The organism is Anaerostipes sp. MSJ-23 (assembly GCF_018918155.1).
Lineage (GTDB): Bacteria > Bacillota > Clostridia > Lachnospirales > Lachnospiraceae > Anaerostipes.
This window is the reverse complement of record NZ_JAHLPY010000004.1, coordinates 1-57,671: the sequence shown is the minus strand read 5'-3', so window position 1 is coordinate 57,671 and position 57,671 is coordinate 1. Positions and strand designations below refer to the sequence as shown.

52 protein-coding genes and 2 pseudogenes (1 of these 54 running past the window's edge) are annotated in these 57,671 nt (G+C 35.3%); 53 read left to right on the top strand and 1 reads right to left on the bottom strand.

Annotation, left to right across the window (positions count from 1 at the left end; all coding sequences use genetic code 11):
* From KQI71_RS04860 to KQI71_RS04815, 10 genes are all read left to right on the top strand, one after another.
* Positions 1–1,011, top strand: the 3' portion of a protein-coding gene (locus KQI71_RS04860) for a bifunctional folylpolyglutamate synthase/dihydrofolate synthase (protein ID WP_216434621.1). 261 nt of this gene lie to the left of the window's left edge; the window shows 1,011 of its 1,272 coding nt (coding positions 262–1,272); the start codon falls outside the window, past its left edge; its stop codon occupies positions 1,009–1,011.
* A gap of 15 nt (positions 1,012–1,026) precedes the next feature.
* Positions 1,027–1,509 carry an HD domain-containing protein gene (locus tag KQI71_RS04855; protein ID WP_216434619.1) on the top strand — a complete coding sequence of 161 codons (483 nt, stop codon included), beginning with the start codon at positions 1,027–1,029 and terminating at the stop codon, positions 1,507–1,509.
* Positions 1,510–1,518: 9 nt separating this feature from the next.
* Complete coding sequence (folP, locus tag KQI71_RS04850; RefSeq protein ID WP_216434617.1) at positions 1,519–2,325, top strand: dihydropteroate synthase; 807 nt, start codon at positions 1,519–1,521, stop codon at positions 2,323–2,325.
* A gap of 18 nt (positions 2,326–2,343) precedes the next feature.
* Positions 2,344–3,174 (top strand): 2-amino-4-hydroxy-6-hydroxymethyldihydropteridine diphosphokinase, encoded by an 831-nt coding sequence (folK, locus tag KQI71_RS04845; protein WP_216434615.1) that lies wholly within the window; start codon positions 2,344–2,346, stop codon positions 3,172–3,174.
* Positions 3,171–4,301 carry a bifunctional chorismate mutase/prephenate dehydratase gene (locus tag KQI71_RS04840; RefSeq protein ID WP_216434613.1) on the top strand — a complete coding sequence of 377 codons (1,131 nt, stop codon included), beginning with the start codon at positions 3,171–3,173 and terminating at the stop codon, positions 4,299–4,301. The genes folK and KQI71_RS04840 overlap by 4 nt, the downstream gene beginning before the upstream one ends.
* A 60-nt stretch (positions 4,302–4,361) precedes the next feature.
* Positions 4,362–6,836, top strand: coding sequence for an LTA synthase family protein (locus KQI71_RS04835; RefSeq protein WP_216434611.1), 2,475 nt, complete (start codon positions 4,362–4,364; stop codon positions 6,834–6,836).
* A gap of 140 nt (positions 6,837–6,976) precedes the next feature.
* Positions 6,977–8,263, top strand: coding sequence for an adenylosuccinate synthase (locus KQI71_RS04830; RefSeq protein ID WP_216434609.1), 1,287 nt, complete (start codon positions 6,977–6,979; stop codon positions 8,261–8,263).
* 5 nt (positions 8,264–8,268) lie between these two features.
* Positions 8,269–8,820, top strand: a complete 552-nt coding sequence (lepB, locus tag KQI71_RS04825; protein ID WP_216434607.1) for a signal peptidase I — start codon at positions 8,269–8,271, stop codon at positions 8,818–8,820.
* A gap of 15 nt (positions 8,821–8,835) precedes the next feature.
* Positions 8,836–9,996 (top strand): zinc metalloproteinase nas-26, encoded by a 1,161-nt coding sequence (locus tag KQI71_RS04820; RefSeq protein ID WP_216434606.1) that lies wholly within the window; start codon positions 8,836–8,838, stop codon positions 9,994–9,996.
* A gap of 21 nt (positions 9,997–10,017) precedes the next feature.
* Positions 10,018–10,395 (top strand): RidA family protein, encoded by a 378-nt coding sequence (locus tag KQI71_RS04815; RefSeq protein WP_216434604.1) that lies wholly within the window; start codon positions 10,018–10,020, stop codon positions 10,393–10,395.
* Positions 10,396–10,497: 102 nt separating this feature from the next.
* On the opposite strand, the gene KQI71_RS04810 is transcribed toward KQI71_RS04815, so the two are convergent.
* Positions 10,498–11,583, bottom strand: coding sequence for a pyridoxal phosphate-dependent aminotransferase (locus KQI71_RS04810; protein ID WP_216434602.1), 1,086 nt, complete (start codon positions 11,581–11,583; stop codon positions 10,498–10,500).
* A 144-nt stretch (positions 11,584–11,727) separates the two neighbouring features.
* Here KQI71_RS04810 and KQI71_RS04805 point away from each other — a divergent pair, with 144 nt between their 5' ends.
* The 43 genes and pseudogenes from KQI71_RS04805 to KQI71_RS04600 all read left to right on the top strand — a co-directional run bounded on the left by KQI71_RS04805 (position 11,728) and on the right by KQI71_RS04600 (position 57,580).
* Complete coding sequence (locus KQI71_RS04805; RefSeq protein ID WP_216434600.1) at positions 11,728–14,856, top strand: DUF5717 family protein; 3,129 nt, start codon at positions 11,728–11,730, stop codon at positions 14,854–14,856.
* Positions 14,857–14,861: 5 nt separating this feature from the next.
* Entirely contained in the window at positions 14,862–15,902 is a 1,041-nt protein-coding gene (locus tag KQI71_RS04800; RefSeq protein ID WP_216434598.1) for a DUF5716 family protein, read from the top strand.
* Complete coding sequence (locus KQI71_RS04795; protein WP_216434596.1) at positions 15,895–16,695, top strand: hypothetical protein; 801 nt, start codon at positions 15,895–15,897, stop codon at positions 16,693–16,695. The genes KQI71_RS04800 and KQI71_RS04795 overlap by 8 nt, the downstream gene beginning before the upstream one ends.
* Complete coding sequence (locus KQI71_RS04790; protein ID WP_216434593.1) at positions 16,670–17,674, top strand: hypothetical protein; 1,005 nt, start codon at positions 16,670–16,672, stop codon at positions 17,672–17,674. Before KQI71_RS04795 ends, KQI71_RS04790 begins: the two co-directional genes overlap by 26 nt.
* A 9-nt stretch (positions 17,675–17,683) precedes the next feature.
* Entirely contained in the window at positions 17,684–20,317 is a 2,634-nt protein-coding gene (locus tag KQI71_RS04785; protein ID WP_216434591.1) for a valine--tRNA ligase, read from the top strand.
* 159 nt (positions 20,318–20,476) lie between these two features.
* Entirely contained in the window at positions 20,477–20,674 is a 198-nt protein-coding gene (thiS, locus tag KQI71_RS04780; RefSeq protein WP_216434589.1) for a sulfur carrier protein ThiS, read from the top strand.
* Between the two features lie 55 nt (positions 20,675–20,729).
* Positions 20,730–21,500, top strand: a complete 771-nt coding sequence (locus KQI71_RS04775; RefSeq protein WP_216434588.1) for a thiazole synthase — start codon at positions 20,730–20,732, stop codon at positions 21,498–21,500.
* Between the two features lie 14 nt (positions 21,501–21,514).
* Positions 21,515–22,678, top strand: a complete 1,164-nt coding sequence (thiH, locus tag KQI71_RS04770) for a 2-iminoacetate synthase ThiH (RefSeq protein WP_216434586.1) — start codon at positions 21,515–21,517, stop codon at positions 22,676–22,678.
* Between the two features lie 177 nt (positions 22,679–22,855).
* A complete protein-coding gene (locus tag KQI71_RS04765) occupies positions 22,856–23,506 on the top strand; it encodes an HAD family hydrolase (protein ID WP_216434584.1) in 651 nt (216 codons plus the stop codon).
* A gap of 203 nt (positions 23,507–23,709) precedes the next feature.
* Positions 23,710–24,633, top strand: coding sequence for an orotidine-5'-phosphate decarboxylase (gene pyrF, locus KQI71_RS04760; protein ID WP_216434582.1), 924 nt, complete (start codon positions 23,710–23,712; stop codon positions 24,631–24,633).
* A 16-nt stretch (positions 24,634–24,649) separates the two neighbouring features.
* On the top strand, positions 24,650–25,417 hold the full coding sequence (locus KQI71_RS04755; protein ID WP_216434580.1) for a dihydroorotate dehydrogenase electron transfer subunit: 768 nt from the start codon (positions 24,650–24,652) through the stop codon (positions 25,415–25,417).
* On the top strand, positions 25,417–26,319 hold the full coding sequence (locus tag KQI71_RS04750) for a dihydroorotate dehydrogenase (protein WP_216434578.1): 903 nt from the start codon (positions 25,417–25,419) through the stop codon (positions 26,317–26,319). The genes KQI71_RS04755 and KQI71_RS04750 overlap by 1 nt, the downstream gene beginning before the upstream one ends.
* Before the next feature lie 17 nt (positions 26,320–26,336).
* Complete coding sequence (locus tag KQI71_RS04745) at positions 26,337–26,759, top strand: CBS domain-containing protein (protein ID WP_216434576.1); 423 nt, start codon at positions 26,337–26,339, stop codon at positions 26,757–26,759.
* Positions 26,760–26,779: 20 nt separating this feature from the next.
* Positions 26,780–27,460, top strand: a complete 681-nt coding sequence (gene pyrE / locus KQI71_RS04740; protein ID WP_216434574.1) for an orotate phosphoribosyltransferase — start codon at positions 26,780–26,782, stop codon at positions 27,458–27,460.
* Positions 27,461–27,472: 12 nt separating this feature from the next.
* Entirely contained in the window at positions 27,473–27,943 is a 471-nt protein-coding gene (locus KQI71_RS04735; RefSeq protein WP_330655288.1) for a VanZ family protein, read from the top strand.
* Positions 27,940–28,266 (top strand): hypothetical protein, encoded by a 327-nt coding sequence (locus KQI71_RS04730; protein ID WP_253287937.1) that lies wholly within the window; start codon positions 27,940–27,942, stop codon positions 28,264–28,266. The genes KQI71_RS04735 and KQI71_RS04730 overlap by 4 nt, the downstream gene beginning before the upstream one ends.
* 18 nt (positions 28,267–28,284) lie before the next feature.
* Positions 28,285–28,881, top strand: a complete 597-nt coding sequence (locus KQI71_RS04725; RefSeq protein WP_216434572.1) for an HD domain-containing protein — start codon at positions 28,285–28,287, stop codon at positions 28,879–28,881.
* Positions 28,878–30,890 (top strand): aminopeptidase, encoded by a 2,013-nt coding sequence (locus KQI71_RS04720; RefSeq protein WP_330655285.1) that lies wholly within the window; start codon positions 28,878–28,880, stop codon positions 30,888–30,890. Before KQI71_RS04725 ends, KQI71_RS04720 begins: the two co-directional genes overlap by 4 nt.
* A gap of 54 nt (positions 30,891–30,944) precedes the next feature.
* The gene (purE, locus tag KQI71_RS04715; RefSeq protein ID WP_216434570.1) at positions 30,945–31,448 is read left to right on the top strand and encodes a 5-(carboxyamino)imidazole ribonucleotide mutase; all 504 of its coding nucleotides are present in this window, start codon (positions 30,945–30,947) and stop codon (positions 31,446–31,448) included.
* Positions 31,449–31,481: 33 nt separating this feature from the next.
* Complete coding sequence (gene purM, locus KQI71_RS04710) at positions 31,482–32,507, top strand: phosphoribosylformylglycinamidine cyclo-ligase (protein WP_216434568.1); 1,026 nt, start codon at positions 31,482–31,484, stop codon at positions 32,505–32,507.
* Entirely contained in the window at positions 32,501–33,139 is a 639-nt protein-coding gene (gene purN, locus KQI71_RS04705) for a phosphoribosylglycinamide formyltransferase (RefSeq protein ID WP_216434567.1), read from the top strand. The genes purM and purN overlap by 7 nt, the downstream gene beginning before the upstream one ends.
* Entirely contained in the window at positions 33,136–33,717 is a 582-nt protein-coding gene (locus KQI71_RS12810) for a C40 family peptidase (RefSeq protein WP_216434565.1), read from the top strand. Before purN ends, KQI71_RS12810 begins: the two co-directional genes overlap by 4 nt.
* Before the next feature lie 21 nt (positions 33,718–33,738).
* A complete protein-coding gene (purD, locus tag KQI71_RS04695) occupies positions 33,739–35,010 on the top strand; it encodes a phosphoribosylamine--glycine ligase (protein ID WP_216434563.1) in 1,272 nt (423 codons plus the stop codon).
* Positions 35,011–35,426: 416 nt separating this feature from the next.
* Entirely contained in the window at positions 35,427–36,881 is a 1,455-nt protein-coding gene (locus tag KQI71_RS04690; RefSeq protein ID WP_216434561.1) for a sugar transferase, read from the top strand.
* 29 nt (positions 36,882–36,910) lie between these two features.
* Positions 36,911–37,366, top strand: coding sequence for a PssD/Cps14F family polysaccharide biosynthesis glycosyltransferase (pssD, locus tag KQI71_RS04685; RefSeq protein ID WP_216434559.1), 456 nt, complete (start codon positions 36,911–36,913; stop codon positions 37,364–37,366).
* Between the two features lie 11 nt (positions 37,367–37,377).
* The gene (gene pssE, locus KQI71_RS04680; protein WP_216434557.1) at positions 37,378–37,872 is read left to right on the top strand and encodes a PssE/Cps14G family polysaccharide biosynthesis glycosyltransferase; all 495 of its coding nucleotides are present in this window, start codon (positions 37,378–37,380) and stop codon (positions 37,870–37,872) included.
* Positions 37,873–37,876: 4 nt separating this feature from the next.
* Positions 37,877–38,980 (top strand): glycosyltransferase, encoded by a 1,104-nt coding sequence (locus tag KQI71_RS04675; RefSeq protein WP_216434555.1) that lies wholly within the window; start codon positions 37,877–37,879, stop codon positions 38,978–38,980.
* 75 nt (positions 38,981–39,055) lie between these two features.
* Entirely contained in the window at positions 39,056–39,781 is a 726-nt protein-coding gene (locus KQI71_RS04670; protein WP_216434554.1) for a glycosyltransferase family 32 protein, read from the top strand.
* 19 nt (positions 39,782–39,800) lie between these two features.
* Positions 39,801–41,138, top strand: coding sequence for an O-antigen ligase family protein (locus KQI71_RS04665; RefSeq protein WP_216434552.1), 1,338 nt, complete (start codon positions 39,801–39,803; stop codon positions 41,136–41,138).
* 5 nt (positions 41,139–41,143) lie between these two features.
* Positions 41,144–42,157: a hypothetical protein gene (locus KQI71_RS04660; RefSeq protein WP_216434550.1), complete on the top strand. Its 1,014-nt coding sequence runs from the start codon at positions 41,144–41,146 to the stop codon at positions 42,155–42,157.
* 24 nt (positions 42,158–42,181) lie between these two features.
* Positions 42,182–43,651 carry an oligosaccharide flippase family protein gene (locus KQI71_RS04655; protein ID WP_216434548.1) on the top strand — a complete coding sequence of 490 codons (1,470 nt, stop codon included), beginning with the start codon at positions 42,182–42,184 and terminating at the stop codon, positions 43,649–43,651.
* A 367-nt stretch (positions 43,652–44,018) separates the two neighbouring features.
* A complete protein-coding gene (locus KQI71_RS04650; RefSeq protein WP_216434546.1) occupies positions 44,019–45,470 on the top strand; it encodes a sugar transferase in 1,452 nt (483 codons plus the stop codon).
* 7 nt (positions 45,471–45,477) lie between these two features.
* Positions 45,478–46,684: pseudogene (locus KQI71_RS12965) on the top strand (glycosyltransferase family 4 protein).
* Positions 46,647–47,774 (top strand): annotated as a pseudogene (locus tag KQI71_RS12960) (glycosyltransferase); the annotation flags it as partial. The pseudogenes KQI71_RS12965 and KQI71_RS12960, both read left to right, overlap by 38 nt.
* 129 nt (positions 47,775–47,903) lie before the next feature.
* The gene (locus tag KQI71_RS12955; RefSeq protein WP_253287942.1) at positions 47,904–49,091 is read left to right on the top strand and encodes a radical SAM protein; all 1,188 of its coding nucleotides are present in this window, start codon (positions 47,904–47,906) and stop codon (positions 49,089–49,091) included.
* Between the two features lie 3 nt (positions 49,092–49,094).
* Positions 49,095–50,345 (top strand): nucleotide sugar dehydrogenase, encoded by a 1,251-nt coding sequence (locus KQI71_RS04635; RefSeq protein ID WP_216434542.1) that lies wholly within the window; start codon positions 49,095–49,097, stop codon positions 50,343–50,345.
* Positions 50,346–50,355: 10 nt separating this feature from the next.
* Positions 50,356–51,510, top strand: a complete 1,155-nt coding sequence (locus KQI71_RS04630; protein WP_216434539.1) for a glycosyltransferase family 4 protein — start codon at positions 50,356–50,358, stop codon at positions 51,508–51,510.
* Between the two features lie 6 nt (positions 51,511–51,516).
* Positions 51,517–52,755: an O-antigen ligase family protein gene (locus tag KQI71_RS04625; protein WP_216434537.1), complete on the top strand. Its 1,239-nt coding sequence runs from the start codon at positions 51,517–51,519 to the stop codon at positions 52,753–52,755.
* A gap of 9 nt (positions 52,756–52,764) precedes the next feature.
* Positions 52,765–53,778 carry a DUF6625 family protein gene (locus KQI71_RS04620; protein WP_216434535.1) on the top strand — a complete coding sequence of 338 codons (1,014 nt, stop codon included), beginning with the start codon at positions 52,765–52,767 and terminating at the stop codon, positions 53,776–53,778.
* Between the two features lie 18 nt (positions 53,779–53,796).
* Entirely contained in the window at positions 53,797–54,696 is a 900-nt protein-coding gene (locus KQI71_RS04615; RefSeq protein WP_216434533.1) for a hypothetical protein, read from the top strand.
* Positions 54,697–54,734: 38 nt separating this feature from the next.
* Positions 54,735–55,823 (top strand): polysaccharide pyruvyl transferase family protein, encoded by a 1,089-nt coding sequence (locus KQI71_RS04610; RefSeq protein WP_216434532.1) that lies wholly within the window; start codon positions 54,735–54,737, stop codon positions 55,821–55,823.
* A 26-nt stretch (positions 55,824–55,849) separates the two neighbouring features.
* Positions 55,850–57,310, top strand: a complete 1,461-nt coding sequence (locus KQI71_RS04605) for a lipopolysaccharide biosynthesis protein (RefSeq protein ID WP_216434530.1) — start codon at positions 55,850–55,852, stop codon at positions 57,308–57,310.
* Between the two features lie 15 nt (positions 57,311–57,325).
* Positions 57,326–57,580, top strand: coding sequence for a hypothetical protein (locus KQI71_RS04600; protein ID WP_216434528.1), 255 nt, complete (start codon positions 57,326–57,328; stop codon positions 57,578–57,580).
* Positions 57,581–57,671 lie beyond the last annotated feature (91 nt).

The window sequence follows — 57,671 nt, the reverse complement described above, 5'->3', positions numbered from 1 at the left end:
GAAAATATTTCAAAAGAAGATTTATGTTTTTATATGGAGAAAATAAAGAAGATATCAGAGGAGATGGTAAAGGATGGAAAACATCATCCGACGATGTTTGAGATTGAAACTGCATTAAGCTTTCTTTATTTCCTCGATAAAAAAGTAGATGTTGTGCTTTTGGAAACTGGGATGGGTGGACGATTGGATGCAACAAATGTTGTAACGAAACCAATTTGTACAATCATTGCATCGATTGGTTTTGATCATATGCAATATCTTGGAAATACCATCGAAGCAATTGCCACAGAGAAAGCAGGAATTATCAAAGAGGGATGTCCAGTCATATCATATGATAATTCAGAGGAAGCAAACAATGTCATAAAACAGACGGCAAAAGAGAGACATTGTCCATTATCTTTTGTTCATACAGATGGAATTCGTATTTTAAAACAGTCCATAGACGGACAAAGTTTTGCATATAGAAGCAGTCATGGCAGATGGTATGAAAAAATAGAGATTCCTCTTCTTGGTGAGCATCAAATTTATAATGCCGCCGTCGCATTGGAAGCACTGGAAGTGATTAAAAATTGTTACTGTATCAGCGAATTTCAGACGGAAGAAGGATTTAGAAAAACTGTCTGGAGAGGAAGGCTGGAACTTCTAGAAAGAAAGCCACTCATTTTATGTGATGGAGCGCATAATCCAGATGGAGCAAAATATTTAACAAAATTTTTACAAAATAATTTTACAAATAGACGAATCATTTATATAATGGGAGTATTGGCTGATAAGGACTATGAAAAAATGATCGCTCTAACAGCAAAGCAGGCGGACTGTATTTATACAGTGGCTCCAGATAATGCAAGAGCATTGCCAAGTAAAGAACTTGCAAAGGTAATAAGAAAATATCATTCGAATGTTTATGAGAGGGACAGGCTAGCATCTTGCTTGAAAGAAGTAAAGGAAAAAGCATTGGATGATGATGTTATTGTTATTTTTGGTACCTTATCATTTCAAAATGAATTATAATAGAGGAAAAGAACATTGGAACGATTCCAGAGAATTGTAAAAAGCAAACGATACCAGGAAGAATATGAAAAACTGCAAAATTTGGAAAAGGAAAGACGGTTTTGTAGACATGATATGGAACATTTTCTTTCAGTAGCAAGGATTTGTTATATTTTTGCTATGGAAAAGAAAATCGATGTTTCTGTCGACATCATTTATGGAACGGCATTTCTTCATGATCTTGGAAGGGCAATGCAGTATGAAAAGGGAATTTCCCACGAGGAAGCAGGGGCTATAATTGCAGAAGAGATCCTTTTAGAATGCGATTATAAGCCATGGGAAAGAACGATCATCATAGAAACAATTCGGAATCATCGTGATATAGGCAGAGTAAATGAAGAAGATTTTTCGGAGATTTTTTATCGTGCAGATAAATTGTCAAGAGATTGTATGCATTGTCCAGTTCATGAAGAATGTTACTGGCCGCCGGAAAAGAAAAATAATGTCTATATCAGATAGGAGATAAAGATGAAAATAGGAGAAAAAATATTTGATACGCAGCAGCATGGTTACATTATGGGGATCTTAAATGTAACCCCAGATTCTTTTTCTGACGGAGGAAAGTTTGATCATATCGATGCGGCATTGAAACATGCGCAGGAAATGATCAATGATGGAGCTGATATCATTGATATTGGAGGAGAATCTACCAGACCTGGTTACACCTTGATATCAGATGAAGAAGAAATTGAACGAGTAGCTCCAGTGATTGAAAAAGTAAAACAGGAATTTGACACGGTTGTATCTTTGGATACTTATAAATCAGCAGTAGCAAGAGCGGGGATTGAGGCAGGAGCCGATATGATTAATGATATATGGGGATTAAAATGGGATGGTACAATGGCCCCATTGCTTGCAGAGACAAGGGTCTCAGCCTGTCTGATGCACAATCGAAAAGATACGAATTATAAAAATTTTTTGACGGATGTTATTGGAGATCTTCAAGAAACAATGGAGATTGCAGAAAAGGCAGGCATAAGAAAGAGTCATATTATGTTAGATCCTGGAATTGGATTTGCAAAAGATCTTGACCAGAATCTGGAACTTATGAATCATTTGGAACTATTAGATCAGTGGGAAGTACCAATTCTTCTTGGAACATCCAGAAAATCGATGATCGGATTGACGTTGGATCTTCCATCTGATCAGAGAGTGGAAGGGACAGTTGCGACAACGGTATGTGGTTATATGAAAGGATGTCGTTTCTTCCGTGTACATGATGTGAAAGAAAATAAACGGGCACTTACCATGATTGAAGCGATTTGTTGCAAATAAAAAGGAGTGTGGAAAAACATGGCGGATCAGATTAGAATAAAGGATCTGGAAGTTTACGGAAACCATGGTGTTTATAAGGAAGAACAGGTACTGGGACAGAAATTTCTCATTTCCGCAATATTGTATACTGATACGAAACGTGCCGGAGTCAGTGATCAGTTAAAATATTCCGTAGATTATGGACAGGTATGCAAAAAAATCAAAGAAATGATGGAAAAGCATACATTTCAGTTGATTGAGCGTGCAGCAGAAGTTGTAGCAAAAAATCTTTTGCTGGAATTTTCTCTATTAGAAAAGGTTGAAATTGAAGTGAAAAAACCATGGGCTCCGATTGGACTACCTCTTGATTATGTATCTGTAAAAATTCAGCGAGGATGGCACAGAGCATATATTGGCGTTGGATCTAATATGGGAGATCGAATGGAATATATTAACCATGCCATTGATCAGATTGAAGAACAGGAAGATACCAAAGTTGTACATGTTTCAAGTCTGATTGAAACGAAGCCTTATGGCGGTGTGGAGCAAGATGATTTCTTAAATGGATGTATTGCCATTGATACTTTAAAAGAACCAGAGGAGCTTCTTGATTTTCTGATGGATATTGAACAGCAGGCAGGAAGAAAGCGAACGATTCATTGGGGACCAAGAACGCTGGACCTTGATATTCTTATGTATGATGATCTTGTAATGAATGAGAGGAAGCTTACCATTCCGCATAAGGAAATGCATAAAAGAATGTTTGTACTAGAACCTTTAGCAGAAATTGCACCATATTTAATGCATCCGCTGTTAAAAGAGACGGTACTTCAGCTAAAAGATAAAGTAGAAGAGGAAAATAAAAAATGAGAGATTTAATGGAGATACGCCAGGACATTGACGAGATCGATCAGCAGCTGGTGTCATTATTTGAAAAAAGAATGGGGTGTTCCGCAGAAGTTGCTGAATATAAACGAGGCACAGGAAAAGCCATTTATGATCCTGTAAGAGAAAAGGAAAAAATAGCAACACTAACGAAAAACCAGACAGATCATTTTATGTCAAAAGCTACAGAAGAATTATTTTTGCAGCTAATGTCAATCAGCCGTCGCTATCAATATGGTATTTTATCTCAGGAAGATCAGTATGTACAGGAACTTTTTGAAGAAGTTGATGAGCTAGAAATTAATGAAAATACAAAAGTAGTTTACCAGGGAATTCCAGGAGCATATCAGGAACAGGCACTGGTAAAATATTTTGGAGAAAACATTCATAAATTTTCTGTTCCAGAGTTTAAAGATGTTGTGAAAACTTTGGATCAAGGAAAAGCAGATTACGGTGTTTTGCCGATTGAGAATACCTCGGCGGGAACCGTCAGTGGAATTTATGATATGATTCTTGATTATGATATTTGTGTCGTTGGAGAAGAAACCGTAGAGTGTCATCATGTACTTGCAGCTCTTCCAGGGGCAGATATCGATCATATTAAAAAAGTATATTCTCACCCACAGGGGTTGTTGCAGTGTAGAAAATTTTTAGATCAGAGAACATGGGATCAGGTAAAAGTTGCAAACACAGCGATCAGCGCCAAAAAGGTGGCAGATGATAAAGACATGACGAAAGCAGCCATTTGCAGTGAAAGGGCAGCACAGCTTTATGGCCTTGAAATTTTGCAGCGTGAAGTGAACTATGAAGGAAATAACACGACGCGTTTTGTCATCATGTCAAAGAAAAAACAGTACCGGAAAGATGCAAAAAAAGTTAGCATCAGTTTCAGCGCGCCTCATGAATCAGGATCTCTATATAACATTTTGACTCATTTTATGTTCAATGATGTCAGTATGTGTAATATTGAGTCCAGACCATTACCGGGAAGACAGTGGGAATATGGATTTTACATTGATGTTATCGGAAATTTGGATGATCCGGCCATCCAGAATTCCCTGGCAGGAATTAGAGAAGAAACAAAGGATTTTAAAATATTAGGTAATTTTTAATAATAAAAGAAAAGAGAGAGGAAGAAACTGAAGAATTAGAAAGAATGGAAGGTAGTAAAAATGGAGGAAAAATTTGAAAAGATTCACAAAGTGCTTCATAAACTTCTCAAATATGTCATCGCAGTGGCATTAGTTGTTTTTGCAATCTTTGTAATCTTGAATAAACAGGAATTTTCGGAAAAAGTAGCGAAGGGAATCTACGACAAGAAAATGACCAGTGTTGCAATGTATGACGGAGATAAGATTGTTCAGAAATTTACCGCAACTTCTCATTCGATGGAGAAGCTTGATATGCTGATCGATCGAAATGAACAAAATATCCGTCCAGGAAGTGTTCTTGTAAATGTAAAAGATAAAAATGGAAAATCAATTTACAAGATTGAACAGGCAATGGATGTTGTAGATGGATTAAAGGATATGAAAGCGACCATGCGTCGTACAAAGAGGAAAGAAGATCGTTGGTATCGTATGATCGTTAACCAGAAATTAAAGAAAGGAGAAACTTACACAATTGAAGTTTCTACGAAAGGTGTTTCTAAAGATCATCCTTTCCACATTTATACATCAAAGAAAATGGGAAATATTTTCCAGAAAGCAACATATAATGGTGTAACGCAGAATTATCATATCCGTACAAGAGTATGGACAACACAAATTGACTGGTCTGCGATTGCACTTACGGTTGGAATTGCACTTGCATTGGCAGTTCTTGTACTTGTTCCATTAAAAATACCGGAAAAATGGAATAAGCGTCTGACATGGCTTTTGTTTATCATAAACCCGTGGATTGCATTTTATATGGTTGAGAAAGTATTTTACAATCCAATTAGTCAGATGAATCCGTTGTCTTATGGAATTAATATTGTCTGGTTTTATATATGGTTTGGCATATTACTTGTTATTTTCAACAGAGTGCGGTATTCTCTGTTAGTCGGAAATGTATTGTTGTATGCAGCAGCAATCGGAAACTATTTTGTTTTGGCATTCCGTGGTACGCCAATTACACCAGCGGATATTTATGCAGTTGGAACAGCGATGGACGTCGCAGATCATTATGTATTATCTTATGACAAGCCAGCCATTGTAGCGACAATCATTTTGCTTGCACTTTGTGTAGCAGCATGTAAACTTGATACATTCAAAGTATTTAAGTGGAAGAAACGTCTAATTGCGGTAGCTGTTGTTGCAGTTATTACAGTTGCACAGTCTTTCTTTATTACAAGAACCGATTTCTTAGAAAGCAAGGGAATCAAAGTAAACTTCTGGAATCAGAAAAAGGGTTACAGAACCAATGGATATATTGCAAGTTTTCTTATGAACATTCAGTATACGATTGTGTCTGAACCAGATGGTTATAGCGCACAGAAGGTCAATCAGATTGCAAAAGAATACAAACCAACAGAAGGTGGAAACAAAAAACTGACACAGAAACCAAATGTTGTTGTTATTATGAATGAGACATTCTCAGATTTGAATGTTGTTAATAAGATTAAGACAAATAAGGAAGTAATGCCTTATATCAACAGTCTGAAAGAAAATACAATCAAAGGTAAAATGTTAGTATCTGTTTTTGGAGGAGGAACGAGTAACTCAGAATATGAATTTTTGACTGGAAATTCAGTATCAAGTCTTCCTTTAAATGGAAATGCGTATACACAATTTGTAAAACATAAGGTTCCAAGTTTGGCAAGTCAGTTAAAACAGCAAGGATATGATACGTTAGCATTCCATCCATATAAAGCACACGGATGGAATCGAGACATGGTTTATCCATTGCTTGGATTTGATAAATTCTTAGATGAGTCAAGTATGAATCCAAATGGTGAAAAATTCCGGGGATGGTATAGCGATTCTGAAGATTATAATAAGATTATTGATATATTTAATAAGAAGAAAAAAGGAAAACCATTATTCTTATTTAACGTTACCATTCAGAACCATGGAGGTTATCTGATTGCAGATAAGAATTTTAAAGAAGAGATTAAGATTACAGATGAAAAGGCAACAGACACAGCAAACCGTTATCTGTCTTTGATTCATGAATCTGACCGTGCATTTGAAAAGATTATCAATTACTTTAAGAATCAGAAAGAACCAACCATCGTTGTTATGTTTGGTGATCATCAGCCAAAACTGGAAGATTCTTTCTATGAATTATTGTACGGAAAATCTTTAAATGGCTTAAGTCTAAAAGAATTACAGAAAAAATACACCGTACCATTTATCATTTGGGCAAACTATGACATCGATTCCAAAGATAATGTGAAAAATGTCAGTGCGAACTATTTATCCAGTCTGATGCTTCAGCAGACAAACCTTACATTGTCACCATACAATGAATTCCTGCTGAATTTAAGAAAAACAATTCCTGCAATCAATGCGAATGGATATGTGACATCAGATGGAAAGAACTATAGTTTAGAAAGTCACAATAAATATACAAAACTGGTTACACAGTATCAGTATTTGCAGTATAATAGTTTGATGGATTGGAAACATGTAAGTACACCATTGTTTTCTGTAAAACAAAAGTAACACAAACGATTAGGCACTCTGTCTTGACAGAGTGCCTAAAACAATATAGAATAAAAATGTTGTCATTCCGCTAAATCTTTTTATCAGCGGAATAAAAGAAAAAAGAAAGTCAGACAAATTGATTTTAGGAGGATGCACATATGGTAAAAGCAGTCGTTGGAGCCAATTGGGGAGACGAAGGAAAAGGTAAAATTACAGACATGTTAGGTGAAACATCCGATATTATCGTTCGTTTCCAGGGAGGGGCAAATGCAGGACATACAATCATCAATGATTACGGAAAATTTGCACTGCATACATTGCCATCTGGAGTATTCTATAGCCATACAACGAGCGTAATCGGAAATGGTGTAGCGTTAAATATTCCTGTTTTATGTAAAGAAATTGAAAGCATTGTATCACAGGGTGTTCCAAAACCAAAAATTCTTGTTTCAGATCGTGCACAGATCGTTATGCCGTATCATATTTTATTTGATCAGTATGAAGAAGAAAGACTTGGAAAAGAATCCTTTGGTTCTACAAAATCAGGAATCGCACCATTTTATTCAGATAAATATGCAAAAATCGGTTTCCAGGTAAATGAATTATTCGAAGATGAAACTTTAAAACATAAGATTCATAAAGTATGTGAGAAAAAGAATGTATTATTAGAGCATTTATATCACAAACCGGTTATTGATGAAGAAGAATTATATAATACTCTTGTAGAATACAGAGAAATGATTGCACCATATGTAGGAGATGTTTCTTTATTCTTACATGAAGCAATCAAAGAAGGAAAGAAGATTTTATTAGAAGGACAGCTTGGTTCTTTGAAAGATCCAGATCATGGAATTTATCCAATGGTAACATCTTCTTCTACACTGGCAGGTTATGGTGCAATTGGTGCTGGAATTCCACCATATGAAATTCAGAAAATTGTTACAGTTGTAAAAGCATATTCAAGTGCTGTTGGAGCTGGAGCTTTTGTAAGCGAAATCTTTGGAGATGAAGCAGATGAATTAAGAAGACGTGGTGGAGACGGTGGAGAATTCGGAGCAACAACTGGACGTCCAAGACGTATGGGATGGTTTGATGCTGTTGCAACAAAATACGGATGCCGTATGCAGGGAACAACAGACGTAGCCTTCACTGTTCTTGATGTTCTTGGATATCTGGATGAAATTCCAGTATGTGTCGGATATGAAATTGACGGTGAAGTAACAACAGACTTCCCTACAACAGGAAAGCTTGAAAAAGCAAAACCTGTTTATGAAGTACTTCCAGGATGGAAGAGTGATATCCGTGGTATTACAAAATATGAAGATCTGCCGGAAAACTGCAGAAAATACATTGAATTTATTGAAGAAAAAATTGGATATCCAATTACACTTGTTTCCAACGGACCTGGAAGACATGAAATTATCAACAGAGGTTTTGAGGACTAAACATCATGAAAAAAGAAGCAAAGAAGGAACAGAAAAAGACTTCATGGAAAAAAGAAGCTTTCAGCTGGGTCCTTTGTATTGTGATAACAATACTGATCACAGAGTTTATTACAAACTTTGTGATCATTAATGCCAATATCCCTAGCGGATCCATGGAAAATACAATCATGACAAATGATAAGCTGATTGCATTAAGAACTTCCTATTGGTTTAACGATCCAAAGAGGGGTGACATTATTATTTTTAAGTATCCAGAAAATGAAAAAGAATGGTATATTAAAAGGGTCATTGCTCTTCCTGGCGAGACCGTGCAGGTAAAAGATGGGAAGGTTTATATTAATCATAGTAAAAAACCTCTCAATGAACCTTACATTAAAGAAGAACCAGTGGATGATTTCGGACCATATACAGTACCGAAAAACGGATACTTTGTGATGGGAGATAACAGAAACTGTTCCAGCGATGCAAGGGAATGGAAAGTTCATTATGTATCCAGAGACGAGATTCTTGGAAAGGCATGGCTTCGCTATTATCCGTCCTTTAAGTGGATTAAATAAAGGAGCAGAGTGCTTATGAAAAAATATTTACTCGGATGTTTGTCTGTTGTGTTTTGTCTTAGCATTTTTTTATCAGGATGCGGAAAAAATGAAAACAGCAAAAAGCAAACAACAGCAGAATCGGCAGTTGATGTGCTGACATCAAAAGAGGAAATCAAAACATTTGTTTCAAGTACGGTAAAAAAACAGACTTCAGAGTTTCCGCAGCTTGATTATGCATCAGATCATAGGATCATGTTTCATGACAATCAAGGATTTTTTGTCTTTGATTTATCAAAGCAAAAGATTACACAAGCTGTGGACTTGAAAAAAACAGGGATTTTTTCTCAAAAATCTTCAGGAGATGGAAAAATAGAAGTTGCTTCTGACGGATCTCTGGTACATTTTTATCAAAGAAACGGTAAAAAAACAGAAAAAAATTACTATTTTCATATCGCGAACAAGACGATAACAACAAAAAAAGCAAAAATGAACAAAGTTTATCAAGGAGATTTCCTAAAAGACGATCATAAGACATCGTTTTCTGGAGTTTCTTTCGAAAAGATAAAAAAGACATTAGAAGCAGATGGATTAAATGATTCGAATGTTCTTGTTCAGAATGATCATGTGCTTGTATATCTTGGGTATCCGGATAATGTTTATATGAAACCGGGAGAAGAAATCAAGAATTTGAGTTTTCAACTGTATGATGTGAAAAAAAATAAAACAGAAGAAATGCCGGTATGGAAGGGCTATGTAACCTTGAATACACAGACAGATGCAAAGAAATTAAATGCGGATGATAAAAATACATGGATGAAACGAGCCAAAAATGGAACGCTTTATTATGATGTAGATGCACTGAAAGGTACAAAGGCAGGAAGTGGAACTTTTGGTAAACTGGTCGTCGGAAATGTTTTTCATTCGAATACAGGAAAGTTAGTGATCACGATAAAAAATCCAAAAGATTTTGATCGGTCGCTGAAACCGGTTCTTGCATTGAATGATATTAATGAAAGTGGGGAGGCAAAGGTTCTTTCCATCGATGCATCAAAGAGTACGTATACCTTTACAGGATTGAAAAAAGGAATGTATTATTATATTGATTATTATCCGACAAAGGATCCGGGAAATGATCAGAAAATGAAAAAAATCGATGATCATAATGCAAAACTGGAAGTTAGTATAAGCAATTAAAAGAAAGGCAGGAATTTTTACATGGAAAGAAAGACAATCAATGCACAGAACGCACCTGCAGCAGTAGGACCATACTGTCATGCAGTAGAAGCTGGAAATTTTGTATTTACATCTGGACAAATTGGATTAAATCCAGAAACACAGGAATTACAGGAAGGAATTGAAGCACAGACAAAGCAGGTGCTTGAAAACCTGAAAGCTGTATTGGCAGCTGACAACCTGACATTAAACGATGTTATCAAAACAATGGTATTCCTTGATGATGTCAATGATTTTGGACTGGTGAATGGAATTTATGAAGAAGCATTTGGAGATAATAAACCAGCAAGATCCTGCGTCGAAGTAGCAGCTCTTCCAAAGGGAGCTTTGATTGAGATCGAAGTCATCGCAGTAAAATAAAGAATAAGCTAAAAACAAAAACTTTGAAAAAGTAAATAAGCAGTTTTATAAAAAAACAGCGCTTCACGAATAACAATGATATTTGTGAAGCGCTTATTATATTTACTTTGTTAAAATATTTAGTAATTTGGTGTTTTCATTTTCTAAACGAATGCAAAAGCGAATGTATTCACCATCAAGGCCTTCAAAACTGCTACAGTCACGGATCATCAGTCCTTCTTTAATACAACGTTCAAACATTTCAAAAGAAGTAGTGCCATCAAGTAAACGGACAAGGATAAAATTCGCATAAGCTGGATAAACTTTTAAATGGTCACAACCAGAAAGAATATCCAGGCAGCGTTTTCGCTCTTTTGCTATATAAGTTTTTGTTTTTTGAATGTAATCCGTATCCATGAACATTGCTTCTCCGGCAAGTGCTGCCAATGTATTGATCGTCCATGGGTTTTTGATTACTTTTAGACGATCTAGGAAGTCAAGGCTTCCACAAATTCCATATCCAAGACGAAGCCCTGGAGATGCAAAAAATTTGGATGTTCCACGAAGAATCATAAATTGATCGAATTCATGAACGAGAGAAACGGCGGAAATCTCATGGATATCCGGAGCAAATTCTACATAAGTTTCATCAATTAGAACGAAAATATGATGTTTTTTGCAGTGAAGCAAGATTTCTCTGATTTCTTCTACAGTTAAAGCACTGGAAGTAGGATTATTTGGATTACAGAAAGCGAATAAATCCACTTCATCTGTAAGATGTGCTTTTAAATCTTCAAGATCTGGGCGGAAGTTATTTGTTTCATTTAGAATGTATTCCTCATAGGATCCTCCGGCAAGAGAGATTTCTCTTGTATATTCAGAATAAGTTGGAGCAAGCAAAAGAGCATGTTTTGGATGCAAAAGATTGAGAGTCAGACTGATTAATTCTGTTGCTCCATTTCCAACAAGAATGTGTTCCATTGGAACATTGCAGTAAATACTTAAAGTTTCTCTCAGTGTCTTATAATCCCTGTCAGGATATTCACAAATTGCATCAATATGCTGCTGCATGCTTTTCCTTAATAGTGGGGAAATTCCAAGTGGATTTACATTTCCGCCAAAAGGTACGATATTTTCTTTTTTGATTCCATAGATTTCTTCTACTTTTTCAAGATCACTTCCATGAAATGCCTGTTTTTTTTCTGACATGACAATTCCTCTTGTTCTTTCATATTTGGTCGAAATTTGTTATAATAAAATTTAATCAATTTAAATTATATTATACCCCAGCAGAGCAGAGACGTAAAGTATCACTGCTGGATTGCATATCAACAAGGAGCGGAAAGCAGGATTATGTCAGAGTTACAAAATTTTGTAAACATATTGAAGGAAGATAAGAAGAGAGCCAAAGCCCTCTTTTTTTCAGAGTCTTTTAAAAAAGAATATCTGGAAAATTATCCGGAATACCAGGATGTTTACCATCAGCTGTTGCTTGGAAGAAATAGGGAACAGATCTTAGAAGAATTTTTGATCACCGCCGGACAAAAGGAGGCGGTGCATTTATCTGCGGCCAAAACATTATGGCGAATTACAAAAAACAATATGGATGAACCGCTGATGATCACCATTAAGAAAAATGGATGGGGTTATCTGGAAGGAAAAGTTAAAGTTCAAGGAGACTTCCTGGCATTGGAAAAGGATACCTTTGTAGAAGCAGATTTTGTGGATAATCTTCTGGAAATTCCAGTTTATCTTGATGACATTCCACAAAATGGGGAAAAAGCAGAGGTTGTTTTTGAGACGATACAAGATTGTTTGAAAATTGAGGTCGTTTATGAAGGCGAAGAAGTAAAAAAACGAGGAAAAGAACCGATTCGCTGGAGAAGAATGTTTGATGCTTATGTGAAGTTTTGTTCTGGAAAAATTTCAAAAAGTGAATTTTCAGAGCGGGTAGAAGAAATCCTTGCTCAAATGCAGCCGGGATCAGAATATACAGATTGTTATGATCTGATTAGACTTCATCTAAAGATTTTAAATGGAGAAAAAGATTTAGATCAAAAGTTCCCAGAAGAAGAACGGATATCTAAGATGAACCATTTGGCAAAGGGATATTTGTTTTATTTAAAGGCTTTATATAATAAAAGCGAGGAAAGTCTTAAGAAGGCAGTAGAAGAAATCAAAGTACTGGAAGAAGAAAAAGATAAGTTTCAGGGATTTTTCCTTTGGTACTTGATGAATCTGGATGCTGAATTGGCTTATGATCCGCAGCTTCAGCTGGAAAAGATGAAAGAGCTGCATACTTTTGGAGATAGAAATCCTTTGCTTCAGTTTGAGGCATGCTGCCTTTTTGGTGAAAAACCACAGCTTTTACAGCATTTGGAAGATTTTGAATTGCATGTGTTAGAGTTTGCAGCAAGAGAAAAGTTGATGAATGAAGGGTTGATTCAGAGAATCTGTTTTATCATATCGCGTGAGAAGATTTTTTCAGAAAATCTTTTATGGCTGTTAATGTGTATTTATGAAGAATATCCAATCTCAAATGTGTTGCAGGGAATTTGTGCAATGATGATTCAGGGCAATTGTATGGAGCATGATTGTCACCCTTATTATGAGAAAGCATTGCAAGAAGGAATACAGCTGATCGGGCTTCAGGAAGCATTTTTAAGAACAATACCATCGAATCAGTATCCGGTATTGCCGGAGGAAATTTTGATCTATTTTTCTTATAGCAACAGTTTAAGCAGAAAGGAACAAAGTTTTTTATATGCCAATGTTGTCATTAATCGCAGAAAATATCAGAATATTTTTCCAAATTATGAAGAAATGATTCGTCAGTTTCTTGCCGATGAGTTGAAAAAAGAACAATTAAATCATCATCTATTCATGCTGTATCATTATTATTTTGATGAGCTTTTATCAACTGAAGAGACACGAGAAGATCTTGGAAATGTTATTTTTTATAAAGAGTTGACATATACAGGAAATCTTTTAAAAAAAGCAGCAATTATTCAGAAACAAAAGCAGCAGCCGGATATAAAATTTCTAACAGGAAAGTCTGAATATGTAGAAATCTTTGGAAATGATGCAATGCTAGTCTTTTTTGATCAGAATGAAAACCGCTGTATTGGCTCTGCGCATTGGCAGATCAAACCTTTGTGGAGCAAGGAACAAATTGACGCTTATTGCGAGAAGTGTGATGGAACAAACGATCATTTTCTGCTGTATAAGAGCGGGGGATATCTGAAAAAAGAAAAACTCTCGAAAGAAGATTTTCCAGAAGTTCTTTCGGTTATCGGATGTACAATATTAAATGAAAATGTAAAGCAGGAAATTTTTGAAAAAGTGTTGGCCTTTTATTTGGAAAACGGAGAAGTTGAAAAATTAAGAGAAGCATTAGCACTTGTTGAATTTAAGAGTCTTCCTGCAGAAAACCGGATTCATATGATTGAATATTTTATTGCAGGTGGATTATATGAGGAAGCCTTGAAGGGAATTCAGCAGTATGGATATGATTTTCTAAAACCAAAATATGTGAAAGAAGTTTCGATCTATGCACTTTCTGCATTGAATCACCAGAAATCAGAACTGTTAGTTCATATGTGCGCCTGGGCTTTTGAGCATGGTGAATACAGCAAGGATATGATTGAATATTTGCAAAGATATTTCAGGGGAAGCAAGGAAGAAATGTTAAAAATCTGGGATGAAGGAAAGAAATTAGATCTTTATCGCACAGATTTTACAGAGGAGACATTGAAGGTATGTGGGCAGGATGGAGTAAATGGAGAGGAATTTCATGTATTTGCTCAATATCTGAAAACAAATGATAAAAAAGCATGGATGATTGATGCAATGCTGGTAGAATACATGGATTATGCTTGCAGGAATGAAAAGGAACTTCCAGATCAGTTTTATGAATTGGTTGGGATGAAAATTGATGCTGGAAAAACAGATCGCATATATCAAGGTGTTTATCTGAAATATTATAAAAATAAATCATTAAATGATCGCCAAAAATGGAGAATTCAAAGAATTAAAGAACTGGAAATGCAGACAGGAGATATTTTCCCTGATTTATTTGCTTTTTCTGAAATATTGGACATTCCGAATTATCTTTATGCAAAAACATTCATAGAATATAAAGGAGAGGAAGGGTTACGATTCACATTCCACTATACGAGTGCGCGAACAAGGCAGTGGCGAAATCTTGTAATGAAAGAATTGATGCCGGGGTATTATGTTGTTTCTGATATTATTTTCTCTGATGAAATTGTAGATTGTTTTTTAACGCTTCCAGGAGATGAAAAAAGAATTCGAAACAATATTCACTTCGTCAGCCATACGGAGCAAAGTCGGGGCAGTCGTTTTTATGAGTTAGATGAAATGGTAAAAACGAGACAGGATGCATCCATTCAGGAAGCCATGGAACGGTATGAAATCAAAAAAAGTATGGTGGAATTTATCAAACCGATGACAGGGGAATAAAGCAGATGCAGACAGGAATACATTTTGAAAATGGACAGGTATATACTTGGATCATGGATGAAAACAGAACGATTGAAAAGGAACCAACCGTGCTGCATGGATCATGGACCGATTACATGACAGAGCTCACAGTCAGTCCGGCAGGAAGAAAAGGTTCCTACGGAATTGTTATGGATGGATTAAATCATTCAAAAATAGAAGAAGCAAAAGAACTAAGTGAGAGACTTGGTATTGTGGAAGGTCTGCGTCTGTATACGAAGGAGGAAGCTGCTCTCGGTCTGGTTCAATATCAGCAAAATGATCTCGATAAAGGGAAAACGGCAATTTTTGATTATCGAAAAAATCATATGGACTATTATGAAGTAAAAAAACAAAGCGATACGATTGTCGTAGAAAAACAGGATTTTACAGATATCATGTCTCAAGCAATGTCAAATTCTCAAAAAGATCAGTTTTTTCTAAAAGTCATAGGAAAAGCCCTTGCCAAAGGAGTTACGACGACGGTATATCTATGTGGAGAAGGATTTGAGGGAAACTGGTTTACAAAATCATCCAGAACGTTATGTATTGGAAGAAGGGTGTTTATGGGAAAACATTTATTTGCATGTGGAGCCGCTTATATGGCTGGGAAAGATGCAAAGGAAGAACAGGATGGAGCCTTTATCTTAACAGAAACCATGACAATTTGTCAGATTGGTCTTACCTTATGTCATCACGGTAAAGATGTTTTTTGTCCGATCCTTCCGGCAGGAAAACCATGGTTTGAAGCAAAGGGGAAAATACAGATGATGGTATCTGGAATTAATAAACTTGTTTTTGAACTTCGGGATAAGAATGGAATTAAACAAGCATCCGTGTTTATGACATTGAATGGGATCAACAAAGATAGTGATCAGGTTTACAAACTGGAAATTCAGGGAGAATATCTTTCACCAGACCAGTGTAAAATGAAGGTAACTGATCAAGGATTTGGAAGCCTGAGGCCATCTAGCCACCAAATATGGCAGCAGGTGATACATTTGGAAAGGGGAGATTTCCGTGAGTAAAATAGTATTATGTGAAACAAAAGAAGCGATGTTTCCTTATCGAATAGAAGAACTTGGGCAATCTTTTCAAAGTTATGAAGAGCTTTGTTATTTATTGGATCATGATATGATTTATTTTCTGATTACAGGGTTTGATCAGCCAATTCGTTCTTATTTAAAAAAAGAACTTGGAATTGTGCTGAAAAGCGAAGATCCTGTTTCACAAATTAAGGAAATTATGAATTATCATAATTATTTTACCCCAGAAGAAAAAATACAGTTTCAACAGAGGCTTCGTACAACTTATCTATATTCTGTGGTAAAAAAACAAAAATTGATGGCAGATCTTTATTTAAGACATCATATGTATTTAAGCGCTATGCGTCTCTATCAAAGTCTGACACAAGTAAGGATACAGCTGAAACCAGGAGAGCAGCTTCAGGTATTTTATAATCTTGGATTATGTCAAAGCCGAATGTTTTGTTTCCAGGATGCAAAGGAATCTTTTTACAAAGCATTGGAAATAAAAGAACAAAAAGAAATACAGGAAGCATATTTTATGGTATCCTATTTACAGGGAGATCAACAAATGTTTTTAAGAGATGGAGAAAGAATTTCTTTTTCCAGGGAGCAATTGATGATTATTTATGATAATATAAAACAGAGGGAAGAAGAAATCAAACAAGAGGATGAATTTATAAAATTGCAAAAAATTAATTATCATAGAAAAAAAGCAGATGATATGATGGCACATAAGCTTACAAAAGCTATATTGGAGAAGTGGAAAGATGAATACAAAAAAGAGATTATCTGAGGATATCGAAAACGAAAAAGAACAGCTTTTGCAACAGCGTTTTGTAACTCTTTATGAGGATGAGATCAGTCATATTCTTGAAAAGAAAGAAGATCTTGCTCATTTAAATGAGATGGAAGAGGAAGAAGCGAGTGAAATTGAGGAGGCAGCGAGATTTTATCAGCGTATTTTCGCGAGAAATTTTTATGATGCCTCTAAGGGAAGAGTCAGTGATGAAGAGTTCTTTCCATTATGGGAAAGAGAAAATGAATTAATGACAGGCCTCCAGAGTATTCATTCTCTGGAAGGAGAAAAAAAGCAGCTGGAAAAAGAAATTGATATCGCAGTAGAAGAAGAAGAAAAACTTTTAGAAGAAACAAGGAAGACGGAAGAAAACAGGAAAAACAAAAAGGCAGTTTTTCATACATTTCTTGTGATGGCAATTGCCGCGGCTGTCCTTGTCGGTATTGTAATATGGCATTTTAAAATCGATGCTATGCTGTATATCTGGCAGATTACGGCCGCAGCCCTTGTCGTTGTATGCCTTCTTATGGTACTCTATCATATGCAGAAGAAAGCTGTTGATCGAGAGAAATTATATCGGATGATGAGCAGTCATAAAATTAATTCCAGAAAACGGATGGAATCAGATTTCCAGGATATTGGAAATGACTTAAAGTTTTATTATGAGAAATATGAAGTATTATTTGGATATATAAAAGAAGAGCAGTGGGAGTTGTTTGAATTTTGTATTAAAATTTCAGAAGGTCTCGCTTTTTGTGGAGGGATTAAAGAAAGAGGCGAAAAACTGTTGGAAGTTTTGCGCAAATACAATTTCAAGGAGCCGGAAAGCTGGCTTTATTACCCAAAGGCTTTATATGAATTTTCAAAACGGGCAAATTATCTGGAAAGGCTGGAATACCAGCAAGATGTTTGCCAGGAAGCTCTTGTAAAACACAAGAGAGAACTGGATAAAAACCAGGAAAAAACAGAAATATAGGAGTTCAAAATGAAAAAAGAATTAGAAAAAACTTACAATCCAGGCGAGATAGAAGAGCGCCTGTACCAGAAGTGGCTGGATAACAAATACTTCCATGCAGAAGTAGATCATACAAAGAAACCATATACCATCGTAATTCCGCCTCCAAATATTACAGGAAAGCTTCATATGGGACATGCACTGGATGAAACACTTCAGGATATTCTGATTCGTTTTAAGAAAATGCAGGGATATAATACACTTTGGCAGCCTGGAACAGACCATGCGAGTATTGCGACAGAAGTAAAAATTATCAAGGCTTTAAAAGAAGAAGGAATTGAAAAAGAAGATCTTGGAAGAGAAAAATTCCTGGAGAGAGCATGGAAATGGAAAGAAGAATATGGCGGAACAATTATTAGCCAGATGAAAAAGCTTGGATCTTCTTGTGACTGGGATCGTGAACGTTTTACTTTGGATGAAGGGTGTTCTGAGGCAGTCAAAGAAGTATTTATCAAGTTATATGAAAAAGGATATATTTATCGCGGATCAAGAATCATCAACTGGTGTCCAGTCTGCCAGACATCCATTTCTGATGCTGAGGTAGAATATGAAGATCAGGCAGGACATTTCTGGCATATCAAATATCCAGTTGTTGGAAGTGATGAATATGTAGAAATTGCAACAACACGTCCGGAAACTTTATTAGGAGATAGTGCGGTAGCGGTTCATCCAGAAGATGAACGTTATACACATCTAGTTGGAAAAATGTTGGAACTGCCATTATGCAATCGTCAAATTCCAGTTGTAGCCGATGAATATGTTGACCGTGAATTTGGAACAGGTGCAGTAAAGATTACTCCGGCCCATGATCCAAATGACTTTGAGGTCGGAAAACGTCATAACCTTCCAGAAATTAATATTTTAAATGATGATGCAACGATCAATGAAAACGGTGGAAAATATGCAGGTATGGACCGCTATGAAGCAAGAAAAGCGATTGTTGAAGATTTAAAAGAACAGGGATATCTTGTTAAGATCAAAGATCATGAGCATAATGTAGGAACTCATGACCGCTGCGGAACAACGGTAGAACCAATGATCAAACCACAGTGGTTTGTAAAAATGGATGAACTTGCAAAACCAGCCATCGAGGCAGTAAAAAATGGGGATCTGAAATTTGTTCCAGAACGTTACACAAAGACATATCTGCATTGGCTGGAAAATATTCGTGACTGGTGTATTTCCAGACAGTTATGGTGGGGACACAGAATTCCTGCTTATTATTGTGATGAATGCGGAGAAGTTGTTGTAGCAAGAGAAAAACCTAGCGTATGCCCAAAATGCGGATGCACACATTTCACACAGGATGAAGATACACTGGATACATGGTTTAGTTCTGCATTATGGCCTTTCTCAACCCTCGGATGGCCAAAGAAGACCGAAGAATTAGAATATTTCTATCCAACCAATACTTTGGTAACTGGATACGATATTATCTTTTTCTGGGTAGTCAGAATGGTATTCTCAGGATATGAACAGACAGGAAAATGCCCATTTAATACGGTACTGATCCATGGACTTGTCCGTGATGAGCAGGGACGTAAGATGAGTAAATCTCTTGGAAACGGAATCGATCCTCTGGAAGTCATTGCTCAGTATGGAGCGGATGCCTTAAGATTTACACTGGTAACAGGAAATGCACCTGGAAATGATATGCGTTATACAGAAAAACGTGTCATTGCAAGCCGTAATTTTGCTAATAAAGTATGGAATGCATCCAGATTTATTATGATGAACCTGGAACAGGCGGATTTCTCAAATGTAACATTAGACGATTTGACAAGTGCTGATAAATGGATTTTGTCTAAATTAAATACATTAGCCAAAGATGTAACAGAAAATATGGAAAAATATGAACTTGGAATTGCTGTTCAGAAGCTGAATGACTTCTTATGGGAAGAATTCTGTGACTGGTACATTGAGATGGTAAAACCACGTTTGTACAATGATGAAGATGAGACAAAGGCAGCGGCCTTATGGACTTTAAATACGGTTCTTACAGAAGCTTTAAAATTACTTCATCCATATATGCCATTTATTACAGAAGAAATTTATTGCAACCTGACAGATGAAGAATCCATTATGCTAGCAAAATGGCCGGAATTTAAAGAAGAATGGAACTTTGAAAAAGATGAAAAAGCAGTAGAGACAATCAAAGAAGCTGTTCGTGGAATCCGTAACGTTCGTGCTGAGATGAATGTATCACCAAAGAAAAAAGCTCAGGTATTCGTTGTATCACAGAATCCAGAAGTAAGACAGATCTTTGAACAGGGAAAAGTCTTCTTTGCAACTCTTGGATATGCAAGCGAAGTGATCATTCAGGAAAATAAAGATGGAATTGGAGAAGATGCAGTTTCCACTGTTATTCCAGAAGCAGTGATCTATATGCCATTTGCAGAATTGGTAGACATCGAAAAAGAAAAAGAAAGACTTGCGAAAGAGAAAAAACGCTTAAACGGTGAGATCAAACGATGCCAGGGAATGCTTGGAAATGAAAAATTTGTAAGCAAAGCGCCAGAAGCAAAGGTACAAGAAGAAAAAGACAAGCTGGCGAAATATCAGCAAATGTTAGAACAAGTAGAAGAACAGCTTGCTCGTTTTTAAGGCATAAAAAATAGAAAACTTGACAAAAAAAATCATTTATGATATTGTATACGCAGAGTGAATCTGAAATGAACAGGTCCATGAAGGGGCACACCACCTCGGGTGTGAGTCTCTTTATGGACCTTTTTTTCGTATGAAAAATGATACAGGAGGTTTGTTATGACAGTAAACGGTGAAGCAAAGAAGCTGTCTGGTGATTCTGTTGTGCTTGCGGATTTTCTTGTTCAGGAAGGTTATAAACAAGGAAGAATCGCAGTGGAGCATAATGGGCGTATTGTCCCGAAAGGGGAATATGGACAGGTTGTTTTAAGTGACAGTGATACACTGGAAGTTGTGACATTTGTTGGCGGAGGCTGATAGATGCCAGAGATTGCATAAAGATAAAAAATAAAATTTAAAGGAGATTATGGCAATGAAAGAAGACAAATTAGTTATTGGAAATCATGAATTTGACTCAAGATTTATTTTAGGATCAGGTAAATATTCCCTAGATCTGATTGATGCAGCAGTGAAACATGCAGGAGCACAGATTATCACACTGGCTCTTCGAAGAACAACAACAGATGATGCTGCAAATATTCTGGACTATATACCAGAAGGAATTACATTGCTTCCAAATACTTCTGGAGCAAGAACTGCAGAAGAAGCAGTAAGAATCGCAAAACTGTCCAGAGAACTTGGATGCGGCGATTTTGTTAAGGTAGAAGTGATCCATGATTCAAAATATTTATTGCCAGATAACTATGAGACTATTAAGGCAACAGAAATGCTTGCAAAAGAAGGATTCATTGTTATGCCATATATGTACCCAGATTTAAATGCAGCCAGAGATCTTGTGAATGCAGGAGCTTCTGCTATCATGCCATTAGGTGCACCGATTGGATCAAACAAAGGTCTTTGTACAAAAGATTTCATTCAGATTTTAATTGATGAGATTGATCTTCCAATCATCGTAGATGCAGGTATCGGAAAACCATCTCAGGCATGTGAAGCAATGGAAATGGGAGCAGCAGCAGTTATGGCCAATACAGCCATTGCAACTGCAGGTGATATTCCAGCTATGGCAGGTGCATTTAAACATGCAATTGAAGCAGGAAGAACTGCTTACCTGGCAGGACTTGGAAGAGTCATTGAAAAAGGCGGAAGTGCATCTTCCCCATTGACAGGATTTTTAAAGAACTAACAAGGAGGACAACTATGAGCGAGAGAATCGATGAGCATACAGACCACATGAAATATACCGATGATATGCAGGCCATTGATCATGATATTATGGATCGGGTTATTGCGGAAATGGATGCATATGATGCGGATGTTTATACAGCAGCAGATGTAAAGGCAGCACTTGCAGCAGAGGAATGTTCTGTTGAAAATTTTAAAGCATTGTTATCACCTGCAGCTTTGCCATTCCTTGAAGAGATTGCACAGAAAGCGCAGAAGGAGACAAGAAAGCATTTTGGAAACTCTGTTATGTTGTTTACTCCTTTGTATATTGCCAATTATTGTGAAAATTATTGCATTTACTGTGGATTTAACTGCCATAACAAAATCAAACGTGCAAAATTGAATGCGCAGGAGATTGAAAAAGAGATGAAGACGATTGCAGAAACAGGATTGGAAGAAATTCTTATCTTGACAGGTGAAAGTCCAAAAAATTCTAGTGTAGAATATATTGGTGAAGCATGCAAGATTGCAAGAAAGTATTTTAAGGTCGTTGGATTGGAAGTTTATCCAATGGATTCCAAAGATTATGCTTATTTGCACGAATGTGGTGCTGATTTTGTTACAGTCTTCCAGGAAACATATAATTCTGATAAATATAAGACCCTTCATCTTGGGGGAAGAAAACGAATTTTCCCATATCGTTTCAATGCACAGGAACGTGCAATTATGGGAGGAATTCGAGGAGTTGGATTTGCAGCGTTATTAGGATTAGATGATTTCAGAAAAGATGCATTGGCAACTGGAATGCACGCTTATCTTCTGCAGAGAAAATATCCACATGCAGAAATCGCATTCTCTTGTCCAAGATTACGTCCAATTATTAACAATGATAAAATCAATCCAAAAGATGTGCATGAGCCGCAGCTTTTGCAGATTATTTGTGCGTACCGAATCTTTATGCCATTTGCAAGTATTACAATTTCCAGTCGTGAATGTGCAAGATTTCGTGATAACATCATTCAGATTGCAGCAACAAAAATTTCAGCTGGTGTGAATGTGGGAATTGGAGGTCATACTGGAGAAGAAAAAGGAGACGAACAGTTCGAGATCGATGACGGACGAGGCGTTGATGAGATCTACCAGATGATTGAAAAAAATGGCATGCAGCCGGTGATGAGTGATTACATTTATGTATAAGATCAAAACAAAATAAAAAGTGACAAACCCTTCAAATCGAAGAAAAATCGATTTGGAGGGTTTTTTCTTAAACAATTCTAGTGGCTTTAGATGGTGGGTTAAGGTAGCCAAAGGTGGTGATTTGTGATAAGGTTATCAAAACAAAAGAATTATAAAAAAGTCACGGAGGATTTGGCAATGGAATATAAAGGAGTCATTTTTGATTTCAATGGAACACTGTTTTTTGATAATGATAAACATGTGAAAGCATGGGGAGCCATTTCAAAAATTTTAAGAAATAAAGAAATTACAGACGAAGAGCTTCATGAGAAATTGAATGGAACACCAAATGTGCAGAACATCTTATACCTTACCGATGGAAAAGCAACAAAAGAAGAACAAAATCGATACTCTCTCCTCAAAGAAGAATATTATCGCAAATTTTGTAAGGAGGACCAGGAAAGTTTTCATCTTGTAAAAGGAGTTGAAGCATTTTTTGATACATTGAAAGAAAAAAAGATTCCTTTTACCATTGCCAGTGCCTCGATTAAGGAAAACATTGATTTCTTTATAGAATCCTTTCACTTAGATCAATGGATTCGACCGGAAGATATTGTTTATGATGATGGAACTTATGAGAATAAAATTGCTATGTTTGAGAAGGCAGCACAGATCATCAATGTGCCAATAGAACAAATACGGATTTATGAAGATTCCGTATCTGGGATTCATAACGCATATGAAGCTGGATGTCGGCAAATCGTTGTCATTTGTGAAAAAGAGAAAGAAGAAACCTATTTAAAGATGCCGGGTGTGGTAAAAACAATGCAAGATTTTTCAAATCCGTGAAATGACCGACTGTGAGTTAAACAAAAGAATAAAGAATAGAAAAGGCGTTGCGAAAAGCAGCGCCTTATTTCATTTTATTGGGAATGTAGGCATTCGGTTGCATCTTTTCATTCTTCCATTTTTATGATAAAATAAATCGAATATACCTTTGGGCAGTATATATAGGAAGTAAGAAGAGATAGTAGCAGTAAAAGGAGAAATCAATGATCAATGAATTAGTGAACAAAATTAAAAAATTAGATGCACCAATCGTTGTAGGATTAGACCCGATGCTTGATTATGTGCCACAGCATATCCAAAAAGCAGCGTTTGATCAATACGGCGAAACATTGGAAGGGGCAGCAGAAGCAATTTGGCAGTATAATAAAGGGATCATTGACAGTATATATGATTTGATTCCAGCGGTGAAACCTCAGATTGCCATGTATGAACAATTTGGTGTACCGGGACTTGTTGCATTTAACAAAACATGCGAATATGCAAAAAGCAAAGGTCTTGTCATTATTGGAGATATCAAACGTGGAGATATCGGATCTACCTCTAAGGCATATGCCATTGGTCATATAGGAAAAGTTAAGGTTGGAAGTAAATCTTATCATGGATTTTGTGAAGATTTTGTAACCGTGAATCCATATCTTGGAAGTGATGGTGTTCGTCCGTTTATGGAAGTATGTAAGGAAGAGAAAAAAGGAATGTTTATTCTTGTAAAAACTTCTAATCCATCAAGTGGAGAATTTCAGGATCAGGAAATCAATGGAAAACCATTATATGAGATGGTAGCAGAAAAAGTAGCTGGATGGGGTGAAGAATTGATGGGAGATTCTTACAGTTACGTCGGAGCCGTTGTCGGAGCAACTTATCCAAAGATGGGAGAGGCTTTAAGAAAGATTATGCCAAAAGCTTATATTCTTGTACCAGGTTATGGAGCGCAGGGAGGACAGGCAAAAGATCTCGCACCATTCTTTAATGAAGATGGACTTGGTGCCATTATTAACTCTTCTCGTGGTATCATTTGTGCATATAAACAGGATGCATACAGCCGCTTTGGAGCGGAACATTATGCAGAAGCATCCAGACAGGCCGTTCTTGATATGAAAGAAGATTTGAAACAGGCGTATGTAAAATAATCGAAAGAGGATCATTATGAGTAAAAAACAAGTATATGCAAAAATCATAAGTCAGACATCTCTGGCAGATGGTATTTTTGATATGACACTGAAAGCGGAAGAAATTGCAAAAGAAGCAAAGCCAGGACAGTTTCTTTCTGTTTATGTAAATGATAAAAGTAAAATTCTTCCAAGACCAATTAGTATTTGCGGAATCAATCCGGAGGAAGGAACATTACGTATTGTCTATCGTGTGGCAGGAGAAGGAACCGCTCAGTTATCGACTTATCAGGCGGGAGAAGAAGTGAAAATTCTTGGGCCTCTTGGCAATGGATTTACAATGAAAGATAAAAAAGCAATCTTGATTGGCGGAGGAATCGGAATTCCTCCGATGTTGGAACTTTTTAAACAGCTTGACTGTGAAAAAACTGCCGTGTTAGGATATCGTGACAGCCAGATGTTTTTAAAGGACGAATTTGATGCGGTCGGAAAAGTTGTTGTTTCCACCGAAGATGGTTCTGTTGGAACAAAGGGAAATGTCATTGATGCGATCAAGGAGCAGGCAGTGGAAGGCGCTGTCATTTATGCGTGTGGGCCAACACCAATGTTAAAAGGTGTCAAAGCTTATGCACAGGAATATGGAATTGAGGCACAAATTTCACTGGAAGAGCGTATGGCATGTGGAATCGGAGCATGTCTTGCATGTGTTTGCAAGTCAAAAGATGTTGACAATCATTCTCATGTACACAATAAGAGAGTCTGCAAAGACGGACCAGTCTTTGATGCCAGGGAGGTGGAACTTTAATGGATTTATCAGTAAATATCGCAGGAGTTACAATGAAAAACCCGGTAACAACGGGTTCCGGAACCTTTGGATCAGGGGAAGAATTCAGTGAATTTGTGGATTTAAAAAGCCTTGGAGCAGTGACAACAAAGGGAGTTGCCAATGTAGCATGGCCTGGAAATCCAACACCAAGAGTTGCAGAAGTTTATGGCGGAATGTTGAATGCCATTGGGCTTCAGAATCCTGGAATTGATGTGATGATTGAGAGAGATCTTCCATTTTTAAAGGAAGCAGGAGCGACAGTGATCGTCAACGTATGTGGAAAATCGGAACAGGATTATGTAGAAGTTGTAGAACGTCTTTCTGATCAGCCGGTAGATTTATTGGAAATCAATGTTTCCTGCCCGAATGTCAAAGAAGGCGGAATTGCATTTGGACAGGATCCAAAAGCACTGGCTCATATTACAAAGGCAGTGAAGGCAAAAGCAAAACAGCCAATCATCATGAAGTTAAGTCCAAATGTGACGGATATCACAGAGATGGCCAAAGCAGCTGTTGATGCAGGAAGTGACGCACTTTCCCTGATCAATACGTTGACTGGAATGAAAATTGATATTGAAAAACGTGATTTTGTACTGGCAAATAAGACCGGTGGAATGTCAGGTCCTGCAATCAAACCAGTAGCAGTACGCATGGTATATCAGGTAGCAAATGCGGTAGATGTTCCAATCATCGGAATGGGTGGAATTGAGACAGCAGAAGATGCTCTGGAATTTATTATGGCAGGGGCAACGGCTGTTTCTGTCGGAACAGCAAACTTTATCAATCCGGCAGCAACGACCGATGTCATCAAAGGAATCGAAGATTATATGAGAAGACATCAGATTGATGATATCAAAGAGCTGATCGGATGTGTGAAATAGAAAGGGAGTAACTGCTCATGAACATATTATTTTTTCTGACTCCAAAGAAAAATGTAGCATCGATTCCGTCGCAAGACAGTTTAAGACAGGCATTGGAAAAAATGAAATATCATGGATATTCCGCAGTGCCAACGATTGATGCAGACGGAAAATATGCGGGAACAATCACAGAAGGTGATATTTTACGCGCGATGGAGAACATGTGCAACTGGAATATTTTTGAAGCAGAAAAGATCAAAGTACAGGACGTTCCAAGGAAAAGGAATATCCAGGCAATTTTTATTGATACAGATATGGATGATTTGGTGGATACCATCACAGACCAAAACTTTGTTCCAGTAGTGGACGACCAGAAAAACTTTATCGGAATTGTGACACGAAAAGATGTCATCCGTTTTTATTATGATGAGTATAAAAAGATCCAAACAAAAGAAGCATAAAATGGAGGTTTTAGCAGAGAATGGAAGCATATAAAAAAGAGTTTATTGAATTTATGGTAGAAAGTGATGTTTTGAAATTTGGAGAATTTACATTAAAAAGTGGAAGAAAATCTCCATTTTTCATGAATGCTGGAGCATATGTGACAGGTTCTCAGTTAAAGAGACTGGGAGAGTACTATGCAAAAGCAATCCATACAACCTATGGAGATGACTTTGACGTCTTATTTGGGCCAGCTTATAAAGGAATTCCACTTGGAGTTGTTACAGCGATTGCCTATAGTGAATTATATGGAAAAGAAGTTCGCTACTGTTCTGACCGTAAAGAAGTAAAAGATCACGGAGCAGATAAAGGTGGATTCCTTGGAAGTGAATTAAAAGATGGAGATCGTGTTATCATGATTGAAGATGTTACAACATCTGGAAAATCTATGGAAGAAACGGTTCCAAAAGTAAAAGGGGCAGCCAATGTTACAATCGTTGGATTGATGGTATCCTTAAACCGTATGGAAGTCGGAAAGGGCGGAAAAAAATGTGCACTGGACGAAGTAAAAGATCTGTATGGATTTGATACTGCAGCCATTGTTGACATGGAAGAAGTTGTAGAATGTCTTTATAATAAAGAATGTAATGGAAAAGTTGTGATCGACGATACATTAAAAGCAGCAATTGACGCATACTATGAACAGTATGGCGTGAAATAGAGGCGGATATTTGTGACACCAAGAAAGAAAAAATTAATCCATAATGGGATAAGAATATTTTTCTACTTATACGTTATTATTATATTTTACTTTGTATTATTAAGTGAACGATATGGGAGGGGATCTGGTTATCAGACCTCCCATGTTAATTTAGTTTTATTTAAAGAAATACACAGATTCTGGAAGTATCGGCATCTGCTTTCAACAGAAGCAGTCATTACGAACCTGTTTGGAAATGTTTTCGCATTCAGTCCATTCGGTTTTATGTTGCCAATTGTGACAGAAAAAAGAAAAGGGTTTATCCGTGCGGTATGCTCCACTTTTATTTTCAGCTTGCTCATAGAGACGAGTCAGCTAATCTTAAAAGTCGGTGTGTTTGATGTGGATGACCTTTTGATGAACACGATAGGAGGCCTGATTGGTTATGTTGTCTATCGCATTCTTCTAGAATTTTATCAGCTTATAAAGAGGAAATCAAAATGAACAAGAAAAAGAAACATTTTGCCTATCGTCCGTCAGATCATGTTGTTTCCAAAACATCTGCAATCGCAACCGTGATCGGAGCGGCAGGAATTATCATCTACCTGCTTTTAATTGCTGGTTCTTTTTCCAGCGGAGGAAAAGGAAATGTCCTTTATGGTCTGGCAGGCTGGCTTGTAACGGCACTTGGAGCCGTTGGTTTGCATTTTGCAGTCAGAAGTTTTGAAGATACAGCAGCGATTGCTTTATGGAAGATTACCGGATGTATTACAAATGGTCTGATTCTTGCATTTTCTGTATTGATCTTTCTTCTTGGCATATTATAGGAAAGGAAGATGGATTTTATGGAACGTTTGGAACAACAGATACAATTTATTATTGAAATCGATAAACTAAAAAACATTATCCGCCAGACTTACATCTCAAGCGGAGAACGTAGAGAAGATGATGCGGAACATGCGTGGCATTTTGCAACCATGGCATTTCTTCTGGCAGAATATTCCAATGAACCAATCGATGTTATGAAAGTAATGAAGATGGGGCTGATTCATGATCTTGTGGAAATTGATGCCGGAGATACGTATCTTTATGATAAAGAAGGGGCAAAAACAAAGGCCGCAAGAGAAGAAAAAGCAGCCGATAGGCTGTTTCATTTATTACCAGAAGATCAGGGAACAGAATTTTATGAACTCTGGAGAGAGTTTGAAGACCGAAAGACACCGGAAGCAAAATTTGCCGCAACCATTGATCGTCTACAGCCAATTCTTTTAAATGATGCAACGGATGGAAAAGCATGGGAACTTCATAACATCTGTTATGATCAGGTGATGGAAGCAAATAAACATACAAAAGAAGGCTCAGAAGTTTTATGGCAGTATATCCAAAAGATTTTTGACAAAAATATAGAAAAAGGCAAAATTAAAAGGAGCGAGAAGGCGTGAGTGGAATTTTAGAAGAAAGACATGCATTAAATATCGATGGTTTAGAACTGATTTTGTCAGAAGCACAGAAAACAGGCATTTATGAACCTTATTTCAGAGAAATGACCTCTATGCTTTTGTACGTTAATAACATTTATGATACGAGCGAAAAAACATGGAAGCAGCTTAAACAGTGGAATCAGGAATGGTATGAAAGTGTGCGTCCTAAAAATTATGAGACATGTTATGGAAATCCAGCATATGCCAGTGAACAATTCGGCCTGGAATATGGACAGCTGCTTAGTTTCCTTTATAGGGAAATCCGTTGTGGATTTATTTATGCGATTGAGGGACGTTTGTTTGATCTGGTCATTATCAATGAACTCTTCCTGGAAATTTATCAGATGTTTCGTGAAGAGGAAGAAAGTCCGGAACAAATACGAACGGTCATTTTTGATCATATGCGAGATTACAGCAGTGAAGTGTTTGAATATCGTATCCGCGAACAGTTAGATCCAAGCCTTGATTTTGCAACTAAGATTGTGATGGAATCAGATCTTTCGGACACCGATTGTCTGTATCAATATGGAGAATATATTTCGGACAATGAGATTCGTACCCTTCAATTTTTAAACAGTCTTCCGAAAGAGAAAATCAAAGATATTGCAAAGACTTATGTCGATGGATTCCATGATGGATTTATTATTAATAACATTGATATGAGTCCAAAACGTACCGTTAATATCCGTTATACGATTGGATTTGAACCAATCATTCGGGAAGCAGTGAAACAATTTCAAGAAATCGGTTTGATGCCGATTATTTATCGAAGCGGACAGTCAAGTCTTGTCAGAGGAAGTGTGAAGGTTGGCTATATTTCTTCCAGTCCAAATCCACAGTATGATTTTGATCATCGCTTTGACCAGGCCGTTTATTTTGATAATCGGTTTATGCAACATAAACTGGAATGTTACCGCAATGCTTATGAAAAATTGAAAGAAGAGGCATCGGTTCTTGCCGGACCAGCTTGTATGGATACCTTCGGAGAAACTCCATTTTTGCCGGAAAATAAAAAAGAAGCGCTTCATCTATCTTCCAAACAACAGGAATTGTCAGTGGAATTCCAGATCAAAGCATCGGAAATTGTAAACGAATATATCAAACCAGATCAGAGAAGTTTTACAATCATTGCTTATCCAATTCCGGAAATTGGAGATCAGTTTGAAGAAATTTTCGAAGAAGTCATTAAGGTCAATACCCTTGATAAAGATTTATATCGAAAGATTCAGCAGCATTTGATTGATGCGCTGGATCAGGCAGTGGAAGTGCATATTAAAGGAGCTGGAAATAACCAGACAGATTTATATGTTGCGATGCATGACCTGGAACATCCAGAAAAAGAAACAAACTTTGAAAATTGTTTGGCTGATGTCAATATTCCGGTTGGAGAAGTGTTTACTTCACCGAAACTTGCCGGAACCAATGGCGTTCTTCATGTTGGGGAAGTTTATTTAAGAGATCTGAAATTTATTGATCTGAAACTTACTTTTAAAGATGGAAAAGTTGAATCTTATACCTGTAAAAACTTTGAGAGTGAAGAAGAAAACAAAGCATTTATAAAAGAGAATCTTCTATATAATAGGGATACTTTGCCAATGGGTGAATTTGCCATTGGAACGAACACAACCGCTTATGCGATGGCAAAAAACTATGGAATTCTTTATCAGCTTCCAATTTTAATTGTTGAAAAAATGGGACCACACTTTGCCATTGGTGATACCTGTTATAGTCATAGTGAAGAAACGAAGGTATATAATCCGGATGGAAAAGAAATTGTTGCAAAATATAATGCATGTTCTTTAAAGGGAGAATATTTCCAGTGTCACACAGACATCACCATTCCATATGAGGAGCTGGATTCTATCCATGCGATCGCCCTTGGAGGAGAGGAAATTCCACTGATTGAAGGAGGTCGTTTTGTCCTTCCAGGAACAGAAACGTTAAATGTACCATTGACGGACATAGAGTAAGTGAGTAAAATGGAAACAAATAGAAACAATCAATGATGCAAAGGAGAATAGAAAATGGCGAAAGTAGCAATTGTAATGGGCAGCGATTCTGATATGCCTGTCATGAAAAAGGCAGCACAGTTCCTGGAAGATATGGGAATTGATTTTGAAATGACAATTATTTCCGCACACAGAGAACCAGATATTTTCTTTGAATGGGCAAAAGGTGCAGAAGCAAGAGGTGTAAAAGTAATTATCGCAGGAGCTGGAAAAGCGGCGCATCTTCCTGGTATGTGTGCAGCCTTATTCCCAATGCCTGTCATTGGTATCCCAATGAAGACATCGGACCTTGGTGGTGTAGATTCTCTGTATTCCATCGTACAGATGCCATCCGGAATTCCAGTAGCAACCGTCGCAATCAACGGAGGATTAAATGCAGGAATTTTAGCAGCAAAAATGCTTGCAACATCCGATGAGGCATTATTAAACAGATTAAAAGACTACAGCGAAGAAATGAAACAGTCTGTTGTAGAAAAAGCAGAAAAACTGGATCAGGTTGGATACAAAGATTACGAATAAAAATTAAGATTTCAAATCATCAGGAGGAAAAAAATGGATTACAAAAAAGCAGGCGTAGACATTGAAGCAGGATACAAATCTGTAGAATTAATGAAGGAACACGTAAAAAGAACCATGAGAGAGGAAGTTCTCGGCGGTCTTGGAGGATTCTCCGGAGCATTTTCTTTGAAGAAAATCAAAGAAATGGAAGACCCTGTTTTACTATCAGGAACTGATGGATGCGGAACAAAAGTAAAACTGGCGATGATTCTTGATAAACATGATACCATCGGAATCGATGCTGTTGCAATGTGTGTCAATGATATTGCATGTGCAGGAGGAGAACCTCTTTTCTTCCTTGATTATATTGCCTGTGGAAAGAACTATCCAGAAAAAATTGCTTCTATCGTAAGTGGTGTTGCAGAAGGATGTGTTCAGTCTGACGCCGCATTGATTGGTGGGGAGACAGCAGAACATCCTGGACTGATGCCAGAAGACGAATATGACCTTGCAGGATTTGCTGTTGGTGTTTGTGACCGCAAAGATCTGATCACAGGAGAAAACTTAAAAGACGGAGATATCCTGATTGGTATGGCATCTACAGGAGTTCATAGCAATGGATTTTCTCTGGTAAGAAAAGTTTTTGATATGAGCAAGGAATCTTTAAATACATATCATGAAGAATTAGGAAAAACATTAGGAGAAGCATTGCTTGCACCAACAAGAATCTATGTAAAAGCATTAAAGAGCATCAAAAATGCAGGAATTACCGTAAAAGCATGCAGTCATATTACTGGTGGCGGTTTCTATGAAAACATTCCGCGTATGCTTCCAGAAGGAATCCATGCAGTGGTAGAAAAAGACAGCTATGAAGTACCAGCCATCTTTAAACTCCTTGCCAAAGAAGGAGATATCGCAGAAGAAATGATGTACAACACATTCAACATGGGTCTTGGAATGATCGTTGCAGTTGACAAAGAAGATGTTGACAAAACAATGGAAGCGATCAAAGCAGCCGGAGATACACCATATGTCGTAGGACATATCAAAGCCGGAGAAAAAGGAGTTACCTTATGCTAAAACTGGCCGTACTTGTATCCGGAGGAGGAACCAACCTTCAGGCGATCATTGATTCGATCGAATCAGGAAAAATTACAAATGCTAAGATCGATATCGTAATTAGCAATAATAAAAATGCCTATGCTCTGGAACGTGCAGAAAAACATGGAATTGAGGCGCTTGGTCTTTCTCCAAAAGATTTTGATACAAGAGAGGAATTCAATGAAGCGTTATATGAAGAATTGGTGAAACGAAAGGTTGATTTGATTGTATTAGCAGGATGTCTTGTTGTGATTCCAGAAAAGATTATCCAAGAATTTGAAAATCGCATCATCAACATTCATCCATCTTTGATTCCATCCTTTTGTGGAACCGGTTATTATGGGTTAAAAGTTCATGAAAAGGCACTTGAACGAGGAGTAAAAGTCTCTGGAGCAACTGTACATTTCGTAGATAAAGGAACCGATACCGGACCGATCATCAATCAAAAAGCGGTTTATATCAAACAAGATGATACCCCGCAAACACTTCAAAGAAGAATTATGGAACAGGCAGAATGGAAGATCCTTCCAAAAGCCATCGATGATATCGCCAATGGAAGAATTAAGGTAGAAAACGGAAAGGTCATTGATCTTTCCGGAGGAATTCAGTGAGAAAAACAAAAAAGCAAAAAATAAGAGCAGGGCTTTTGAGTCTTGCTCTGGTATTTACTCTGACAGGATGTGGTCATGAACAAGCAAAAAAAGCAGTGACAAAGACCACAAAGGTAAAAAAACAGACGACAACGACCGCCCAGGAGAAGCCAAAAAATACCAAGGCTTTCAAAGCAGTGAAAACGGCCATCCGTATTTATAAAGAACATCCAAAATATAGTCAGGCAAAGCGAATGCAGGAAGGGTATATAGACTGCAGCGCTTATGTATGGAAATGCTGGAAGGCAGCAGGTATTCCTTTTGGAGAATCATCTTATGCGCCAACGGCTGCGGAAATTGCCAGATGGTGCGAAGAAAACCATTGTCTGATTTCTGAAGAAAAAGCCAAAAATCATCTGGAGCCGGGAGATCTGATTTTTTACACAAACAAAAGAGGAAATAATGGACGTTTTAGAAACATTGCCCATGTATCCATCTACATTGGGAATGAGAAAATGCTTCATGCAGATGGAGCCCCTCCAGCTTATGGGAATCCATGGTATCGGAAGGTTGCAGCTGTAGGAAGACCAGCCAGATAAGATAACAGAAAGGAAGAAAGAATGAAAGTTTTAATCGTAGGAAGCGGCGGAAGAGAACATGCAATTGCATGGGCAGTTGCACAGAGCCCGAGAGTAGAAAAAATCTATTGTGCACCGGGAAATGCAGGAATTGCAGAATATGCAGAATGTGTAAACATTGGAGCAATGGAATTTGATGCATTGGTTGCATTTGCCAAAGAACACGACATCGACTTAACGATCATTGGAATGGATGATCCATTGGTTGGCGGAGTTGTCGATGCTTTTGAAGCAGAAGGATTAAGAGTTTTCGGGCCAAGAAAAAATGCGGCAATCATCGAAGGATCCAAAGCATTTTCAAAAGATCTGATGAAAAAGTACAACATTCCAACCGCAGCATATGAAACCTTCACAGATCCAAAGGAAGCGATCGCTTATCTGGAAACTGCTAAGATGCCAATCGTATTAAAAGCCGATGGACTGGCACTTGGAAAAGGTGTCCTGATTTGCAATACACTGGAAGAAGCAAAAGAAGGTGTAAAAACTTTAATGCTTGATAAACAGTTCGGAGATGCAGGAGATGAGATCGTGATCGAAGAATTTATGACAGGACGTGAAGTATCGGTTCTTGCTTTCTGTGATGGAAAAACCATCAAATGTATGACATCTGCTCAGGATCATAAACGTGCAAAAGACGGAGACAAAGGACTGAATACGGGAGGAATGGGAACCTTCTCTCCAAGTCCATTCTATACAAAAGAAGTCGAAGATTTCTGTGAAAAACATGTTTACCAGCCAACCATCGACGCAATGGCAGCGGAAGGAAGACCGTTTACCGGAATTCTCTTTACGGGATTAATGTTAACAGAAGATGGACCAAAAGTACTGGAATATAATGCTCGTTTTGGAGATCCAGAGGCACAGGTTGTCCTTCCACGAATGAAAAACGACATCACAGAAGTTATGGAAGCTTGTATTGATGGAAAACTTAACGATATCAATCTGGAATTTGAAGATAATGCAGCCGTTTGCGTCGTATTAGCTTCTGATGGATATCCAGAAAAATATGACAAAGGCTTTGAAATCAAAGGGCTGGATACTTTCAAAGAGAAAGAAGGATATTATGTCTTCCATGCCGGAACAAAATTCCATGATGGAAAAATTGTTACAAACGGAGGACGTGTCCTTGGTGTGGTAGCCAAAGGAAATGATTTAAAAGAAGCCAGAGCCAACGCTTACAAAGCAACAGACTGGATCGATTTTGAAAACAAATATAAGAGAAATGATATCGGAAAAGCCATTGACGAGGCTTAAAGATGATTGTATGATAAATAAAAAATAAAATCATAGGGGGTGAAACAAACATTGTAGGTAAAATCATAAATTTGCAATGTCTGTTTCGCCTATTTTTTTGTGTGATAAGAGAGACAAAAATTGTCATTAAAGGCATATAGTTAATAAAAAATTAACAAATGAAATAATTGCTTAATGATTTAGAAGATGTTATACTAAAAAAGGAAGGGATGAAAGAAGAGGAAACAAAAAACTCCTGATAATCATATTGATAAATTGCATAAAAAATGGTATGTTAGTATGTAGTCTTACAAAGGGGTTGTAAGATTTTTTATATGAATAGGCATGATTCCTATGATATAAGAAAGATAGAGGGTAGGAAATATTGGGGAAATCCTCTTTTTTACAAAAAAATATAAGTGAAAAGAGAGAATTGTATGTATAGAAAAGATTCCAATCGATGGCTGAAGCATTTGGATTTTATTATTTTGGATATGTTTTGTCTGCAGTTTGCATTTATACTGTCTTATGCGTTAAGCGGATATGGATTTTGTCCTTATCAGCATTTGTTATATCGCAATATGGCCGTGTTTGTTGAACTTGCAGATCTTGTTGTGCTTTTTTTATTTGGAACACTGAAAGGTGTCTTAAAAAAAGATTCTTATCAAGATTTTATTGTAACACTGCAGCATAGTATCATTGTAGGTGCAGTGTCTGTTCTGTATTTATTTTTTCTTCAGGAAGGCCAAGATTATTCAAGACAGGCATTCATATACATGGTCATAATGTATATGATCCTTACTTACGTTGTCAGAGAATTACATAAGAGATTTTTGCGAAGAAAAATGGTAGATGGTGATGGAGATCGTTCGCTTTTGATTGCGGTAACCAAAGATATCGCTGAGAGTGTCGTTGAGAATATGCAAAAGCATAATTATGCAAGATATGTACTTTCTGGTATTGCAATTATAGATGAGGATATGATCGGAGAAGAGATCAAAGGAATCAAGGTGGTTGCAGATGGAGAAACTGCACCAAACTATATTTGTCAGGAATGGATTGATGAAGTGTTAATTGTCACTTCGGGCGATGTTCCATATCCGAAAGAGTTAATTGACCAGTTTACAGAGACAGGAGTAACCGTACATTTAAATCTTGCAAAGATTACAAATATACCAGGGAAAAAACAATTTATTGAAAAAATTGGAAATTACACCGTCTTAACAACGAGTATTAATTTCGCTTCGTCAAGAGAACTTTTTTTGAAGCGGCTGATGGATATTGTTGCAGGAATTGTTGGATGTATTTTGACAGGAATTATTTTTATTTTTGTTGCGCCGGCAATTTATATTAGTTCTCCAGGGCCTATTTTCTTTTCGCAGGAACGTGTTGGGAAAAACGGAAGAAAATTTAAAATGTATAAGTTCCGAAGCATGTATTTAGATGCAGAAGAGAGAAAAGCGGAACTAATGGAACAGAATAAACTTGGCGATGGAAAAATGTTTAAAATGGATTTTGATCCGCGTGTCATCGGAAATAAAATATTACCAGATGGTAAGAGAAAAACAGGTGTTGGTGACTTTATCCGGCGGACAAGTCTGGATGAATTTCCACAGTTTTTTAATGTATTAAAAGGGGATATGTCAATTGTCGGGACAAGACCTCCTCTGGTTTCAGAAACCGACCTATATGAACCACATCATTGGGCGAGAATGGCAATTAAGCCTGGAATCACTGGAATGTGGCAGGTCAGCGGCCGCAGTGATATTACCGATTTTGAGGAAGTTGTAAGGTTGGACAAGCAGTACATTAGCGAGTGGAGTATTGAATTAGATATAAAAATTCTTTTAAAGACAGTATTAGTTGTGTTTAGAAAGGATGGATCCATATAAATAAAATATGGTAGAAAGGAAGCGAATATATGAAGGTTTGTTTTGTGGCTTCATCAGGAGGACACTGGGAAGAAATTATGTGTTTAAAAGAAATTGCAGATGAAAATGACACATGTTACGTTACAGAAGGGGGAGGACAATCCGAAGATTGCAATTTGGAAGATTTATATGTTTTCCCGCAAATTAACAGAAGTGAAAAAGGATTTTTCAAACATTTTATCAAATTATTTTTTGATGCAAGAAAAGTTTTAAAAAAGGAGCGGCCGGACGTACTTGTAACAACAGGAGCATTATTGGCCTTTCCATTTTGTCTGCTTGCAAAATGCAAAGGAATCAAGATTGTTTATATCGAATCGTTTGCCAGGGTAAATAATGGATCTTTGACAGGAAAACTTGTGTATCCTTTTGCAGATCTTTTTCTTGTTCAGTGGGAATCGCTGTTAAAGGTTTATCCAAAAGCGAAATATGTAGGAGGAATTTTCTGAGGGAGAAGTAAATGATTTATGTAGCAGTAGGAACACAAAAATTTCCATTTAACAGATTATTACAGAAGTTAGACCAGTATATTGAAGAAGGGCTCATTGATGAACCTATTTTTGCGCAGGTTGGAAGCAGTACTTATAAACCGAAGCATTATCAATATAAAGACTTTTTAACAAAAGAAAAATTTACAGAATATGTTGAGCAGTGTGATCTTCTAATCACACATAGCGGAGTCGCTACGATTATGCTTGGCCTGAAATGCAAAAAGCCTGTCATTGTAATACCGCGTCTTACCAAACATGGGGAGCATGTGGATGATCATCAGGTTCAGATCGCGGAGACGTTTGCAGAAAAAAATTATGTTCTGCAGTGTGGAGAAGAAGATAATTTGGCAGATTTGATTGTGGAAGCAAGGAAGCACCATTTTGATCATTATGTTTCACAGAAGCAGCAGGTTGTTGATACTGTGAGAAATTATCTAAATACCATCGAAGAAAAAAAGGGATAAGTGTATGAATTCGAAAATAAAAATTGGCATGATTGCATTAGATCTGGACCGGACTGGGATTAGTACGGTCATTATGAATTGTTGCCGAAACATCGATCGAGCAAAATTTGACATTGATTTGCTGGTTGGGGATCGTGTGGTTTCGGAATATATTGAGGAATGCAAAGAGCTTGGAGTGGAAGTAATAGAACTTCCATTGAAACATAGAGATTCCAAAGGTTACTATATGGGATTACTTAAGGTTTTAAAAGCAAAAAAATATGATATTGTCCATGTTCATGGAAATAGTGCGATGGTGACACCAGATTTGTTCCTTGCATTTCTTGCAGGAACCAAGGCAAGAGTTGTACATAGCCATAATACGACATGTGATCATATCACAATGCACAAAATGTTAAGTCCGATTTTTCATCGATTATATAAAAAAGGAATTGCGTGCAGTACACCAGCAGGAGAATGGATGTTTGGAAATCGTCCATTTGAAGTATTGCCAAATGGGATTCAAACAGAGCATTATCGTTATGATGAGAAAAAAAGACAGGAATTCCGTAAGAGACTTGGCGTGACGGATGAATTTTTACTTGGACATATTGCGCAGTATACGGTTCAAAAAAACCATCCATTTCTTTTGAAAGCCTTTGAAGAAATTGCCAAAGAACATGAAAATGTCAAGCTTCTTCTTGTCGGAAGCGGACCGAATTTTGATGAAATCATGCAGAAAATTGAACAGCATCCATATAAAGAAAGAATCATTGTTCTCGGGGATTCTTCAGAAATTGATTTTGTATATAATGCCATCGATGCTTTTGTACTGCCATCGTTGTTTGAAGGACTTCCATTGGTTCTTGTGGAAGCACAGGCAGCAGGACTTACCTGTCTTGTTTCCGATAAGGTTGCCAGAGAATCTGATATGTCTGGAAACATTGAATTTGTGACCATTGATTCTGCAAAAGCGTGGGAGCAGGCGGTCGCAAAAGAAATGAGTAAGAAAAAAGAAGACCGAGAAAAAAAATCACAAAAGGCAAGAGAATGTATTATAAAAAATAAATATGATGTTCAAAGCAGCGTTTTAAGATTACAGGAAATTTATGAAGATTTGCTGTCATAGACTGAAAACAGAAAAAAGAACTCTTGTAGAAAGCAATGAATTGATGTAAGATTTTATGGAGGAAGTAAAATTTCAATGAAAGAGAACAGGATACCAAAAACAATACATTACTGCTGGTTTGGAGGAAAACCATTACCGGCAGATGTTGAAAAATGCATTCGAACATGGAAAAAGATGTGTCCGGATTATGAAATCAAACGATGGGATGAATCCAATGTTCCAATTGAAGAATTTCCGTTTGCAAAAGCTGCTTATGATGCAAAAGCATGGGCATTTGTATCTGATTTTGTGCGGCTGAAAGTTATATACGAACATGGCGGAATCTATCTTGATACCGATGTAGAAGTTGTAAAAAGTCTGGATCCTATGTTAAAATATTCCTGCTTCCTTGCAAGACAGCAAAGCGGGGAAGTCAATACAGGGCTTGGATTTGGGGCAGAAAAGGGAAATTCTGTCATTCAGGCAATGCTTGGTGAATATGAAAAGACGACCTTTGAACAGGAGAAGATGGAAGAGCTGGCTTGTCCGATCCTAAATACAAACGTATTAAAAGAACAGGGATTTACAAAAACAGCAGAGCCAGAATTGCTGAATAATGTCATGGTCCTTTCTCCGGAATATATGGATCCATATTCTTCAGGGAGTCAAGTGGCGAATTTGTTTTGTGATAAAACAATTTCGATTCACCATTATAGTGCGACATGGACATCAGGGTCACAGAGAACAAAGCGAAAAATCGCTCGTCTGATAGGAGAGGACAAAATTCTTTGGATCAAGAAAAAGATTTCAAAATTTAGATAAGTTGATGAGGGAAGTAAAAATGAACGAGATGATAGGGCAAGGGCTGAGTTATAAGAATTATAAGAACGCTTTAAAAAAAAGATTTTATAATGGAGTGATGATGATACTTTTGATCATTCCATTTTTTCGGCCGGACTTTATATCTGAAATGCTGAGTGATTCATGGGTAAATACCATATTTACGATATGGAGAATCGCAGCTTTTCTTTTTGTATTTGGAAAATATGTAAAAGACTTTTTGAAAAAACCAACCATTGATTTTGGTTTAATCATTATTTGTATTTATGAGGCACTGTTATTATATTCCAGTGTCAAAAATCAGGAAATGATCGGAGAGCGAGTCGTTGATATTGCAAACTTTTTAGGAATTTACTTTATTTACATCCGTTATGGAAAGCAATATCCAAAATTGTTTATCAAGATGAATTTTTACTTCTTTTCGCTGATGATATGGCTAAATGCCATCTTAACGGTCATCTTTCCACATGGATTAAACCATGCCACAGACAACAGTGCACGAGTTAATTTCCTTGGAAAAGATAATACGATCACGCTGATCTTTATTCTTACGATTGTATTTTGCGTGTTATATCATAATATCTTCCCAAGAGGAATTGGACCATTCCTTACAACTGCGGTTATTTTTGTGATGCAGATGTATTATGAATCTGGTTCCGGAGTTGTAGCAACCTTATTGATTATTTTATATTTATGCTTCGCATCCGAGAGAAAGTTTGTTAATAAATTATTAAATGTCAATCTTTTGTTTGTTGTTTATATGATACTGGAAGTCATCATTGTATTCTTAAACCAGATTTCCTTTATGAAGCCGCTGTTTCAGATCCTGAATAAGGCATCAACATTTACTGACCGTCGTTATTATTGGAACACAGCGATTGCACAGTTGCTTCGCTGCCCAATCTTTGGACAGGGAAGTGGAATCACTTATTTATGGAATAACAACTATTATTCCCATAACTCTTTCCTTGATATCTTGTTAAAAGGCGGAATTGTCGGAGCTGTTTTATGGTGTATTATGATTCTTGTTGTAATGAACCGATTAAAATTAAAAGAGAATCTAAGAATCAAGGGATTTATGGTATGTTGTTTCTTCGGATTCTTATTGGTTGGTCTGATGGAAGGATTAGAAGACCGTATCGCATTCAATGCATTCCTTGCATTAGTTCCAACATTGAATATGATGGAAGAGTCAGATGTTTTAAGAAACAAACTGATCAATGCAGGAATTAAAGTAAAAACAAATATCAAAATTGTTGCGAAACATAAAGATGAAAAGGATAAGAAACCAAAGAAAAAACATAAACAGAAAAAGATTAGTGTTCGTAAAAGGAGGTAAACAGCGTGTTTTATATAATCGATGATATTATGCTGCCAGGGAAAACGGCAGGTTCTAAGGCAAGAAGAGATATTAATTTCTTTTTAAAACCAGAAAAAGAAGTTTTCTTATTCCAGCATGACCAAAAAGGGATTGCACAGATGGAAATTAAAAGCAATCAGCGCAAGGTCATCAAGGAAGTCAAAGAAGACGATGTCGTTTTGATTCATTGGCCATTATATCTTCGTAAGCCATTCAATGGAACAGAATGGATCTCTAAGGTCAAAGGATTTAAAATTGCAGTGATTCATGATATTAACAGCCTGAGAGATCAGGAAAGCGCTGAACTTGTACAAAAGGAAGTAGCGGGACTAAATCGTTTCCAGGTAGTGATTGTACATAATAAAAAAATGAAGCAGTGGCTTTTGGAACATGGATTGACAACACGGATGGTAGTCCTTGGAGTTTTTGATTATAAAGGCGAAACTGATGCAATCCCAGAACGAACTTTCCAGAAAAAAGAGAAGTATGAAGTGGTCGTTGCAGGAAACCTGGCAAAAGAAAAAGCCGGTTATATTTATCGCTCTGAAAAAGCAGATGCGTATTGTATCAATGCTTATGGAGTCAATTATGAACAAAACGATAATGTTAATTATAAAGGAAGTTTTGAAGCAGATGAGCTCCCAGAAAAGCTGGAAGGAGACTTTGGCCTTGTATGGGACGGGCAGTCTGCAAAAGAGTGTGAAGGAAACACAGGAAATTATTTAAGATATAACAATCCGCATAAAGTCTCTCTCTACATTCGAAGCAATCTCCCGATCATTATCTGGGAACAAGCAGCATTAGCTTCTTTTGTCAAAGAACATGAAATCGGATTTACGATCCGCCATTTTGATGAAATTAGTGAAAAATTAAGTCAGATAACAGAAGAACAGTACAACCGCTATCTTAAAAATTTAGAAAAGCTTGCCAAAGAAACCGAAGAAGGCGCCTATATTAAAAAAGCATTCAAAGAAGCAGTCAGCTTCTTTCAAAAATAAACGCCAAACTGGAAGGAAATAAAAATGTCAGAGAAAAAAACACATTCGGTAAAATACAATTTTATTATGAACAGTATCTTAAAAATGTCCTCTTTCATTTTCCCACTGATCACCTTTCCTTATGTTACCCGTGTGCTTGGTGCAAAAGGAATCGGTCAGGTGAACTTTGCCAGTGCCTTTGTTGGATATTTTTCCATGGCAGCGATGCTTGGAATCCCGACCTATGGAATTCGTGTATGCGCACAATGTCGTGATAACCGAGAAAAATTGAGCCGGACCGTACAGGAATTACTGATCATTAGTTCCATTACAACTGTGATTGCTTATATCGTTATGGCGATCCTTGTTTTTGAAATTCCAACGCTGCAGGGAAGGACCGCGATTATTTACCTGTCTTCTACAATGATCCTTCTGACAACGATCGGAATGGAATGGTTTTATCAGGCGGTAGAGGAATATGGCTATATTACTTATCGAAACCTTGCGTTCAAGGCGTTGTCCGTGATTCTGATGTTCTTATTCATCCATCAAAGGGAAGATTACATTTTGTATGCAGGGGTTAACGTTGTCGGAACCGTTGGATCGAATATTCTAAATTTTATTCGGATTCGAAAATATATCATATGCAAACCAGTCAGGCCATATGATTTTCGAAGACATCTGAAACCCATTATGGTCTTTTTCATGTTTTCGGTAGCAACAACGATTTATACAAGCCTTGACACCGTCATGCTTGGATTTATGACCAATGATGTGCAGACAGGATATTATGCAGCAGCAACAAAGATGAAAAACCTCTTAGTCAGCCTTGTAACGGCACTTGGAACGGTCCTGTTACCAAGAGCTTCCTATTATATAGAGAATGATATGAAAGAGGAGTTTCGAAGAATCATTAAAAAAGCGTTTCAATTTGTGATTGTCTCTGCACTGCCATTAACAGTTTTTTGTATGTTTGAGGCAAAAGATACGATTGGATTTTTAGCAGGAAGCGGCTTCTTAAAGGCAACACCAGCCATGATTATCATTACACCGACGATTTTCTTTATTGGACTGAGTAATATTACTGGTATGCAGATTTTAATTCCTCTTGGTCTGGAAACCTGTACGGTATTGTCGACCGTTGCAGGGGCGATCGTTGATCTGATCCTAAATGTGATCTTTATTCCAAAGATTGGAGCAGCTGGAGCAGCACTTGGAACAGCAGTCGCAGAAGCTGTTGTACTCCTTGTACAGATTCTACAAATGAAAATGAAAAATAAACTCCATTATGTAAAGGTAAATTGGAAAGACGCTGGAAAAGTTGTTTTGGCATTGATCTTTGCATCTGCAGGATTAATTGCAATCAAGATGTTAGTTGGAGCTCATGGCTATTTCTTAAACTTACTAATTTCAGCTTGTATTTTCTTTGGAATTTATGGAATTCTTCTTCTCATTACAAAAGAAGAACTAATTGTACAAATTTTTGAACAATTTAAAGAACGAAGTCCTTTATAAAAAAATCACGATGCCTGATATGTTCATCATATCAGGCATTTGTTTTTTTTATAACAAATGGAAGGGCTTTTATGACATTTGATATCCACGAAAAAAACAGAGACAAAAAAGTAAATTCTATGATTTATAAAAAAATAGAGACATTTTCTGTCATGAATCTATGAGAAATGGCAAATTTATGTAAAATTCCTTGATCTTTCAATTAGGAAATGCTATTTTAGTATACGTGATAAATAAAAGTGGGATTTTTTTAGGATTATAAAATAGGGGTAAAAATAAATAAAAATCTTATAGCTCTTCTTTTCATCATAAGAATAAGAGCTTTTTCTATATTTATCTGAAAAAATAAAGGGAAAGAGAGAAATTTATGTATCGAAAAGAATCAGGTGGATGGTTAAAACACTATGATTTCATCTTATTGGACATGATCTGTCTGCAAGTTGCTTTTGTGCTTGCCTATGCTTTCAGCGGCTATGGGTGGAATCCTTATGGAACATTGCTTTATCGAAACACAGCAATTTTCCTTGAATTAGCGGATGTTGTTGTTATATTTTCCTTTGATACATTAAAAAATGTATTAAAAAGAGGGAGATATCGTGATTTTGTCATTACCGTGCAACATTCGGTGATTGTAGGAGCGATTACGATCTTATATCTGTTCCTGATCCAGGAAGGACAGGAATATTCCAGACTTTCTTTTATTCTCATGATCTTCTTGTATATCGGACTGACTTATCTAGTGAGAGAATTTCGCAAAGCCATTTTGAAAAAAGAAATGGAAGAGGGAAAAGATTGTTCCCTAATGATTATTACGACCAAGGACATTGCAGAAAATGTTGTGAGAAATATGCAGGAACACAACTATGCAAGATATATGATCCATGGGGTCGCTGTTATTGACAGTGATATGATTGGACAGGAAATCTGCGGAGTACCGGTTGTTGCAAACGAAGAAAGTGCACCGATGTATATCTGTCAGGAATGGATTGATGAAGTGCTGGTTGTTACCTCTGGTCTTGATTCTTATCCACAGGAACTGCTGGATCAGTTGATGGAAACCGGAGTTACCGTTCATCTGACACTTGCCAAGGTCGATAACGTACCAGGAAAAAAACAATTAGTAGAAAGAGTCGGAAATTATACCGTGCTTACGACAAGTATGAATTATGCATCGACAAGGGCACTGCTGATGAAACGACTGATGGATATCGCAGCAGGAATTGTCGGATGTATCTTAACCGGTATTATTTTCGTTTTTGTTGCGCCTGCCATTTACATAGCATCTCCCGGGCCGATTTTCTTCTCACAAGAACGTGTCGGAAAAAATGGGAAAAAATTTAAGATGTATAAATTCCGAAGTATGTATATGGATGCTGAGGAACGCAAGGCAGAATTGATGGCACAAAATAAGCTAGGCGATGCAAAGATGTTTAAAATGGATTTTGATCCTCGAGTAATCGGAAATAAGATTCTGCCAGATGGCAGTCATAAAACCGGAATCGGAGACTTTATCCGAAGAACCAGTTTGGATGAATTCCCTCAGTTCTTTAATGTATTAAAAGGTGATATGTCGATCGTTGGAACAAGACCACCCCTTATTTCAGAAACAAACTTATATGAATTGCATCACAGAGCCAGACTTGCAATTAAGCCTGGAATTACAGGGATGTGGCAGGTCAGCGGACGAAGTGATATTACCGATTTTGAGGAAGTCGTAAGACTGGATAAAGAATATATCAACAACTGGAACCTTGGACTTGATATTAAAATCTTGTTTAAGACGGTTCTGATTGTATTTAAAAAAGAAGGTTCGATGTAGAGAAAATATGAAAAAGGGAGTATCAATGCAGAAAAAAACAAGAAAATTGCGAATTGCGATGATTGGGCATAAAGTTGTTCCATCCAGACGAGGAGGAATTGAGCTTGTATTAACGACTATGTGTCCGCTGATGGTAAAACAAGGACATGAAGTTACCTGTTTTAACCGTTCAGGAGATAAAGTAGAACATGAGTATGTAAAAACAGTAAAAAAAGATAAGTACAAGGGCGTACGGTTAAAAAGAGTTCTTACAATTAATAAAAGAGGACTTGCAGCAATGACGTCCTCTTTTTCTGCTGCTATTCATGCAGCTCTTGGGAAATATGATATTGTTCATTTTCATGCAGAAGGGCCGTGTGCAGCACTTTGGATTCCAAAACTTTTTCGAAAAAGATGTATTGTTACAATTCATGGATTAGACTGGGCCAGAGATAAATGGAAATCAGGATTAGGATCAAAATATATTAAATTTGGTGAAAAAGTTGCTGTAAAATATGCAGATGAAATTATTGTATTAAGTAAAGGCGTTCAAGATTATTTTAAGCAAACTTATGGAAGAGATACTATTTTAATACCAAATGGAGTATCGAAGCCAAAGAAATTAGAGGCAAATCTTATTACAGAAAAATTTGGCTTAAAAAAAAGACGATTATATATGTTCTCTTTCTAGATTAACAGAAGAAAAAGGAATTCATTATTTAATAGAAGCTTATAAACAATTGGATACCGATAAGAAACTAGTAATTGCAGGAGATACAAGTGATACCGATGACTACGTTCAAAGACTGAAAAAATTAGCAGGAAATGATCCTAATATTATATTTACAGGATTTGTATCTGGGAAACTTTTAAATGAAATTTATAGTAATGCTTATATTTATGTATTGCCATCAAACTTAGAAGGAATGCCATTGAGTCTATTAGAAGCAATGAGTTTTGGAAATGCAGTTATTGGATCAGATATTGCTGAGATAGCGGATGTTGTAGAAGATAAAGCAGTTCTATTTAGGAAAAGTGATGTAGATGACTTAAAAGAAAAACTTCAAATGATTTGTGATAATAAAGATCTTGCTCAAAAATATAAAGCAGAAGCAACAGAATTTATTTGTAAAAAATATAATTGGAATGATGTGGTAAATCAGACATTAAAGTTGTATAAAAAAGGGAGAAAATCAGATGAAAGTTTTAATGATAAACAAATTTCTGTATCCTAATGGTGGATCAGAAACATATATCTTCAAATTGGGAGAATATTTAGAAAAACAGGGACATAAAGTAGAGTTCTTTGGTATGGAACATGAAGGAAGATGTGTAGGAAATAGTGCAGATGCTTATACATCAGATATGGATTTTCATGGGGGAAATAAACTTGCAAAGTTAACATATCCATTAAAAACAATCTATTCCAAAGAAGCAAGAACAAAGATCAGACAGGTACTGGATGATTTTCAGCCAGATGTGTGTCACATCAATAATTTTAACTATCAATTGACACCAAGTATTATTGTAGAAATCCAGAAATGGAGAAAACAGACAGGAAAGAACTGTAGAATCGTATTTACAGCACATGACTATCAGCTTGTCTGTCCAAACCATATGTGTAACAATCCAAACACACACGAAAACTGTGAAAAATGTTTAGGTGGACATTTCTTAAATTGTACAAAAGGAAAATGTATCCATGGAAGCACTGCTAAGAGTGCAGTTGGAACGATGGAAGCAGAGTTCTGGAAATTAAAAGGAACTTACAAATATATTGATGTAATGATCTGTTGCAGTCATTTTATGAAAGAAAAGTTAGACAGTAATCCATTGTTTGCAAAGAAAACAATCGCATTACATAACTTTATTGATAAAGTAGAATGGAAAAATACAGAGAAAAAAGACTATATTCTGTATTTTGGACGATTCTCTGAAGAAAAAGGAATTGGAACTTTAATTAATGTATGTGAGTCATTACCAGATGTTCCATTTATTTTTGCTGGAACTGGTCCATTAGAAGATCAAATTGAAGGAATTCCAAACATTAAGAATGTCGGATTTCAGACAGGAGAAGACTTAGAAAAACTGATCAGAGAAGCAAGATTTTCTATTTATCCATCTGAATGGTATGAAAACTGCCCATTCTCAGTGATGGAATCACAGATGTATGGAACTCCAGTATTAGGAGCGAACATTGGTGGAATTCCAGAGCTGATTCAGGAAGGAAAAACAGGAGAATTATTTGAAAGTGCAGATACAGCGGATCTGAAAGAAAAGATCCAACATCTGTGGGAAGATAAGGAATTAACAGCTTCTTATACAGAAAATTGTAAAAATATTAGTTTTGATACGATCGATGAGTATTATGAGAAGTTGATGAAGATTTATACAGGAAGAGTTCGAGGCAATCGAGCAGCAAATAAACAAAAAGGGAAGTTGAGTGAAAAAAATATGAGTAAAGATAAGAAAGTTAAGAAATTAAATGGTACAGTTATTGTTACATATCGTTGTAACGCAAGATGTAATATGTGTAATCGTTACAAGAAACCATCTACACCAGATGAAGAAATTAGCTTAGAAACAATTAAGAAGTTACCACCAATGTACTTTACAAACATTACTGGTGGAGAACCATTTATCCGTACAGACTTAAAAGATGTTGTACGTGAATTACAGAAAAAATCCGATCGTATCGTTATTTCAACAAATGGTTTCTTTACAGATCGCATTGTAGATCTGTGTAAAGAGTTTCCTAATGTCGGAATTCGTATTTCTATCGAAGGATTAGAAGAAACAAATAACAAGATCCGTGGATTAGAAAATGGATTTCAGCGTGGATATACAACATTAAAGAAATTAAGACAGATGGGTATGAAAGACGTTGGATTTGGTATGACAGTACAGGATGCAAACTGTAAAGACTTAGTACCACTTTATAAGATTTCCGATAAGATGGGAATGGAATTTGCAACGGCTTCCTTACATAACAGTTTTTACTTTGTAGAAGCAAAGAATATCATCAAAAACCGTCCAATGGTTGCAAAACAGTTTGAAAACTTAGTAAATGAACTGTTAAACAGCAATTCACCAAAGAAATGGTTCCGTGCTTACTTTAACCATGGACTGATCAACTATATTTATGGACAGAAGAGATTACTTCCATGTGATATGAGTTTTGATACATTCTTTATCGATCCATATGGTGATGTTATGCCATGTAACGGAACAAAAGATAAAGAAGTTATGGGTAACTTAAATGAACAGAGCTGGAATGAATTATGGAATAGCAAAGAAGCAGAAGAAGTTCGTAAGAAAGTTCGTTGCTGTGATCGTGACTGTTGGATGATCGGTTCCGTATCACCTGCGATGCATAAGTATATTTGGGTTCCTGCTCTTTGGGTTGTGAAACATAAATTCTTACGTTTCTTTAAGAAGAAAAAATATAGCATGTATGAGAATAAGATTGTTCGTGATTATAAGAAGGGAATTGTTACAAAGGAAGAATTGGATAAGTGCTCTACATGTGATATGTGTGCAACAATCAATGATGGATTGTCTGCGGCTTCTAAGGAGCAGTTAGTTGGTAAGAGTGGAGAAGAAATTGTGGATGCGGATATTGCGGCACAGATGGAGAAGTAGAAGATGAAAAGACAGTATAATATTGCGGTAGCAGGAACAGGATATGTAGGATTAAGTATAGCAACATTGTTGAGCCAAAATCACAATGTTACGGCTGTAGATATCGTGTCAGAGAAAGTTGATTTAATTAATCAAAGAAAATCACCAATACAAGATGAGTATATTGAAAAATATTTAAAAGAGAAAAAATTAAATTTGAAAGCAACATTAGATGCAGATGATGCATATAAACATGCAGATTTTGTTGTTATTGCGGCACCGACTAATTATGATAGTGCAACTCAGCATTTTGATACAAGTGCAGTGGAAGCTGTAATTAGTTTGGTTAAAAAGAATAATCCGGATGCAATTATGGTAATTAAATCTACGATTCCAGTAGGGTATACAGCAGAAATTAGAAAAAAAATGGATTGTGAAAATATCATTTTTAGTCCAGAATTTTTAAGAGAATCAAAGGCTTTATATGACAATTTGTATCCAAGTAGAATTATTGTAGGAACAGATTTAAACGATGATAAATTAGTGAAAGCAGCACATGTATTTGCAGAATTATTGCAGGAAGGTGCAATAAAAGAGGACATTGATACTTTATTTATGGGATTTACAGAAGCTGAGGCAGTCAAGTTATTTGCTAATACATATTTAGCATTAAGAGTTAGCTATTTTAATGAATTAGATACTTATTGTGAAAGTAAGAATTTAGATACAAAACAGATTATTAATGGGGTTTGCTTGGATCCTAGAATTGGAAATCATTATAATAATCCTTCATTTGGATATGGTGGTTACTGTTTACCTAAGGATACAAAACAGCTTTTAGCTAATTACGCAGATGTACCACAGAATATGATGAGTGCAATTGTAGAAAGTAATAAGACAAGAAAAGACTTTATTGCAGATCAAGTATTAAAGATGGCAGGATACTATAATTATTCTGAAGCTAATAATTATTCTAGTCAACAAGAAAAATCATGTATAATAGGAATTTTTCGCTTGACAATGAAAAGTAATTCTGACAATTTTAGACAAAGTAGTATTCAGGGTGTAATGAAGAGAGTAAAAGCAAAAGGTGCTACGATTATTATTTATGAACCAACATTGGAAAATGGAAGTACTTTTTTTGGAAGTGAAGTTGTAAACGATTTAAATAGATTTAAGAAACAGTGCAATGCCATAATTGCTAACAGATACGATGATTGTTTAGATGATGTATCTGAAAAAGTGTATACAAGGGATATTTTTGGGCGAGATTAAGAGGTGTTATATGAGGATATTGATTATTCGAAATTTTCCTAGTTATATGGATGTTAAAAATAATACATATAATATACAGGAAGTAGGGCTTGCAAAAGCATTGGTAAGAAAAGGCCATATTTGTGATATTATATTTTGGACTGATAAGGAAGAAAAAGATGTAGATATTCAAGTTGATGAGGATAAATCAATCAGAGTTTTTTATAGACATGGAAAAACCTTATTAAAAAATACAATTTATAATGGATGTGAAGAGTTGTTTGAGAAATATGATATTTTACAACCATGTGAATATAATCAAATGCAAGCGTGGATTTTAGCAAAAAAATATCCTCAAAAAACAATAATTTATCATGGACCATACTTTTCAAAATTTAATAAAAGATATAATAAAATGTGTAAAATTTTTGATATGTTTTTTTTGAAAAAATATATCAAAAATGAAACCAAATTTATGGTGAAAAGTAAATTGGCAAAAGAATTTTTATGTAATAAAGGTATAAAAGAGGAAAATGTTTCAGTAGTGGGTGTAGGAATTGATACGGAAATGTTATCTAGCCGGAATGATAATGAAGAACCAGATAGCGAACTTTATAGGAATATGTGTGCTAATGAAAATAAGTTGAAATTATTATACATCGGTAGGTTTGAGGAAAGAAGAAATATACCATTTATTCTTAAAGTTTATGCTGAAGTATTAAAAAGAAATAATAATGTAGTTCTTTATATGATTGGCGATGGTGATCAGTCATATAAAGACATGGTATGGGCGCTGGCAGAAAAATTAGATATAAGAGATAAGATTGTATATCAACAGAAAATGGAACAAAAATATTTATCAAAAATATATGCACTTGCTGATATATTTTTATTGCCAACAGAATATGAAATTTTTGGTATGGTTTTGTTGGAAGCAATGTATTATAAAAATGTTGTGTTGACAACAGAAAATGGTGGATCAAGTACGTTAATTAATGATAATAATGGAGTGGTTATTGAAAAGAATAATGTAAACGCATGGGTAAATGAAATTATCGATGTTTATGAGGATAAGAAAAATCTAGCCATTATTTCACAAAATGCATATGAAAGTATAAAGAAAAATTTTACTTGGGATAGAATAGTAGAAAAAATTATAGAAAATTATAAAAATATAAGTAGGTGAGAATAATTGATAAAGAGAGAATCAATAAAAAAAATAGGAATTTGGATATTGCTATTTTTTTCATTAACAGTAGATTTTAGAATTACGATATTTAAAAATACGTATGTTGCATATATATTTGCTATTTTTGGATTGATGTGTTTATTATATGGTTCATATACAAAAATTAAAGTTAGTCAGAGATTGTCATTTATTTTATGGTGTTTTGCAGCAATATTTGTAATCGTATCTTTGGATTTAGGGCAGATAATAGGATTTTTTGTAGGTTTGATTCTTTTATATTGTTATTATCAAAGTGGTGGGGCAAAAGAGTATACAGTTAGAGTTATATTTTTTTATGGAGTTTTTTATGCCTTTTTTACTTTTTTCTTTTATTTTAATCCTAGTATTTATGTGAATATTGTTGTACCAAAATTTGCAGATTATGCTCGGCAAACAGCGTTAAATATGATAACAACACATTGTTATCCTGGATTAACAGCACATTATAGTACAAACGGAATTTATTTAGCAATGGGTATAGGAGCAATTTATTCCATTTACTTGTCGAATTCTTTAACGAAAGTAAAAAAGAGATTTGTAATATTAGCAATGGCATTTGTTTTAGGAGCATTACTATTAACGGGAAAAAGAGCACACTTAGTGTTTTCGATTGCAAGTTGTTTTATTGTATATTGGATTAGTAATAAAGAACAAAAAGGTAATAGATTATTAAAAATAATTTTAATAGCAATAATTATTAGCGTTGTGTTCGAATTTGCAGTTAATTTAATGCCAGCATTATCAAATACTTTTCAACGGTTTGAGGAAGCAACAGAATCAGGAGATATGTTAATGGGAAGAAATGTGATGTATGTTGCATCATGGAAAAAGTTTTTGGAAAATCCCATATTTGGTTGCGGATGGAAAAACATGTCAAAAATAGTAGGCCATGATTCACATAATATATATCTTCAATTGTTAGCAGAAACGGGTATAGTTGGTTTTGTATTATTTGTTGGGCTAATATTATATGGTGTGATTACGGCAACAAAAGTGTTAAATGTATATGCGGATAATAAGTCTAAATATGTAGGTAAAGATGGTATTTTGCTATATTTTGCATCATTTTATGTATATTTTTTTACTATTTATGGAATGACAGGAAATCCGTTATATGATGAGCAGACTTTTAATTTATTTATGATTTCATATGGAGCAATTCTTTTTTATCAAAAAAGAATAAAGAATAATTATATAGTGTAGGAGAAAAAAATGTTTAAAATAGCATATATAATTCCGTATTTTGGAAGAATGCCGATTGGTTTTAAAGCATGGTTAGCGACATGTAAAACAAATAAGACAGTAGATTGGCTATTATTTACAGATGATAGATCAAATTATGATTATCCAGAAAATGTCAAAGTATATTACACAACATTTGAAAAAATGAAAGCTCGTTTTCAAGAGAATTTTGAGTTTGAAATATATTTAGATCGTCCATGGAAAATATGTGAGTATAGACCTGCATTTGGCGAAATTTTTAAAGAAGAATTAAAAAATTATGACTTTTGGGGTCATTGTGATATGGACATGATCTGGGGTGATATAAGAAAATTTTTGACAGATGATCTCTTAGGTAACTATGAAAAAATTGGATTTCAGGGACATTCAACATTGTATAGAAATAATGATGAAGTCAATTCTAGATATAAAACTATAGTTCCTAATAAAATAAATTATAAAGAAGCATTTACAAATGAAAAAGGATATTGTTTTGATGAAGTTGGAATTTGTGATATATATGATTATCTAAAAATTCCGTATTTTAGAGAAACAAATTTTGCACATTTAGATATGTTTGAAACAAGTTTCTTCTTAGGGCATTTGCCACAAAGTGATGATTATAAGAATAAATATCAGATATTTGTTTGGGAGAATGGGAAATTACAAAGAAAGTATCTGAAAGACAAAAAAATATATACAGAAGAATATATGTACTTACATTTCTTCTGTAGGCCGATGAAATATAAAGCAAATTCTTATGAAGAAGGAAAATCCCTTGTAATTTATCCAGATGTATTGGAAAATAAAGATAAAGTAATTGATTATAAATATATAAAAAAACATGGACATTGTTCAGCATTACATTTTTATTTAAGTGTGGCGTATCAAAGAAGAAAAAAGCTAACTCCTAAAAAAGTTTTAAAGGCTGTGAAAACAAAAATTAGAAATAAAAAAGAAAGAAAAAATTCGAAAAATGCAATTAGGTCAGAGAAGATTAAATAAGATTAGGAGTATATAAATATGATTGCAAATTTATTTTATTTTTTTGTCAGTAAAGAAGATGAAAAAAGTAACATAAAAATTTTAAAAAATAAGATAGTAAGAAAAATGGGATCCTATCTCATACCAATATTATATAGGATGTTTCCGTTAAAAAAGAAAAAAATAAATAATAGTGCAATAGTTACATTGACAACATATGGGGTAAGAGCAGAAGGGGTATGGATTACAATAGAAAGTTTAATGAGGCAGAAAAAATATAATTGCCAAGTTATACTTTGGTTGTCAGAAGATGAGTTTTCAAAAACACATTTACCTAAAAATATAAAAAAATTACAAAAATGCGGGCTTAAAGTGGAGTTTTGTAAAGATATAAAATCATATAAAAAGATATATTATTGTGCGAAACAATATATGGACAGAGATTTGATAACTGTAGATGATGATTGTATTTATTCAAGTGATTTTTTGCAACAATTATTAGATGAAAGTAAAAAATATTCAAATACTGTGTGCTGCTATAGAGCAAATAAAATGGAAATAAAAAATGGAAGTATATTACCATATGCTAAATGGGAAAATGCAGATAAATATAGTTTAATTCCAAGAAAGGATCTTGTTGCAACAGGATGTGGGGGAGTTTTATACCCAAAAGGATTTTTTAGAGAAGAGGATCTTGTAGATTTAGAATTTTACAAAGTAGCTCCGTTTACAGATGATTTATGGCTAAAAATTTTAGAAATTAAAAATGATTACAAAGTTTGCCAAATAGTGAAGAACTATGTAGGATGGATAGCTGTTAAGGGAACTAAGGAAACTGCATTGTATAATAAGAATGTTGGTGAAAATAAAAATGATTTTTATCTGAGAAAACTTATTGAATTTTATAAAATTGATATGGAAAAATATTTAGAGAGTTAACAGGGAATTGTATTTTGAGAAGAAAGAAAAGGTAAAATATGAGAAAAGTATATACAATAACATTTCATAATGCATTGAATTATGGTGCAATATTACAGTGCGTAGCATTGTATAAAAAAGTATCAGCTTATACAGAATGTGAGCTTATAGATTATAAGGCACCTGTAATTGAAAATAGATATAAGATATTTAGAAAAGGGGCTTCTATTAAAGATATTTTAAAATCATGTTTACTTAGGAACAGAACATTGAAAAAGAGAAAATTATTTCAGAATTTTTTGGAAGAAAATTGTAAGTTAACAGAAAGTTATTATAATTATAAAGAACTTGAAAAAGCTAAATGGAATAATGAATCTGTATTTATTGTGGGTAGTGACCAAGTATGGAATACAGATTTAACAAATGATGATTTAGCATATAAATTAAAATTTGTACCTCAAGATGCAATAAAACTGTCCTATGCTGCAAGTATTGGAAAATCAATGAATGAGGAACAAGGAAAAGCATTAGTAGAAAGTATCAATGATTTTGATGATATTTCTGTAAGAGAGAGTTCGGCAGTAAATTTTTTGCAAACTATGGGAGCTGAAGTGCATCAAAATATTGATCCCGTGTTTTTATTGTCTACAAATGAATGGAATCAAATAACTAGAAGTATTAATATACCGAAAGAAAAATATATATTAGTTTATATTTTGCAAAAATCAGATAAATTAATGCAAAAAGTTGAAGAATATGCAAAGAAAATGAATATGAAAATATATATTATTTCGACAGGTTTAAAAAGAGAATATAAAGCAGAGTATATAGACTCTTGTGGACCTAAAGAGTTTGTACAATATTTTGCAAATGCAAATACTGTTTTTACAAATTCTTTTCATGGAATTTCATTTTCTATATTGTATAATAAGAATTTCTTTTATGAGTTACAAGGTGAGCAAAAGGGAAAAGCAAGTAGAAACAGTCGATTAAATGATATTATTGGTAAATTCAATTTAGAAAATAGAAATTTGGCCAAATATGAGAGTGTTCCATTAAAAGTAGAAACAGATTACAATAAGATTAATAAAGAAATTGAAAAAGAAAAAAAAGTATCAGTTGATTATATTATGGAATATCTCAATTAAAAAGACAGTACTTTTGGAGAAATGAAATGTATAAGAAATTTAAAAAAATTATAAATATGTACTTGAATTTACCAATACAAGTCAAGGCTAGTTTATGGTTTGTAATGAGTACGGTATTATTAAAAGGAATTGCATTCATTACAGTGCCAATTTTTACAAGAATAATGGATACAACTCAATATGGAATATATAATGTATATTTGACTTGGTATGAAATGTTTACAATTATTGGAACATTTGGACTTGAATCATGTGCATATGTTAGTGCATTAACCAAATTTAATGAAAAGGATAAAAATGAAGCTCAAGCATCATTATTAGAATTATCATGGGTATTAACATCAATTCTGTTTGTTGTTTTTTGCATATTGGGTGATAAAATATCAACAATATTGGGATTACCTAAGAATTTGTTATTATTAATGTGCTTGCAAATTTATTTTGTCCCAGCAGTTAATTTTTGGTCAATGAGGAATAGATTTCAATATAAGTATAAAAGTTTAGTTTTTGTTTCTGTTTCAATGGCGATATTTAATGCATTGTTGGGTATTGTTTTTGTAATGAATTTTGGAATGAAAGATCAAGCTTTAGGACGCGTAATATCTATAGTTGCAGTACAGATAATATATGGTATTGTTTTATTGTATAAGTTATTAAAAAATGGTAAATTTATTTTTTCAATTAAATACTGGAAATGGGCTTTAGAATTACATCTTCCATTATTACCACATACATTATCGCTGAAAGTACTAGCTGGTGCAGATAAGGTAATGATTAATGCAATAATTGGTGCTACTGCAACAGCATTATACAGTGTATCATATTCAGTTGCTGTAGTAGTAAATTTGATTAAAACAAGTATTGTAGATGCATTAAGACCATGGCTGTATATAAATTTAAAAGAAAAAAACACTAATAATATAAAAGAAGTTATAAATGGTATTTTAATGTTAGTTACATTATTGACGTTAGTGTTTGTAGCTTTTGCACCAGAAATTATAAAAATTGCAGCACCTGCAAATTATTATGAAGCAATTTACTGTATGCCACCAGTAATGATTAGTTCGTTTTTTACATTTTTATATAGTGTTTTTTCTATTGTTGAAATGTATTATGAAGAAACGAAAAAAATTATGATTGCATCTATTGTAGCAGCAGTTTTAAATGTGCTATTAAATGCTGTATTTATTAAAATTTTTGGATATATTGCAGCTGCATTTACTACATTGGTATGTTATATAGTTTTATCAATAACGCATTATATTCTTGCAAATAGTGTATTAAAGAAAAATGGAGTTTTAGAACCACTATTTGATAAGAAAACTATAATTTCAATTAGTGTTGGATTAATTGGATTAATGTTTGTTTTTGAATATGTATATGAGTATATGTTATTAAGATATGTTATATTAATAATCATGGTTATTATTTTATATGTAAAGAAAGCATATTTTATAAACTTAATAAAAACAATTAAAGATAAATAAGGAAGAATAAAATAAATGGAAATTGACAAAGGAAGAAGAAAAGAGGAGCATTTTGAGAGCAGAGCAGATAATATTGATATATTAAAATCAATATGTGCATTTTTTATTGTTTGTATTCATATCCCTTTTCCTGGAGAAGGAGGAAATTATTTTACTGTACTTACAAGAATAGCTGTTCCAATAACAGGTTATTTTTATTTAGACACATTAAAAAGACAGAGAGAAAAAAAGCAAATATATAATGGTTCAGTTGTCAAGACAAAAATCTAAGACTTTTATAATGAACTGATAGGTTGATAAGTTACTGTATCTGTAGAAACGTAAGTTAGATGTACTAGTTCCCTTCACAGATAATTAAGCT

Bases quoted from the DNA above. Each gene is read 5' to 3' on its own strand.
- KQI71_RS04835 (WP_216434611.1), top strand. From the start codon at position 4,362: ATGGAGGAAAAATTTGAAAAGATTCACAAAGTGCTTCATAAACTTCTC.
- KQI71_RS04810 (WP_216434602.1), bottom strand. From the start codon at position 11,583: ATGTCAGAAAAAAAACAGGCATTTCATGGAAGTGATCTTGAAAAAGTA.
- KQI71_RS04630 (WP_216434539.1), top strand. From the start codon at position 50,356: ATGAGGATATTGATTATTCGAAATTTTCCTAGTTATATGGATGTTAAA.
- KQI71_RS04840 (WP_216434613.1), top strand. From the start codon at position 3,171: ATGAGAGATTTAATGGAGATACGCCAGGACATTGACGAGATCGATCAG.
- KQI71_RS04675 (WP_216434555.1), top strand. From the start codon at position 37,877: ATGAATTCGAAAATAAAAATTGGCATGATTGCATTAGATCTGGACCGG.
- KQI71_RS04600 (WP_216434528.1), top strand. From the start codon at position 57,326: ATGGAAATTGACAAAGGAAGAAGAAAAGAGGAGCATTTTGAGAGCAGA.
- KQI71_RS04615 (WP_216434533.1), top strand. From the start codon at position 53,797: ATGATTGCAAATTTATTTTATTTTTTTGTCAGTAAAGAAGATGAAAAA.
- KQI71_RS04800 (WP_216434598.1), top strand. From the start codon at position 14,862: ATGCAGACAGGAATACATTTTGAAAATGGACAGGTATATACTTGGATC.
- pyrE (WP_216434574.1), top strand. From the start codon at position 26,780: ATGGAAGCATATAAAAAAGAGTTTATTGAATTTATGGTAGAAAGTGAT.
- KQI71_RS04790 (WP_216434593.1), top strand. From the start codon at position 16,670: ATGAATACAAAAAAGAGATTATCTGAGGATATCGAAAACGAAAAAGAA.
- KQI71_RS04785 (WP_216434591.1), top strand. From the start codon at position 17,684: ATGAAAAAAGAATTAGAAAAAACTTACAATCCAGGCGAGATAGAAGAG.
- KQI71_RS04750 (WP_216434578.1), top strand. From the start codon at position 25,417: ATGGATTTATCAGTAAATATCGCAGGAGTTACAATGAAAAACCCGGTA.
- KQI71_RS04745 (WP_216434576.1), top strand. From the start codon at position 26,337: ATGAACATATTATTTTTTCTGACTCCAAAGAAAAATGTAGCATCGATT.
- KQI71_RS04620 (WP_216434535.1), top strand. From the start codon at position 52,765: ATGTTTAAAATAGCATATATAATTCCGTATTTTGGAAGAATGCCGATT.
- KQI71_RS04635 (WP_216434542.1), top strand. From the start codon at position 49,095: ATGAAAAGACAGTATAATATTGCGGTAGCAGGAACAGGATATGTAGGA.
- KQI71_RS04775 (WP_216434588.1), top strand. From the start codon at position 20,730: ATGAAAGAAGACAAATTAGTTATTGGAAATCATGAATTTGACTCAAGA.
- purD (WP_216434563.1), top strand. From the start codon at position 33,739: ATGAAAGTTTTAATCGTAGGAAGCGGCGGAAGAGAACATGCAATTGCA.
- KQI71_RS04610 (WP_216434532.1), top strand. From the start codon at position 54,735: ATGAGAAAAGTATATACAATAACATTTCATAATGCATTGAATTATGGT.
- pyrF (WP_216434582.1), top strand. From the start codon at position 23,710: ATGATCAATGAATTAGTGAACAAAATTAAAAAATTAGATGCACCAATC.
- KQI71_RS04830 (WP_216434609.1), top strand. From the start codon at position 6,977: ATGGTAAAAGCAGTCGTTGGAGCCAATTGGGGAGACGAAGGAAAAGGT.
- purN (WP_216434567.1), top strand. From the start codon at position 32,501: ATGCTAAAACTGGCCGTACTTGTATCCGGAGGAGGAACCAACCTTCAG.
- folP (WP_216434617.1), top strand. From the start codon at position 1,519: ATGAAAATAGGAGAAAAAATATTTGATACGCAGCAGCATGGTTACATT.
- folK (WP_216434615.1), top strand. From the start codon at position 2,344: ATGGCGGATCAGATTAGAATAAAGGATCTGGAAGTTTACGGAAACCAT.
- KQI71_RS04805 (WP_216434600.1), top strand. From the start codon at position 11,728: ATGTCAGAGTTACAAAATTTTGTAAACATATTGAAGGAAGATAAGAAG.
- KQI71_RS04820 (WP_216434606.1), top strand. From the start codon at position 8,836: ATGAAAAAATATTTACTCGGATGTTTGTCTGTTGTGTTTTGTCTTAGC.
- KQI71_RS04730 (WP_253287937.1), top strand. From the start codon at position 27,940: ATGAACAAGAAAAAGAAACATTTTGCCTATCGTCCGTCAGATCATGTT.
- KQI71_RS12955 (WP_253287942.1), top strand. From the start codon at position 47,904: ATGAGTAAAGATAAGAAAGTTAAGAAATTAAATGGTACAGTTATTGTT.
- lepB (WP_216434607.1), top strand. From the start codon at position 8,269: ATGAAAAAAGAAGCAAAGAAGGAACAGAAAAAGACTTCATGGAAAAAA.
- KQI71_RS04655 (WP_216434548.1), top strand. From the start codon at position 42,182: ATGTCAGAGAAAAAAACACATTCGGTAAAATACAATTTTATTATGAAC.
- KQI71_RS04690 (WP_216434561.1), top strand. From the start codon at position 35,427: ATGTATAGAAAAGATTCCAATCGATGGCTGAAGCATTTGGATTTTATT.
- purE (WP_216434570.1), top strand. From the start codon at position 30,945: ATGGCGAAAGTAGCAATTGTAATGGGCAGCGATTCTGATATGCCTGTC.
- KQI71_RS04815 (WP_216434604.1), top strand. From the start codon at position 10,018: ATGGAAAGAAAGACAATCAATGCACAGAACGCACCTGCAGCAGTAGGA.
- KQI71_RS04605 (WP_216434530.1), top strand. From the start codon at position 55,850: ATGTATAAGAAATTTAAAAAAATTATAAATATGTACTTGAATTTACCA.
- KQI71_RS04670 (WP_216434554.1), top strand. From the start codon at position 39,056: ATGAAAGAGAACAGGATACCAAAAACAATACATTACTGCTGGTTTGGA.
- thiS (WP_216434589.1), top strand. From the start codon at position 20,477: ATGACAGTAAACGGTGAAGCAAAGAAGCTGTCTGGTGATTCTGTTGTG.
- KQI71_RS04765 (WP_216434584.1), top strand. From the start codon at position 22,856: ATGGAATATAAAGGAGTCATTTTTGATTTCAATGGAACACTGTTTTTT.
- pssE (WP_216434557.1), top strand. From the start codon at position 37,378: ATGATTTATGTAGCAGTAGGAACACAAAAATTTCCATTTAACAGATTA.
- pssD (WP_216434559.1), top strand. From the start codon at position 36,911: ATGAAGGTTTGTTTTGTGGCTTCATCAGGAGGACACTGGGAAGAAATT.
- purM (WP_216434568.1), top strand. From the start codon at position 31,482: ATGGATTACAAAAAAGCAGGCGTAGACATTGAAGCAGGATACAAATCT.
- KQI71_RS04725 (WP_216434572.1), top strand. From the start codon at position 28,285: ATGGAACGTTTGGAACAACAGATACAATTTATTATTGAAATCGATAAA.
- thiH (WP_216434586.1), top strand. From the start codon at position 21,515: ATGAGCGAGAGAATCGATGAGCATACAGACCACATGAAATATACCGAT.
- KQI71_RS04665 (WP_216434552.1), top strand. From the start codon at position 39,801: ATGAACGAGATGATAGGGCAAGGGCTGAGTTATAAGAATTATAAGAAC.
- KQI71_RS04755 (WP_216434580.1), top strand. From the start codon at position 24,650: ATGAGTAAAAAACAAGTATATGCAAAAATCATAAGTCAGACATCTCTG.
- KQI71_RS04650 (WP_216434546.1), top strand. From the start codon at position 44,019: ATGTATCGAAAAGAATCAGGTGGATGGTTAAAACACTATGATTTCATC.